The sequence below is a fragment of the Streptomyces cyslabdanicus genome, assembly GCF_052663305.1.
In genome coordinates, this window is the sequence record NZ_JBQRUW010000043.1 from 111,684 (window position 1) to 153,447 (window position 41,764).

A 41,764-nucleotide genomic window follows, 5' to 3' on the forward strand; every position below is an offset into this window, starting at 1 on the left:
TCGGGGGCAACGCGGCGGGCCGTCTACCGTCCTCTCACCGGCGGCGGCGTCTTCGGCCCGCCCGTGTCCCTCCCGTGCAGCACGAACGCGTCACTTCCTCAGCGCCGCCAGCTGCTCCGCGAACGGCACCACCGTGAACCCGTCGGCCTGCTCCGGCACGGAGGCCTGATCCGGGGCGGAGGCCTGCTCCGGCACGGTGGGCTGCTCCGGCACGGTGGGCTGCTCCGGCCGCCGGCTCGCCGACAGCCCCGTCATCAGCGCCGCCAGCTCCCGCGCGGCCCGCGCGATCCGCTCGGGCAGGCCCTCGGCGCCCCAGTCCTCGGAGGCGGCGTAGACGCCGGTGGGGACGACGACGGCCTTCAGGTACGCGAAGAGCGGGCGCAGCGCGTGGTCGAGGACCAGGGAGTGCCGGGCGGTTCCGCCGGTCGCGGCGATCAGCACCGGCTTGCCCTCCAGCGCGCTCTCGTCCCGTACCCCGAGCACGTCGAAGAAGGACTTGAACAGTCCGCTGTAGGAGGCGGAGAACACCGGCGTGACGACGATCAGCGCGTCCGCCTCCGCGACCGCGTCCAGCGCGTCGGCCAGGGCCGGGCCGGGGAAACCGCCGGTGAAGTTGTGCGCGATCTCCACGGCCAGGTCCCGCAGTTCGATCACGCGCACGTCCCCCGCGGCGTGCTCGGCGGTCGCGGCCGCCAGCCGGTCGGCCAGCAGCCGGGTGGAGGACGGGACGCTCAGCCCCGCCGAGACGACGACGAGCTTCATGCGGTGCTCACCTCTTCCTCGTTCCCGGGCCGGCTCGCGGCGGGCAGGGAGCCACTGGCGGCGGGCAGGGAGCCATGGGTGGGCGCGTCCGGCACGCCCGCCGGGCGGCCCTTGGCGAACTCCTCGCGCAGTACCGGCACGACCTCCTCGCCGAGCAGGTCGATCTGCTCCAGCACGGTCTTCAGGGGCAGGCCCGCGTGGTCCATCAGGAACAGCTGGCGCTGGTAGTCGCCGGCGTACTCGCGGAAGGACAGCGTCTTCTCGATGACCTGCTGCGGGGAGCCGACGGTCAGCGGGGTCTGGGCGGTGAAGTCCTCCAGGGAGGGCCCGTGGCCGTAGACCGGCGCGTTGTCGAAGTAGGGACGGAACTCGCGGACCGCGTCCTGGGAGTTCCTCCGCATGAACACCTGGCCGCCGAGCCCGACGATCGCCTGCTCGGGCGTGCCGTGCCCGTAGTGGGCGTACCGGGCCCGGTACAACTCGATCATCCGCTTGGTGTGGTCGGCCGGCCAGAAGATGTTGTTGTGGAAGAAGCCGTCGCCGTAGTACGCGGCCTGCTCGGCGATCTCCGGGGAGCGGATGGAGCCGTGCCAGACGAAGGGCGGTACGCCGTCCAGCGGGCGGGGCGTGGACGTGAAGCCCTGCAACGGTGTGCGGAACCTCCCCTCCCAGTCGACGACGTCCTCGCGCCACAGCCGGTGCAGCAGGGCGTAGTTCTCGACGGCGAGGTTGATGCCCTGCCGGATGTCCTGCCCGAACCAGGGGTAGACCGGGCCGGTGTTGCCGCGGCCCATCATCAGGTCCACCCGCCCGTCGGCCAGGTGCTGGAGCATCGCGAAGTCCTCGGCGATCTTCACCGGGTCGTTGGTGGTGATCAGGGTGGTGGAGGTGGACAGGACCAGCCGCTCCGTGCGCGCGGCTATGTAGCCGAGCATGGTGGTCGGGGACGACGGCACGAACGGCGGGTTGTGGTGCTCGCCGGTCGCGAAGACGTCCAGGCCGACCTCCTCGGCCTTCAGCGCGATGGCGACCATGGCCTTGATCCGCTCGCGCTCGGTCGGCGTACGCCCCGTGGTGGGGTCCGGCGTGACGTCGCCCACGCTGAAGATCCCGAACTGCATGGCCACTCACCCTCCAAGTTGTTGACAGTTCAACTATACCTGCCCAACCGTCCCCGTTCCGGAAGTATTCCGCCCTCCCCGCACGACGACCGAGCAGAGGGCTCGTGCGAGGCTGCCCCCATGCTGATCCTGCGCTCCGCCGCCCTCTTCGTCGTCGCCGCGCTGTTCGAGATCGGCGGCGCCTGGCTGGTCTGGCAGGGCGTGCGCGAGCACCGCGGCTGGATGTGGGCCGCCGGCGGCGTCCTCGCGCTCGGCGCGTACGGCTTCGTCGCCACCTTCCAGCCCGACGCCCACTTCGGCCGCGTCCTCGCCGCCTACGGCGGGATCTTCGTCGCCGGTTCGATCCTGTGGGGCATGGTCGCCGACGGCTACCGGCCCGACCGCTGGGACGTGACCGGCGTGCTGGTCTGCCTGGCCGGCATGGCCGTGATCATGTGGGCACCACGGAACGGCGGCTGACCTTCACCTACTCTGGGCAGAGCGACCGAACGCACCACACCTCCGCCCCGAGGAGCCGCCCATGGCCACCGCCGCCCCGTCCGCCGCCTCCCGCATCGCCGTCGTGACCGGTGCGAGCAGCGGCATCGGCGCCGCCACGGCCCGGCAGCTCGCGGCCGCCGGCTACCGGGTCGTCCTGACCGCCCGCCGCAAGGACCGCATCGAGGCGCTGGCCGAGGAGATCAACGCGGCCGGCCACTCCGCCGCCGCCTACCAGCTGGACGTCACCGACCGCGCGGCGGTGGACGAGTTCGCCACGGCCTTCCAGGCGATCGGTGTCCTGGTCAACAACGCGGGCGGGGCGCTGGGCGCCGACCCCGTCGCCACCGGCGACCCGGCCGACTGGCGCACCATGTACGAGACGAACGTCCTCGGCACCCTCAACCTCACCCAGGCCCTCCTGCCCCGGCTGGAGGCCAGTGGCGACGGCACGGTGGTCGTGATCTCCTCCACCGCCGGCCACGGCACCTACGAGGGCGGCGGCGGCTACGTCGCCGCCAAGCACGGCGCCCACGTCCTCGCCGAGACCCTCCGCCTGGAGATCGTCGGCAGGCCGGTCAGGGTCATCGAGATCGCCCCCGGCATGGTCAGGACGGACGAGTTCGCCCTCACCCGCTTCGGCGGCGACCGGGAGAAGGCCGCCAAGGTCTACGCCGGCGTGGCCGAGCCCCTGACCGCCGACGACGTGGCCGACACCATCACCTGGGCGGTCACCCGCCCCAGCCACGTCAACATCGACCTCCTCGTCGTCCGCCCCCGGGCCCAGGCGTCGAACACCAAGGTCCACCGGGAGCTGTGATGGCCGACGACCGCGACGACCACCGCGACCGGGATGCGGAGCGCGCCCGGCTCGCCCTGGAGAAGAAGCGCGAACGGTACGTCTGGTACTACCTCGGCTACTTCCTCTTCGGCATCCACGTCGTCGCCTTCGTCATGATCTACGCGGTCCGCCACGCCAAGTAGCCGTAGCTCACGGCTCTCTTCACCCACGGGGACGAACCTCACCGATCACCCGAACAGCAGACGAACTGTCGATCTAGGCTCGCGCCACAACCTCAGACGACGGCCCTCGGCCGGGACCGGCATCCCGGTCGAGGACCCGACCAACAAGGAAGTAGAGGCTTCCCTGTGGCTGACTGCGAGCCTAACGCTCACCCGTTCATGGACCTCATGGTCCCCAAGTACGCGTACATGTTCGGCTTCTTGCAGGCGGACGGGCATCTGTACCAAGGGGCGGGTCGGAAAGGAAGACTGTCCGTCGAGATCAATGCTCGGGACGTCGACCTGCTGCACGCGTTTCGGAAACTGACGCCGTACTACAGCAGGATCGCCGAACGCACCCGGTCGACGAACTTCGCCGAAACCCACCGATCTGCCGTCTGGACCCTGTGTTCGCTGGAGGCGAGGACCAAGCTCAACGAACTCGGCCTGCCCTACGGCCGCAAGTCGAAAACCATCTCTCCACCAGACGGTCACTTCTCGGAACGCGACTACCTCCGGGGAGTCATCGACGCCGACGGGTCGCTGGGACACACCAAGCAGGGTTGGCCCTTCATCGCTCTGACCACGGCCAGCACAGCGATCGGCGCCTACCTGTGCTGCTACGCGCAGCAGGTCACAGGAGCAGGGCGCACCCTGAAACGCAACACACGGGACGGCATCTACAACGTCCTGTACACGAAGGAGAACGCCCAGAGGCTGGCAGCCGACCTCTATTACGAAGGCTGTCTGGCGCTGCAACGCAAGAAGACGGCAGCCGACTCACTGAGCATGTGGGTCCGGCCCGCCGACATGAGGGTCGCGCCAGAACGCCGACGATGGGCCGCATGGGAGGACCACGTGCTGCTGCGGCTGAACAATGACACTGCGGCCGCCGAGCAACTGAAGCGTACTGAGAAGAGCTGTTCCATCCGCCTCTGGCGTCTGCGCACCGGCCGAGTGCCCATGCCGAGCGGTCAGTAGCGAACTGAACACGGCCCCCGGTTCCAGCCGGGGGCCGTGGGCCTCAGCCCTTCACGCAGACGACCTGCTTCAGCTTCGCCACGACCTCCACGAGGTCCCGCTGCTGGTCGATGACCTGCTCGATCGGCTTGTAGGCGCCCGGGATCTCATCCACGACGCCGGAGTCCTTGCGGCACTCCACCCCTTGCGTCTGATCCTCCAGGTCCCTCGTGGAGAAACGGCGCTTGGCAGCGTTGCGGCTCATGCGGCGGCCGGCGCCGTGGGATGCCGAGTTGAACGCCTTCTCGTTACCGAGGCCTTTCACGATGTACGTAGCCGTTCCCATCGAGCCCGGGATGATGCCGAGATCACCGGCACCCGCCCTGATCGCTCCCTTGCGGGTGACCAGGAGGTCCATCCCCTCGTAACGCTCTTCAGCCACGTAGTTGTGGTGACAGCTGACCTCCATCTCGAAGGTCGGCTTCGCCTTCTTGAACTCCCTGCGGATCACATCCTTGAGGAGAGCCATCATGATCGAGCGGTTGTACTTCGCGTACTCCTGAGCCCAGTAGAGGTCGTTCCGGTAGGCGGCCATCTGCGGGGTGTCCGACACGAAGACGGCGAGGTCACGGTCGACCAGGCCCTGGTTGTGCGGGAGCTTCTGAGCAACGCCGATGTGGTGTTCGGCGAGCTCCTTACCGATGTTGCGCGAACCGGAGTGCAGGGTCAGCCAGACCGAACCCTCGGAATCGACCGATACCTCCAGGTGGTGGTTGCCGCTGCCCAGCGTGCCCATCTGCCGGAGAGCCCGCTCCTGGCGGAACCTGACCGCCTCGGCCACCCCGTCGAACCGCCCCCAGAACCCGTCCCACCCCGCGGTGGCCAGGCCGTGGAAACGTCCCGGGTCGACGGGATCGCCGTGCATCCCCCGCCCCACCGGGATCGCCTGCTCGATCTTCGAGCGGAGGCGGGACAGGTCGCCGGGGAGGTCGCCGGCGCGCAGCGAGGTCTTCACGGCCGACATTCCGCAGCCGATGTCCACGCCCACCGCCGCCGGGCATACCGCGCCCCGCATCGCGATGACCGAGCCGACCGTCGCGCCCTTGCCGTAGTGCACGTCCGGCATGACGGCGAGGCCCTTGATCCAGGGGAGGGTCGCGACATTGCGAAGCTGCTGCATCGCCACGTCCTCGACGGTCGCCGGGTCGGCCCACATGCGGATCGGGACCTTCGCGCCCGGTATCTCCACATACGACATATCGACCTCATTCCCCCGAAAGAACACAGAAATCCAGAAACGCAATACCGGCGCCAAGGTCGACGAAACAGGACATCGGACCGGCGTCCACGGCAGTGCGTGCGATACACATTGTCTCCGGAGAGCGGCCCCGCCCGGCAAGCGAATAACCAGCGGGGCCATCGAAAGCGAGAGGAGCCTGACCGTGCTGCGGAAGGCGTACGTACCCGGTGCTGCCGCGCTCCTCGCGGCGCTGCTGCTGGGCGGCTGCACCGGCGGTTCGTCGAGTGGCGGCCAGGCGGACAACGCCAACCCCGGCGGCGCCGACGCGACGGCGCCGGCGGCCCAGCCGGGCCGGTACCGGACGCTTCCGGAGGCCTGTCACGCGGTCGGCGACAGCACCCTCGACGCGCTGCTGCCCGGCATCAGGCAGATCACGGACGCGGACCAGCGGGAGAAGGCCTACGCGGGCCAGGCGACGCTCACGTACGACACCGACCGCAAGGTCGGATGCCGCTGGAAGGTGGAGTCCCCGGACGCCACCGACCACCTCTACGTCGACTTCGAGCGGGTCGTCTCCTACGACAACACGGTCAGCGACGACAGCCAGGCCGAGTCGGTCTTCGCCACCAAACGGGCGGCCGCCGACCTTCCCGAGCCGACCGCCAGCGGGAACTCCGCCTCCACGCCGGAGTCCAAGGCCGCCTCCGACTCCGGCAGCACCCCGTCGCCCTCGTCATCCTCGGCGTCTTCGTCGCCTTCGTCGTCCTCGTCGTCCTCGTCGTCCTCGTCGTCCCCCGGCTCCCCTTCCTCCTCCGAGGCCACCTCCGGCGATGCCGCTCCGGCCGACCTCCAGCCCCGGATCCTGAGCGGTCTCGGCGACGAGGCGTTCCTCGACGACGTGCTCGGCAGCGCCGGTTCGACCGCCGGGCAGCGCACCGTGACTGTGGCATTTCGCACGTCCAACGTGGTCGTGACCATCGTCTACGAGGAGCAGCCGGCGACCGTCGGCGTGGTCCCGGACAGCAAGGAAATGCAGGACAAGGCAAGGAAACTGGCGGCTCGGCTGGACGATTCACTGGGTGGTTGACGGCCCCCGCGCGACACCCACCGCCTCCGCGCTCAGTACGACGAAAGAGATCGCACATCTGTCTCACCGCGTACGGTGGCCCCTCGGACCCGATCCCGACCGCAGGAACCACGAGCGTCATGAGTGAAGGAACCATGCAGCGAGAAGAGCGAGCCCCGCGCACCCCGCGCGCGAAGCGTCCGAACCGCGTCCTTGTCTGCGCGATATCCGTCCCCGTGATGCTGCTGGCCTCGGCCTGCTCCTCCTCGGACTCCGGTTCCGGTTCCGGTGCCCAGCAGACTCCGGCGGGCGATGTGAAGGGCTCCGCGAGCGCGAGCCCGTCACCGACGGTGCAGGCGGCGGCGTACGGGAAGCTGCCCCAGGCCTGCAAGGTGCTCTCCGACAAGACGCTCGGTGAACTGGTCCCGAAGGGCGTGAAGTCGGGCAAGGAGAGCTCCTCCAGCGACCTCTCCACGCGCGCCGGATGCTCCTGGAACAGCCTGGACAACAACGGCGTGAAGGGCTCTCAGTTCCGCTGGCTCAACGTGTCACTGCTGCGTTTCACGTCCGACGCCACCCGCGGCACGGGCGAGAAGCAGGCGCATGACTTCTACCAGCGGCAGGTGCAGGACGCGCAGCACGTGGCGGACGCGCAGCACGTGACCTCGGAGCCGGTGTCCGGGACGGGCGACGAGGCCACGGTGGTGCGCTACGACCTGAAGAAGAAGGAAGGCGCCTTCAAGCAGCAGACGGTCGTGGCGCGGGCCGAGAACGTGGTCGTCACCCTCGACTACAACGGCGCCGGTCTGGCCGGCGACAAGACCCCGAACGCCGACGACCTGACGAAGGCCGCACAGAAGGCGGCCAACGAGGCGGTGTCCGCGGTCGCGACGGCGAACGGCGCGTCCGGCGGTGCGGCGCCGAGCAGTTCCTCGTCCTCCTCGTCCACCGCGTCCCCCTCCGCCTCCTCGTCCCCCTCGGCGTCCAAGTCCCCCGCGAAGTCGGCCTCGCCGTCGAAGTCGGCGTCCAACGGCTGACCCACGGACGGCCCGTGGAAGCGGAGCAACAGGACCGGTACTCCACCCCTCGCACAGATGTGCCACTCTGTTGCGCGCAACAACACGCAAGGGGAGGGAGTTACCGGTGGCCACGCCACAGCTGACCCGGATGCACCGCGTTCTCATCGGCGTGGTCGTCACGGGTGCCGTGATCATCGCCGGTATCGGCTTCGCGGGTTCGTACGCGGCCGTCCGTGAACTGGCCATCAAGAAGGGCTTCGGGAACTTCAGTTATGTCTTCCCGATCGGCATCGACGCGGGCATCTGCGTGCTGCTCGCCCTGGATCTGCTGCTGACCTGGATCCGGATCCCCTTCCCGCTGCTGCGCCAGACCGCGTGGCTGCTGACGCTGGCCACGATCGCCTTCAACGGCGCCGCCGCCTGGCCGGACCCGCTGGGCGTGGGCATGCACGCGGTGATCCCGGTGCTGTTCGTGGTCGCCGTGGAGGCGGCACGGCACGCGATCGGCCGGATCGCGGACATCACGGCGGACAAGCACATGGAGGGCGTCCGCCTGACCCGCTGGCTGCTCTCCCCCGTGCCCACCTTCCTGCTGTGGCGGCGGATGAAGCTGTGGGAGCTGCGCTCCTACGACCAGGTCATCAAGCTGGAACAGGAACGTCTCGTCTACCAGGCCCGGTTGCGCTCCCGCTTCGGCCGGGCCTGGCGCCGCAAGGCCCCGGTGGAGTCCCTGATGCCGCTGCGTCTCGCCCGGTACGGCGTCCCCCTGGGGGAGACGGCCCCTGCGGGCCTGGCGGCGGCGGGCATAGAACTCCCGGCGCTCCTGCCGGCACCCGCTCCGGCTCCCGCCCCGGCGGCGTCTCAGAGCGAGCAGCTCCCCGAGTTGGTCCCCGCTCCCCACGCCGAACAGCCCGAACATGCTCCCGCGCCGGTACCGGCGTCCGATCCGGAGGCGAACCCCTGGCTGCACGCCAGGGACCCCCAGCAGATCGAGTACCAGGGCGACTACGACCCCACCTACGAGCCGCCCTTCGACCCTCAGTACGCCGAGGAGCAGTACGCGGCCTGGTACGAGCAGGACCAGTACCAGCAGGACCAGTACCAGCAGGAGCAGCACCAACAGGAAGAACTCCCCCGGAACCAGTTCCCCGAGGAGCAGCCCTTCCCCGAGGAATCCCCGTCGGAGACGACCGGCAGCTTCCCCATCCCCTCGGGCCCGGGTCGCACCCGTGAGCTCGGAGAGGGCGGCGGTGCCCCGGAACCGACCGAGGAAGACTTCTACCTGGTCTTCAAGAAGTCGATCGACGGCAGCTATCCCACCTCGGGCCAACTGAAGGACGACGTGGAGGCGACGTACGGCGTCGCACTCCCGCAGCGTGACGCGGACCGCATGGTCAATCGCTTCACGAACCGCCACACGGCGGAACTGCAGGACGACCACATCGCCTGAACCTCGAACCGCGGAACACGAACGAGGGGCCCTCATGCGAGGGCCCCTCTTTCGTGCCGTTCCGCGGCGCTCCGCTACTCCCCGAGCAGGGCCCGCACCCGCTCCTGCCCCACCGCGAGCAGCAGCGTGGGCAGGCGCGGCCCGGTGTCGCGGCCGACGAGCAGGTGGTAGAGCAGCGCGAAGAAGGTCCGCTGGGCGGTCTTGATCTCCGGCGGCAGCTCCTTGGGCGTGGCGTCGGCGGAGAAGCCGGCCTGCACCTTGGGCACGCCGTACACGAGGTGGGTGAGCCCGTCGAGCGACCAGTGGTCCTCGAGGCCGTCGAGCAGCAGCCGGATCTGCTGCTGGGAGGGCTCGTCGAGGGGCTTGAGCAGCTCGGTGTCGGGCTCCTCGCGGACGATGGTGCGCTGGTCGGCGGGGACGTGGGTGTTGATCCACGCCTCGGCCCTGTCGTACCGCGGGCGGGCCTCGTCGAGCGAGCCCAGCGGGTTGGCCGGGTCGAGCTCGGACAGGATGCGCAGCGCCTGGTCCTGGTGGCCGGCGGTGATGTCGGCGACGGACGCGAGCGTGCGGTACGGCAGCGGGCGCGGCGTCTTCGGCAGCTCCGCGGCGGCGGTGCCCACGGCCCGCGTGTACGCGGCGACGTCACCGGGCAGCGCCGACGTGTCGGCGACCTTGGCGGCGAGCTTGTCCCACTCGTCGTACAGGCGCTGGATCTCCTGGTCGAAGGCGATCTTGAAGGACTGGTTCGGCCTGCGCCGGGCGTACAGCCACCGCAGGAGCTGCGGCTCCATGATCTTCAGCGCGTCGGCCGGGGTGGGCACGCCACCGCGCGAGGACGACATCTTCGCCATGCCGGAGATGCCCACGAACGCGTACATCGGGCCGATCGGCTGCTTGCCGCCGAAGATCCCGACGATCTGCCCGCCGACCTGGAACGAGGACCCCGGCGAGGAGTGGTCGACACCGCTCGGCTCGAAGATCACGCCCTCGTACGCCCACCGCATCGGCCAGTCGACCTTCCAGACCAGCTTGCCGCGGTTGAACTCGCTGAGCCGGACCGTCTCCGAGAAGCCGCACGCGGTGCAGGCGTAGGTCAGCTCGGTGGAGTCGTCGTCGTAGGCGCTGACGGTGGTGAGGTCCTTCTCGCAGTTGCCGCAGTACGGCTTGTACGGGAAGTAGCCGGCGGAGCCGGAGCTGCCGTCGTCCTCGGAGGCGGCGCCCGAGCCCTCCTCGGCCTCCAGCTCGGCCTCGTCCACGGGCTTCTGCTGCTTCTTGGCCGGCTTGGGCTTGGTGCGGTACTGGGCGAGGATCGCGTCGATGTCGCCGCGGTGCTTCATCGCGTGCAGGATCTGCTCGCGGTACACGCCGGAGGTGTACTGCTCGGTCTGGCTGATGCCGTCGAACTCCACGCCCAGCTCGGCGAGCGAGGCGACCATGGCGGCCTTGAAGTGCTCGGCCCAGTTGGGGTGCTCCGAGCCCTTCGGGGCCGGGACGGAGGTCAGCGGCTTGCCGATGTGCTCGGCCCACGACTCGTCGACGCCGGCGACACCGGCCGGGACCTTGCGGTACCGGTCGTAGTCGTCCCAGGAGATCAGGTGCCGTACCCGGTACCCGCGGCGGCGGATCTCGTCGGCGACGAGGTGCGGGGTCATGACCTCGCGCAGGTTGCCCAGGTGGATGGGGCCGGACGGCGAAAGACCGGACGCGACGACGACCACCGGAGCGGTAGCGACTGATGTCACTGCGCCCGGGGCCCGACGCTCCGACTCCTCGATGACGTCGTCCGCGAAACGGGAGACCCAGTCGGCGGTCTCGGTGCTCTGAGCCACGATCGGCACGTCCTCTTTCCCTGAAGTTTCTCTGAAGGTTCTCCGTGGGCGGCCGCTACGGTCGCACGGCTGACCGCTCCATTGTCCCAGGCGGGCCGGTATCCACGAAAACCCCTTTTCAACGCATGGGACGGGCACGGGCGGTCCGGCGTTCGCCCGGCGACCGGAAAACTCGCTTTACCCCGCGTGGGATACTGGCTCTGTCTATCCATCCCCACGAGGAGAACGGCACCCTTTCCTATGGCCTCGGTCACGTCCCTCACCGCTTCCGTCCACCAGCGCCTCGCGTCCGCCCTCTCGGCCACCCTGCCGGAGACCGCCGCCGCGGACCCGCTGCTGCGACGCAGCGACCGGGCGGACTTCCAGGCCAACGGCATCCTGGCGCTGGCGAAGAAGGCGAAGGCGAACCCGCGGGAGCTGGCGACCCAGGTCGTCGGGCACGTGGTCACCGGTGACGTGATCAAGGACATCGAGGTCTCGGGACCCGGCTTCCTCAACATCACGGTCACGGACAGCGCCATCACCGAGAACCTCGCGGCGCGGGCCGCCGACCCGGACGGCCGGCTCGGCGTGCCGTACGCGGAGCAGCCGGGCACGACGGTGATCGACTACGCCCAGCCGAACGTGGCGAAGGAGATGCACGTCGGCCACCTGCGGTCCGCGGTGATCGGCGACTCCGTGGTCCAGCTCCTGGAGTTCGCCGGCGAGAACGTGGTCCGCCGGCACCACATCGGCGACTGGGGCACCCAGTTCGGCATGCTCATCCAGTACCTGGACGAGCACCCGCACGAGCTGGACCACAAGGCGTCCCAGGTGAGCGGCGAGGAGGCGATGTCGAACCTCGACCGCCTCTACAAGGCCGCGCGCAAGCTGTTCGACTCCGACGAGGAGTTCAAGACGCGGGCCCGGCGCCGGGTGGTGGACCTCCAGGCCGGCGACCCGCACACGGTGGCCATGTGGCAGAAGTTCGTGGACGAGTCGAAGATCTACTTCTTCTCCGTCTTCGAGAAGCTGGACATGGAGGTCCGGGACCCGGACATCGTCGGCGAGTCCGGCTACAACGACATGCTCGCCGAGACCTGCCGGCTGCTGGAGGAGTCCGGCGTGGCGGTCCGCTCGGAGGGCGCGCTGTGCGTCTTCTTCGACGACGTCAAGGGCCCGGACGGCAACCCGGTCCCGCTGATCGTCCAGAAGTCCGACGGCGGCTACGGCTACGCGGCCACCGACCTGTCGGCGATCAGGGACAGGGTCTTCAACCTCAAGGCGAACACCCTGCTGTACGTGGTGGACGCCCGGCAGTCCCTGCACTTCAAGATGGTCTTCGAGACCGCGCGGCGGGCCGGCTGGCTGAACGACGACGTGACGGCGTACCAGCTGGCGTTCGGCACGGTGCTCGGCAAGGACGGCAAGCCCTTCAAGACCCGTGCGGGCGAGACGGTCCGCCTGGTCGACCTGCTCGACGAGGCGATCGAGCGTGCCTCGGCGGTCGTCCGGGAGAAGGCGCAGGACCTCTCGGAGGAGGAGATCGCCGAGCGGGGTGCCCAGGTGGGCATCGGCGCGGTGAAGTACGCGGACCTGTCGACCTCGGCGATCCGGGACTACAAGTTCGACCTGGACCAGATGGTCTCGCTGAACGGCGACACGAGCGTGTACCTGCAGTACGCGTACGCCCGTATCCGGTCCATCCTCCGCAAGGCCGGCGAGACCCGTCCGGTGGCCCACCCCGAGCTGGAACTGACCGAGGCGGAGCGGGCGCTCGGCCTGCACGCCGACGCCTTCGCGGAGACGGTGCGGGAGGCCGCCGCGGAGTACGCCCCGCACAAGCTGGCCGCGTACCTGTACCAGCTGGCCTCCCTGTACACGACGTTCTACGACAAGTGCCCGGTCCTGAAGGCCGAGACGCCGCAGCAGGTGGAGAACCGCCTGTTCCTGTGCGACGTCACGGCCCGCACCCTGCACCGGGGCATGGACCTGCTGGGCATCAGGACCCCCGAGCGCCTCTGAGGGCCCCGGCGCTTCCGAGGCCCCGCACGTCACGCCTTACGGCCGCACGCGTCACGCCGTGCGGCCGATGGCCCCGTAGACGCTGATGTCCTCGTCCGTGACGTCGTTGGGGTCGTGGTACTTGATCCGGTCGATGAAGTCCAGGGAGGCGAGGTACTCGGGGCTCGGCGCCCGGAGCACGGGGGCCGAGCCGTCGGGCCGCCAGCGGTGCACGGGAACCAGGCCCGGGTCGGCCGTCTTCAGTCCGTTGTCGCCGAAGAACCGCTCGATCTGGTCCCGCGACCGGAGTACGAAGGTCAGTCCGTTCTTCTTGAACGACTGCGCCACGTTGGCGCTCTCCTCCGGGTTGAGGTCGCTGGCCAGGTGGCTCAGCACCAGCCAGCTGCCCGGGGGCAGCGCGCCCAGCAGTTCCCGGACCACGTCGTAGGCCGCCTCGTCCTCGATGAAGTGCAGCACCGCTGCCAGGCACAGCGCGACGGGCCGGTCGAAGTCGAGCGTGCGGGCCGCCTCGCGCAGGATGCGCCCGGGGTCGCGCAGGTCGGCGTCGATGTAGTCGGTGCGTCCCTCGGGGACACTGGTGAGCAGGGCGCGCGCGTGCGCGAGCACGATCGGATCGTTGTCCACGTACACCACCCGCGTCTCGGGGGCGATGCTCTGGGCGATGTGGTGCACGTTCTGCGCGGTCGGCAGGCCCGCGCCGATGTCGAGGAACTGGCGGACGCCCTCCTCCCGCACGAGTGCGGTGACGGCGCGGCGCAGGAAGTCCCGGTTGTGCCGGGCGGTGAGGAAACCGCGCGGGTGGTTGGCCATGGCCGCGGCGGCCGCCTCCCGGTCGACCGGGTAGTGGTCCTTGCCGCCGAGCAGGACGTCGTAGACCCGGGCCGGGTGCGGCTTGGTGGAATCGATCCTCTTCCTCAGCTCGGCGGAGTCGTGGCTGAAGGCATCACCGGACATCGGACGTCTCCCTGAGAGGTCGGCTGATCGTCAACAACCTAACTCCCAGGGCGACTTGGCCGTTCCCGGTTTCCGGGTGCCGGCGTTCGGCCGGGGCCCCTCAGCGCAGCTTCTGCGCGACCTCGGTGGCCCAGTAGGTGAGGATGTTGCGCGCCCCGGCCCGCTTGATGCCGGTCAGGGCCTCCAGGATGGCCCGGTCCCGGTCGATCCAGCCCTTCTCGGCGGCGGCCTCGATCATCGAGTACTCGCCGGAGATCTGGTAGGCGGCGACCGGCACGTCCGAGGCGTCGGCGACCCGGGCAAGGACGTCGAGGTAGGGACCGGCCGGCTTGACCATCACCATGTCGGCGCCCTCCTCCAGGTCGAGGGCCAGCTCCCGCAGCGACTCCCGCTGGTTCGCCGGGTCCTGCTGGTAGGTCTTGCGGTCGCCCTGCAGCGAGGAGCCGACCGCCTCCCGGAAGGGCCCGTAGAACGCGGACGAGTACTTGACGGTGTAGGCGAGGACGGCCACGTCCTCCCGCCCGATCTGGTCCAACGCGTCCCGGACGACGCCGATCTGCCCGTCCATCATCCCGCTGGGGCCCACGACATGAGCGCCGGCGTCGGCCTGGACCTGGGCCATCTCGGCGTACCGCTCCAGCGTGGCGTCGTTGTCGATCCGCCCCTCGGCGTCGAGGACACCGCAGTGGCCGTGGTCGGTGAACTCGTCCAGGCACAGGTCGGACATGACGAGCAGCTCGTCCCCGACCTCGGCGCGCACATCGCGCAGCGCGACCTGGAGGATCCCGTCCGGGTCCGTCCCCGCCGTCCCGAGGCCGTCCTTCTTCTCCTCCTCCGGCACCCCGAACAGCATGATTCCGGAGATCCCGGCCTCCACCGCCTCGGCGGCCGCCTTCTTCAGGCTCTCCCGCGTGTGCTGCACCACGCCGGGCATCGCCGAGACCGGCACGGGCTCGCTCACGCCCTCGCGGACGAACGCGGGCAGGATGAAGTCCGCCGGGTGCAGCCGGGTCTCGGCGACCATGCGCCGCATGGCGGGGATGGTACGCAGCCGGCGAGGACGCGTACCGGGAAAGGATCCGTACTTCGTCATGCCCTCTACGCTACGCCCGCCGCCCCGGTGCCTTTGCCGACGGGGAGTCGGCCGGTGCGGGGCGCCGCGTCGGCGCCGCCCCGCCGTCCCCGGGCCGTGCGTCAGGGGGTTTTCAGGGCGCCGGGTGCCAGTCCGAGTTCGGCCTCGGCGAAGGTGCGGACCATGTCGGCGATCGGTTCGGCCCGGCGGTCGGCGCTGGTGTTGATGTAGGCGCTGGTGCCGTCGATCACGACGAGGACGCGCACGGCCGACGCCCAGGGGTCGTCGCAGCGGAACTCCCCGGCTGCCACTCCGGCGGTGATGAGCCGCTCTATGCGCCGGCACCAGAGCAGTTCCTGGTCCACGACGTGCTCGTGGAGTGCGGGCCGGTAGCGGGAGAGGTGCCGTGCGTTGAGCCACAGCCTGCTGACGTTGTCGAAGTCGGCGCTGGAGATCAGGGTGAAGAAGCGCCGTAGCGTGCGCAGCGGGCTGTCGTCCCCGGAGTCGCCCGGTTCCCCCGTCCGTCCCTCGGGGAGCAGGCTGTCGAGTTCGGCCATGGTGGCGCTGGTGAAGGCCTCGGCCACGAGCTTGTCGGCCGCGGGGAAGTAGTGGCCGACGAGTCCTGACTGGACGCCGAGCTCGTCGGCGACCCGCCGCAGGGTGACGCACTCGAGACCTTCCGTGAGCCCGATCCGCGCGGCACTGGTGACGATCTCGCTCCGGCGCTCGGCCGGCGCCTTGCGGACTCGCTTTCCTGGACCCCTTGACGTCATGCCCGGAATGTTATTGAGTATGCGACCAATTAGGAAATTGGCCACGCGGCCAATAGCCGTGGACATCAGGAAGCCGCTGATCAAGGGGATCCCACCCCGCCACCAGGCCCCGGCCCCCGTCCCGGCCGAGCCGGCACCTCCGGCACGCACCACCGTCAGGAGACGCACGTGAACGACACTCCCACCGACGCCGGTGACCTCGCCGAGTACGGCTACCGGCAGGAGCTGAGACGCACCCTGACCCCGTGGGCCGTGTTCGCGATCGGGTTCGCGACCATCTCCCCCGTGGTCGGCATCTACGCCGTCGTCCAGCTCGGGTTCGTCTTCGCGGGCCCCGCATGGATCTGGGCGGTCGTCGCGGCCTTCCTCGGCCAGTTGCTGACCGCCGTCGTCTACGCCGAGCTGTCCTCCCAGTTCCCCATGACCGGCGGGGTCTACCAGTGGGTGCGCCGACTGGGCGGACCGCGGCTCGGCTGGCTGGTGGGCTGGATCTACCTCGCCTCGGCCGTCGCGTCGCTGGCCACGGTGGCCTACCTGGGGGCGGGCTGGCTGCACATGCTCTTCGGTCACGGAACGCCGTCGGCGACGACCCTGGTGCTCCTCGGCGTGGTCTTCATCGCCGTGGCACTCGGGATCAACCTCCTCGGCGTCAACCCGGTGAAGCACTTCCTCAACGCGGGCATCCTCGCCGAGGGCGTCGCCTCCGTCGCGATCAGCGTGATCCTGCTGCTCTTCGTGCGCCACAACGGCTTCGGGACGCTGTTCGACACGCTGGGAGCCGAGGCGGCCTCCAAGGGGTCCGTCCTGGCCGGTTTCCTGACCTGTCTCGCGGTGGCCGGCTGGGCGTTCCTCGGCTTCGACGCGACCACGCAGGTCGCCGAGGAGACCGAGCAGCCCCGGCGCAGCGTGCCGCGTGCGCTGCTGCGCGCCTACCTGTTCGTCGCCTTCACGGTCCTGCTGACCGGGCTCGCGGTGACGCTCTCACTGCGCCGGCCCGGGGACGCCGTGTCCGGCAGGACGGCGGACCCGGTTCTCACCGCGGTGACCGACGGGCTGGGCGGATGGAGCGAGAAGCCGTTCGTCGTCGTCGTTCTGATCGCGTTCTTCGCGTGCGCCATCTCGATCCAGACGTACATCGGACGAGCCGTCTACTCGTTCGCCCGCGACCGGCAGCTGCCCTTCTCCTCGACGCTCGCCACCATCGGCCCGCGGCAGATCCCGTACGTCTCGCTCATCGCGACGGCCGTGCTGGCCGGCCTCGGGCTGCTGCTCGGGCTGAACGGCAATGCCGCCGCGACCCTGATCGCGTTCGGCTCCGGCGGCTTCTACTTCATCTTCCTCACCGTCGCCGTCGTGGCGCTCGCCGCCCGGTTGAGCGGCCGGTGGAACCCCTCCGCCGGGGCGCTGCGGCTGGGACGGACCGGCCTGGTGGTCAACGTGCTCGCCGTGGTGTGGCTGCTCTTCGAGGCGGTCAACATCGCCTGGCCCCGCGCCGAACTCGCCCCGGTCGGCGGCAGCTGGATCCAGGTCTGGGCCGTGATCCTGGTCTTCTCCGTGCTCTTCGCCATCGGTCTCGTCTACGTCGCGGTCGCCAAGCCCCACACCAAGCTCCCCCAGAACCCGGCCCCCGAAAAGGTGAAGGTGTCCTGATGCCGTCGAAACCGTCCCCGACCCTCTCCCCGGCCTTCTCCCCGGCCATCGTCTTCGACCCGGTCTCGGGGCTGCGGTCGCAGGACGTCTCCCTCCGGTCCGCCGGGCCGGGCGAGGTCGAGATCGACGTGCGCGCGGCCGGCGTGTGCCACTCGGACCTGCACATCGTGACCGGCGACTGGCCCACCGACCGACCGCTCGTGCTCGGACACGAGGCGGCCGGGGTGGTCACCGCGGTGGGGCCCGGCGTCTCCTCCGTGCGGCCCGGCGACCACGTCGTGCTGTCCTGGTTCGCGCCGTGCCGGCGCTGCCGCAAGTGCGTGGCCGGGATGGCGTGGCTGTGCACCGGCACCCGGGCCGTCGCCAACACGCTGCCCGACGGGACCACCCCGTTCACGGACACCGAGGGCGAGGCGGTGTGGCCCTACCTGGGCCTCGGGGCGTTCACGAACCGGCTGGTCGTACCCGAGTCGGCGGCGGTGAAGGTCCCCGAGGAGCTGCCGTTCAGCATCGGCGCCCTCCTCGGCTGCTCCATCACCACCGGTATCGGCGCGGTCATGAACACCGCCCGGGTCCGCCCCGGCGAGTCCGCGGTCGTCATCGGCACGGGCGGCGTGGGGCTCAGCGTGGTCATGGGCCTTCGCCTGGTGGGCGCCGACCCCGTCGTCGCCGTCGACCTCTCCCCCGAACGCCTCGCCGTGGCCGAGCGGTTCGGCGCCACCCACACACTCGACGGGGCCGGGACCGACGTCGCGGCCTGGTGCCAGGACGAACTCGGCGGCGTGGACTACGCCTTCGAGGCGATCGGAAGCCCGAAGGTCATCGAGACCCTCCCGGACATGCTCACCTCCGGCGGCGCGGCGGTCCTGGTCGGGATGGCACCGACCGGCGCGACCGGGTCGTTCAACCTGTTCGACCTCGCCGACCAGGGCAAGCGGATCCTCGGCTGCAACTACGGCTCCAGTGTCGGGGAGATCGACATCCCCAAACTGGCCCGCCTCTACCTGGCCGGCCGGCTGCCGCTGGACGACCTGATCGGCAAGACCCGGCCCCTCGCGGAGACGGCGGAGGCGTTCGACGACCTCAGGTCGAACACCGGGGTCAGAACGATCCTGACGCCGTGAACCGCCCCGTGACCGGCAGCCGCCCCGCACCCGACGCACCCGACCACTCTCCGGAGAGCTGATGTACGCCGTCACCGACCCCACCACCGGCGAAGTCGCCGCGACCTACCCGACCGCCACCGACGCCGAGATCGAGGCGGCCGTCGCCGCCGCCCACGCGGCCACGTCCTGGGGCCGTACCAGCTCCGTGGCCGAGCGCTCCGCGCTGCTGCGCCGGCTCGGCGACCTGCACACCGAGCACCAGGCCGAACTGGCCGCGAGCATCGTGCGCGAGATGGGCAAGCCGCTCGCGGAGGCCGAGGGCGAGATCGGCTTCTGCGCCGACATCTACCACTACTACGCCGACCACGCCGAGGGGTTCCTCGCCGACGAGCCGCTCGACGTCATCTCCGGACCCGGCAGCGCCGTCGTCCGGCGCGGCCCGGTGGGCGTCCTGCTCGGCATCATGCCGTGGAACTTCCCCGCCTACCAGGTGGCCCGGTTCGCCGCCCCGAACCTGGCGCTCGGCAACACCATCGCCCTCAAGCACGCCCCGCAGTGCCCGGCCACCGCCGCTCTGCTGGAGAAGCTGTTCGCCGAGGCCGGCTTCCCGGCCGGCGCGTACGTCAACGTGTACGCCACCAACGAGCAGATCGCCGAGGTGATCGCCGACCCGCGGGTCCAGGGCGTCTCGCTCACGGGCTCGGAGCGGGCCGGGGCGGCCGTCGCCGAGGTCGCCGGGCGGCACCTGAAGCGCGTCGTCCTCGAACTCGGCGGCTCCGACCCGTTCGTCGTGCTGTCCACCGACGACCTCGACGCGGTCGTGGAGGCCGCCGTGGCCGCCCGGCTCGACAACACCGGCCAGGCCTGCAACGCCGCCAAGCGGTTCGTCGTCGTCGAGGACCTCTACGACGCGTTCGTCGAGAAGTTCACCGCCCGGCTGCTCGCCGGCGAGACCGGCGCCCCGCTGTCGTCGGTCGCCGCCGCCGAGAACCTCGCCCGGCAGGTCGACGAGGCGGTCGCCCAGGGCGCCACGCTGCACAGCAAGGCCGAACGGCACGGGGCCTACTTCCCGGCCGGCGTCCTCACGGGGCTCACCACCGAACACACCGCCGCCCGCCAGGAACTGTTCGGACCGGTCGCGATGGTCTTCCCGGCGACCGACGAGGACGACGCCCTGCGTATCGCCAACGACACCCCCTACGGCCTCGGTTCCTACCTCTTCACCACCGACCCCGCGCAGGCCGAGCGCGTCGCCGACCGCATCGAGGCCGGCATGGTCTTCGTCAACGGCGTCGGCGCGGAGGGTGCGGAACTCCCCTTCGGTGGCATCAAGCGCTCCGGCTTCGGCCGCGAACTCGGCCGCGCCGGAATCGAGGAGTTCGTCAACAAGAAGCTCATCCGGACCGTGGCGTGACCACTCAGGGCATGTGACCGGGTCCGGGCCTGCGACAGGGGCCCGGACCTCCGCATCGGTACGTGCGACCGGCTGATGACAGGACGCCGCTATGCCAGCCATGTCCCGTCGCGCATGATGACTCTGCCGCGCAGTTCCGGCTCGCCGCGCCAAGCGCGCACGGTCTTCGGCACCACGCGCACGTATATGAAGGAACCCTCCTCCGCGCGGGGGTCCCACCCGAACTTGGCGGCGAACGCCTCCGCCGCGTCCGCGGGCACAACCTGGTCCGGGAAGCACTCCGCCTCACCCTGGAGCAGCACCACGTCGAAGGTGTCCGGCAGCGCCAGGCGCACGCGCGGCTCCTCCCGGACGTTCCGCGCGGTCGCGGAAGTGGCACCGGTGCACATCCACACCGCTCGCCCGTCCCACGAGAACCACAGCGGCACCTGATGCGGCCCGTGATCAGGATGTGCCGTCGACACCCATACGTCCCGCTCGGCGACGAGCCGTTCCAGAGTGTCGCGCCTGCGCTCCGCCGCCCGGCGGCGAACAATCCCCGTGGTCTGCATGAGCGCCGACCTTAGCCAGCGGGCTCACGGCGCGCATGAGGCGAAAGACCTACTCCCGGCGACCGATGAGAGGACCAGGGCGCCCACCGCGGGCAAGAACGCGCGATGGCGGAACACGCCCGCACAGGGCACGCTCCGCCACCAGCTCACTCAGCGCTCACGCCGCACTCACGTCGACGAGCGGCGCCTGCGCGACCCCGGTCGCCGTTCGCTCGGCCGCGTCACCGGGTCGCCCGCGTCCAGGGCCGCGAGCCGGCGCCGCGCGCCGAAGTCGGCCAGGGCCTCGGCCAGCTTGTGGACCGACGGCTCGGGGGCCATCACGTCGACCCGCAGGCCGTGCTCCTCGGCGGTCTTCGCCGTGGCCGGGCCGATGCAGGCGATCACCGTCACGTTGTGCGGCTTGCCCGCGATGCCGACCAGGTTCCGCACCGTCGAGGACGACGTGAACATCACCGCGTCGAAGCCACCGCCCTTGATGGCCTCGCGGGTCTCCGCCGGGGGCGGAGAGGCGCGGACCGTGCGGTAGGCCGTGACGTCGTCGACCTCCCAGCCCAGTTCGATCAGACCCGCCACGAGGGTCTCCGTGGCGATGTCCGCGCGGGGCAGGAAGACACGGTCGATCGGGTCGAAGACCGGGTCGTACGGCGGCCAGTCCTCCAGCAGGCCCGCGGCCGACTGCTCACCGCTCGGCACCAGGTCCGGCTTCACGCCGAAGGCGATCAGCGCCTTGGCCGTCTGGTCGCCGACCGCGGCCACCTTTATGCCGGCGAAGGCCCGGGCGTCGAGACCGTACTCCTCGAACTTCTCCCGCACCGCCTTCACCGCGTTGACCGAGGTGAACGCGATCCACTCGTAGCGGCCGGTCACCAGGCCCTTGACCGCGCGCTCCATCTGCTGGGGCGTGCGCGGCGGCTCGACGGCGATCGTCGGCACCTCGTGCGGTACGGCCCCGTAGGACCGCAGCTGGTCGGAGAGCGAGGCCGCCTGCTCCTTGGTGCGCGGCACGAGGACCTTCCACCCGAACAGCGGCTTGGACTCGAACCACGACAGCTGGTCGCGCTGGGCGGTCGCGCTGCGCTCGCCCACCACGGCTATCACCGGGCGCCCGCCGTCCGGGGACGGCAGGACCTTGGCCTGCTTCAGGGTCTGCGCGATCGTGCCGAGCGTCGCCGTCCACGTGCGCTGGCGGGTGGTCGTACCGGCGACCGTCACCGTCAACGGGGTGTCGGGCTTGCGGCCCGCCGAGACCAGCTCGCCGGCCGCCGCGGCGACCGAGTCGAGCGTGGTCGACACGACGACCGTGCCGTCCGAGGCGCCGACCTCGGTCCAGCAGCGGTCGGACGCCGTCCGCGCGTCGACGAACCGTACGTCGGTGCCCTGGGCGTCGCGCAGCGGCACCCCGGCGTACGCGGGCACGCCGACGGCGGCCGAGATGCCGGGGACGACCTCGAAGGGAACGCCCGCGGCGGCGCAGGCGAGCATCTCCTCCGCGGCGTACGTGTCGAGTCCCGGGTCCCCGGACACCGCACGGACGACCCGCCTGCCGCCCCGCGCGGCCTCCATGACAAGATGTGCGGCATCCCGCACCGCGGGGATCCCAGCGGTTGTTGACGTGCCGTCAACAACCGTGAGCTGGGGTGTGCCCGTGCCCGGATGCGAGTCCGCCGAAGGACCCGGGTCCGTGTGTACGACGGCGACGCCCTGCCTGGCGTGCGTGCGCACGACGTCGAGCACCTCGTGCTCGGCGACGAGGACATCCGCGTTGGCCAGCGCCTCCACGGCGCGCAGTGTGAGCAGTCCCGGATCTCCGGGTCCGGCGCCGAGGAAGGTGACGTGCCCGTGTTCGGGACAGGCGGGAAGGGTGGTGGGGCTCACTGTGCTCGCTCCCCCATCAGACCGGCCGCGCCCTGGGCGAGCATCTCGGTGGCGAGTTCGCGACCGAGTGCCATCGCCGCATCGTGCGTCTGGGGCACGGGACCGGTGGTGGACAGCTGCACCAGTGCGGAGCCGTCGGGCCTGCCGACGACGCCCCGCAGGCGCATTTCCTTGACAATCCGCCCGTCGGCCAGGATGTCGGCCAGCGCGCCCACCGGGGCGCTGCAGCCGGCCTCCAGGGCGGCGAGCAGTGACCGCTCGGCGGTCACGGCGGCCCGCGTGTGCGGGTCGTCGAGCTCGCCGAGCTCGGCGGCGAGGACGGCGTCCTGGGCGGTGTGCCCCGCCCTGCACTCGACCGCCAGGGCCCCCTGGCCGGGGGCCGGCAAAATCGTGTCGACCGACAGGAAGTCGGTCGCCTCGTCGCTCCGGCCGACCCGGTTCAGCCCGGCGGCGGCGAGCACCACCGCGTCGAGTTCGCCGTTCTTGACGAAGCCGATGCGGGTGTCGACGTTGCCCCGGATCGGGACCGTCTCGATCTCCAGGCCGTGGGCGCGGGCGTACGCGTTCAGCTGGGCCATGCGGCGCGGCGAGCCCGTACCGATGCGCGCCCCGTGGGGCAGGTCGGTGAACTTCAGCGCGTCCCGGGCGACGAGCACGTCACGCGGGTCCTCGCGCTCGGGTACGGCGGCGAGGACCAGGCCCTCGGGCTGCGTGGTGGGCAGGTCCTTGAGCGAATGAACCGCGAAGTCCACCTCGCCCCGCTGCAACGCCTCGCGCAGTGCGGCCACGAACACACCCGTGCCGCCGATCTGCGCGAGGTGCTCACGGGAGATGTCGCCGTAGGTGGTGACCGGGACGAGCTCGACAGGCCGTCCGGTCACCTGGCTCACGGCGTCCGCCACCAACCCGGACTGGGCCATGGCGAGCTTGCTGCGCCTGGTCCCGAGCCTCAGTGCCTTCTCAGTCATGCTGGCCCTCGGTTCTTGCTGTGCTTCTCGGAGTCGTCGTGCTTCTCGGAGTCGTCGGAATCGCGGTCGGCCCGGGAGACGGAGGCGACCGTCTCGGAGTCCAGGTCGAACAGGGTGCGCAGCGCGTCCGCGTACCCGGCGCCGCCGGGCTCGGCCGCGAGCTGTTTGACCCTGACCGTCGGCGCGTGCAGCAGCTTGTCCACCACCCGCCGGACGGTCTGGGTGATCTCCGCACGGTGCTTGTCGTCGAGACCGGGCAGCCGCCCCTCCAGGCGGGCGATCTCGCTGCTCACGACGTCGGCGGCCATGGTGCGCAGCGCGACGACGGTGGGTGTGATGTGCGCCGCCCGCAGCGCCGCCCCGAAGGCCGCCACCTCGTCGGAGACGATACGGCGGACCTGGTCGACGTCGGCGGCCATCGGAGCGTCGGCGGAGGCCTCGGCGAGCGACTCGATGTCCACCAGGCGCACCCCGGCGAGCCGGTGCGCGGCCGCGTCGACGTCGCGCGGCATGGCGAGGTCCAGCACGAAGAGGGCCGGCTCGGGGCGCGGTGCGACGGCGACCGGCTCGGGCCTGCGGTGCTCGGGGACACGGCCGGCGCTGGCGACGGTCGCGGCGAGCGCGGTGATCAGCTCGGCGTCGGTCTCGGGGTCGGCCTCGGCACGGGCGGACTCCCGGCGGTCGACGGTTCCTCCCCCAAGCTCTCGGCTCCGCTCGAGCAGGGCGGCACCCTCATCGACCCACGTGCCGTGCTGCTCCAGGGTGGCCGCGTCCATGCCGGCCACGGCGGACTCGCCCATCAGGGAGAAGCCGGGCTCGGCGGCGAGGTCCAGCGGGCAGTTCTCGTCGGCGCCGGCGCCCACGAGCGGCACGGGGGTCTCGCGTACGTCCGTGCGCACCGCCCCGCGCTCCGCACCGGCGGCCCGCGCCACGGTGACGGGCGTTCCGGTACGGCCCTCGACCGCGGCGCCGACCGTCTCGGCGGTCAGGACGAGGCCGGTCGCGCCGGTGCAGGAGACGGCGACATCTGCACGTGTCAGCTCGAGCGGCACCGCGTCCATCGGTACCGCGCGGGCCAGCACGTCCGTGTCGTCGCCCTCGGTGAGGATCTGGACGAGGCGCTCGGCCCGGTCCTGCGTACGGTTGGCGATCACTATCTCGCCCACGCCCACCCGGGCGAGGGTGGCGGCGGCCAGCGACGACATCGAACCGGCGCCGATGACCAGGGCCTTCTTGCCGCGCGCCCAGGCCTGCACGTCCGCGCCCGCGGACAGCTGCTCCAGGCCGAAGGTGACCAGGGACTGCCCGGCGCGGTCGATGCCGGTCTCGGAGTGGGCGCGCTTGCCGACCCGCAGGGCCTGCTGGAACAGGTCGTTCAGCAGACGCCCGGCGCTGTGCTGGTCCTGGGCGCGGGCCAGGGCGTTCTTGATCTGACCGAGGATCTGGCCCTCGCCGACGACCATCGAGTCCAGTCCGCAGGCCACCGAGAACAGGTGGTGGACGGCGCGGTCCTCGTAGTGCACGTAGAGGTACGGGGTGAGCTCCTCGAGACCGACCCCGCTGTGCTGGGCGAGCAGCTGGGACAGCTCGGCGACACCGGCGTGGAACTTGTCCACGTCGGCGTACAGCTCGATGCGGTTGCAGGTGGCGAGCACGGCGGCCTCGGTGGCCGGCTCGGCGGCGACCGTGTCCTGGAGCAGCTTGTGCTGGCCGTCCGCGCTCAGCGAGGCGCGCTCCAGGAGGCTGACCGGGGCGCTGCGGTGGCTCAGTCCGACGACGAGGAGGCTCATGCCGGCATCACGGCGGGGACATCCCCGTCCGGGCCCTGGTCGGCGGACTTGTCGCGGACCGCCGCGGCGGGCGGGAGCGCGCGCTCGGCGACGGCCTCCTCACCGGCCTTGCGCTGCTCGTGGAAGGCGAGGATCTGCAGCTCGATGGAGAGGTCGACCTTGCGCACGTCGACGCCGTCCGGGACGGACAGCACGGTCGGCGCGAAGTTCAGGATGGAGGTGACACCGGCGGCCACCAGCCGGTCGCAGACCTGCTGGGCGGCGCCCGCGGGGGTCGAGATCACGCCGATCGAGACGCCGTTGTCCCGGATGATCTTCTCCAGCTCGTCGGCGTGCTGGACCGGGATGCCGGCGACGGGCCGGCCGGCCATCGCCGGGTCGGCGTCGATGAGCGCGGCGACGCGGAAGCCGCGGGAGGCGAAGCCGCCGTAGTTGGCGAGGGCGGCGCCGAGGTTGCCGATACCGACGATCACAACCGGCCAGTCCTGGGTGAGGCCGAGTTCGCGGGAGATCTGGTACACGAGATACTCGACGTCGTAGCCGACCCCGCGGGTCCCATAGGAGCCGAGGTAGGAGAAGTCCTTGCGCAGCTTGGCGGAATTGACCCCCGCCGCGGCCGCGAGCTCCTCGGAGGAGACCGTGGGCACCGAGCGCTCCGACAGTGCGGTCAGGGCTCGGAGGTACAACGGAAGCCTGGCGACGGTGGCCTCGGGAATCCCTCGGCTACGGGTCGCCGGTCGGTGAGTTCGGCCAGTTGCCACGGTGCTCCTGCGGGTAGAGCGGGGCTGCGGGCGGTCATATGTCCCCAGACCGCCCCGTCGACAGCAGGCTATGTCTTTGTGAACGTGTGCACAAAGATGGTGTCCGATTTGCCCGGCCAACGTGACCGGGGTCACGCACCCCCGGCGCAGATTTTTGGAACCAGCGCATTCACACCGCTGTGCCTTTGTTGTGGGGGGCAAAACCGCACACTCTCCTCTACGATCCCCACCCCCGAGACCAAGACGCCATCGATCCTAGGCGACTTCCAGCCAGTTTGTACTCCTCGGTCAGTCTCGATCAGCCCTTGAGCTCCTTGCGCAGCCGCTCCTCGTTCACCCGCCAGAAGGTGTGCTGTTCACCGTCGACGAGTACCACCGGGATCTGCTCCCAGTACCGGTCGTACAGCTCCGGATCCTCGGTGATGTCCTTCTGCTCCCAGGCGACGCCCAGCTCGGCGCACACCTTCTCCACGACGGTCTGCGCGTCGTCGCACAGATGGCAGCCCGGCTTGCGGACGAGGGTGACGAGCCGTCCCTGGGGCCCGGGGGACTTGCGGCGGAAGATGGGAGTCATGTCGCCCATTGTCGCTCCGGCGCGCGCCGCGGCACCCTCGGCGGCGCCTTCGCAACGGCGCCGTCGCGAAGAGTTCACGGCCCGCGAAACCTCTCGACGCCGGAACCACCCGGCCAACTGGCTATGCTCACGCCATGGCCGCTCTCGGATGGCTCACTTCCCGTAGGCGCTTCGCCACGGCGCGAAGCGTGTTGGCAGGCGAGGCCTCGGCGGAGGCAGCGCGCAAATCCTCCCAGGAAGCGGGTGTACCGCCGTCCCCGCAGGAGGCGTCGGAGTTCCCGGTGCACGGGGACGAGCAGGCCGCCGCCTTCTTCGACCTGGACAACACCGTCATGCAGGGCGCCGCGCTGTTCCACTTCGGCCGGGGCCTGTACAAGCGGAAGTTCTTCGACACGCGCGACCTCGCGAAGTTCGCCTGGCAGCAGGCGTGGTTCCGGCTGGCCGGGGTGGAGGACCCCGAGCACATGCAGGACGCCCGCGACTCGGCGCTGTCGATCGTCAAGGGCCACCGGGTCGCCGAGCTGAAGTCGATCGGCGAGGAGATCTACGACGAGTACATGGCCGAGCGGATCTGGCCGGGCACGCGCGCGCTCGCCCAGGCCCACCTGGACGCCGGCCAGAAGGTGTGGTTGGTCACAGCCGCGCCGGTGGAGATCGCCCAGGTCATCGCCCGCCGCCTGGGCCTGACCGGCGCACTGGGCACGGTGGCGGAGTCCGTCGACGGCGTCTACACCGGCCGCCTGGTCGGAGAGCCGCTGCACGGCCCGGCGAAGGCGGAGGCGGTACGCGCCCTGGCCGCGGCGGAGGCCCTGGACCTGACCCGCTGCGCCGCCTACAGCGACTCCCACAACGACATCCCCATGCTGTCCCTGGTCGGCCACCCCTACGCCATCAACCCCGACGCCAAGCTGCGCCGCCACGCCAGGGAGATGGACTGGCGCCTGCGCGACTACCGCACCGGCCGCAAGGCGGCCAAGGTCGGCATCCCCGCGGCGGCCGGCGTCGGCGCCGTGGCCGGCGGCACCGCGGCGGCCATCGCCCTGCACCGCCGCCGCCGCTGACCCCGCTGCCGCTCACCACGTGCCGCCCAACCGGTCGCGCCGCACCCAGCCGCCCGTGCCGCCCGTGCCGCCCGTGCCGCCTACTGGCGGTACGGGCCCTCGCCGGTCGCGGTCGGGCGGCGCACCCGGAAGCACGGGCAATTGACCGAACGTACGCCCTTGCCGTTCCGGCCATTCGACTTGGCGGTGCATCGCCAGGATCCACCCCAGAGACAGACCGAAGACGGAACAGATCGGTCAGCAAACGGTCACTCTCCGACGTCCGAACGCACGCCAATCGGTTACGGAAGCGACGGAATCGATGATTTGAGCAACTCGGTGTAGCAGCCCCTGCACGAAGCGTTATTCTCCTCAGACGCATACCGGGACCCCGCCGTCGCTACGACGGGTGAACGGTTCCGCACTGCACGTGATGGAAGCTCTGCCTCTGGGAGTCCCGTGTACCCACACGTCGGGGTTGACGCCTCGGGCCTGGCTACGCTCCGCGCAACGGTCCTCGACCTGCTGCGCGGTCTCGTCCCCACCGCGTACGCCGGCCCCGCATTCGCCACCGCCACGCCGCTCGGACCGGCCTACGCGCTGGCCGACGGCATGGAGCAGGTGCCGACTCGCAGCGCCGTGGTCGAGGGACGACGATCGGGCGAAGGGCGAGCGGCCGGCAGACGAGGACGCCCGGCCGCGGCGGCCACGGTCCGCCGCCCGGCCGCGGACAGCGACAGCGCCCGGATGATGGAGCTCGTCGAGCGCGCCCAGGCCGGCGAGGCCGACGCCTTCGGACGGCTCTACGACCAGTACAGCGACACCGTGTATCGCTACATCTACTACCGCGTCGGCGGCAAGGCGACGGCCGAGGACCTCACCAGCGAGACCTTTCTGCGCGCCCTGCGCCGCATCGGGACCTTCACCTGGCAGGGCCGCGACTTCGGCGCCTGGCTGGTCACCATCGCGCGCAACCTCGTCGCCGACCACTTCAAGTCCAGCCGGTTCCGGCTCGAGGTCACCACCGGCGAGATGCTCGACGCCAACGAGGTCGAACGCTCCCCCGAGGACTCCGTCCTCGAATCCCTGTCCAACGCCGCCCTCCTGGACGCCGTACGACGGCTCAACCCCCAGCAGCAGGAGTGCGTCACGCTCCGCTTCCTCCAGGGCCTGTCCGTCGCCGAGACCGCCCGCGTGATGGGCAAGAACGAGGGCGCCATCAAGACCCTCCAGTACCGGGCCGTGCGCACCCTGGCCCGGCTCCTCCCGGACGACGCGCGCTGAGCCGCACACGCTGCGCGACGCCCAACTTACGCTCTGTCGAGGTGTGTTGACTTCTCGATCCGATGCGCCCGGGTCCGTAACCCAAGTGCCGAGCCGCTCGTTGTGCGGGCTAGAGGCTCCCTGTGGTCACGCCCTGGCCAATCCTGATCACCGATCGGAAGAGGCGACTGTGGACGTGCACCCTCAGGACCCCCGGGGAGTCGACCGTCATGACGAGAGGAGGTGCCGCCAGTGATCGCGAAAGTATCGGCGCACCGGCGGGCGAACGCCTTCGCCCAGGCCCTGGAAGAGCTGTCCGACCGGGGCACGGCGGCCGAAGCGGCCGAAGGACCGGCACCGGCACCGGCGGCCGCGGAACAGATCGAGCAGGGCCGCATGCTGGCCCTCGCCACCGGTCTGGACAGGCTGCCGCGGCCGGAGCTGGACCCCGAGGTCAAGGTCGTCCAGCGGGCCTGCCTGGTGGCCGCGATGGAGGCCATGCTCCAGGAGAGCACCGCGGCGGGCGAGGCGAGTGACCTACCGGTGCCCGCCCAGAAAAGGGGGAGCGAAGCGACTTCCTTGGAAGGGCGGCGGCGGGAGACGGGCGGGCGGGGGCGCGGCGCGCACCGGGCGAGTCGCCTGGGGAGACTGCGGCCGCGTACACGGCTGGGCAAGTCGCTGGCCGCCGGCGGACTCAGCGTGGGTGTGGCCGCGGGAGCCTTCGGCGGAGTGGCCGCCGCCAGCTCCAACGCCCTCCCCGGTGACTCGCTGTACGGCCTCAAACGCGGCATCGAGGACTTCAAGCTCACCTACCTGACCGACGGCGCCGACGAGCAGGGCCAGGCCTACCTCGACCTGGCCTCGACCCGGTTGAGCGAGGCCCGCAGGCTGATGGAGCGCGGCCGCGGCGGCCAACTCGACCACGAGTCGCTGAGCGAGGTCCGCCGCACCCTGTCCGGGATGCAGCACGACGCCACCGAGGGCCACCGCCTGCTGCACGAGGCGTACGAGCGCGACCCCGACTCCCTGCGTCCCATCCAGGCGCTCTCCACCTTCTCGCGGTCCCACCGCGAGGCCTGGGGTGCGCTCCGCGACCGGCTCCCGGTGCAGCTCGGCGACGTCAGTCAGCAGGTGTCGTCGGTGTTCGACGCCATAGACGACGAGGTCGCCCCGCTCCAGTCGATGCTTCCCCAGCCCCCCACCCCGGGCGGCGAGGGCAGGCAGCACGGCCCCCGGCCGACGCCGTCCGCCGGTTCGCCCGGCGCCGTGGACTCGGCCCAGCCCAGCACCGGCGGCGACCCCTCCTCCGGCAGCCCCCGTCCCGGCAGCGCCACCCCCAGCGCGTCGGCCGGCTCCGGCAGCGAGGAGGACGGGCTGCTCGGCGGCTCCACCGGCGGTCTGCTCGACCCGCCGAAGCCCAGCGGCAGTGCCGCCTCCCCGTCCGCCACGAAGCCGCCCGTCAGCGGGCCCGACGTGACGCTCCCGCCACTCCTCCCGGGCCTGCTGCCCGGCCTCGGCATCAACGCGGAGGACGCGAAGTAGGCGGCGGGGCCCCGCAGAAGTAGGCGGCGCCGAGCAGCCCCACGACGGCGGGGGCACCCCTCACCCAGGGGTGCCCCCGCCGTCGTGGCACCGTCAGAAGAACACCGACCTGCGCTGCACCAGCAACTTGTAGAGGGTGTGCTGGATCTGTTCGCGGACCTGGTCGGTCAGGTTGAACATCAGCATCGGATCCTCGGCCGCCTCCGGCGGATACCCGTCCGTCTCGATCGGCTCGCCGAACTGGATCGTCCACTTCGTCGGCAGCGGGATCGCCCCCAGCGGACCCAGCCACGGGAAGGTGGGCGTCAGCGGGAAGTACGGGATGCCCAGCAGCCGGGCGACGGTCTTGGCGTTGCCGATCATCGGGTAGATCTCCTCGGCCCCGACGATCGAGCACGGGATGATCGGCACGCCCTGGCGCAGCGCGGTCGACACGAAGCCGCCGCGGCCGAACCGTTGCAGCTTGTAGCGCTCGCTGAACGGCTTGCCGATGCCTTTGAAGCCCTCCGGCATCACCCCGACCAGCTCGCCCTGCCCGAGCAGCCGCTCGGCGTCCTCGGTGCAGGCGAGGGTGTGGCCGAGCTTGCGGGCGAGTTCGTTGACCACCGGCAGCACGAACACCAGGTCGGCCGCGAGCAGACGCAGATGCCGGCCCGCGGGATGCCGGTCGTGGACGGCGACCTGCATCATCAGCGCGTCCAAGGGCAGCGTGCCGGAGTGGTTGGCGACGATCAGGGCGCCGCCCTCGGCGGGAATGTTCCCGATGCCCTTCACCTCGACCCGGAAGTACTTCTCGTACAGCGGCCGCAGCAGGGACATCAGGAGCTGGTCGGTGAGTTCGGCGTCGTAGCCGAAGTCGTCGACGTCGTAGTCCCCGGTGAGGCGGCGGCGCAGGAACGCCAGTCCGCTCGCGACACGCCGCTCCAGACCGCCGTCGTCCGGCGGCCGGAGCGCCGGCTGTTCCTCACTGGTCACCGGGACATCTTCCTGCGCTGCTCCCCTGGCGGGCAGGGGCTGGACCTCGCCGCCCGCCGCCGGCTCCGCGCCCGCGCGGCGGCTCCCCGTGCTCCGGCGCCGCGACGGCCGCTGTACGGCGCCCCCACGGGACCGGTCGTCGTCGAACGGAATGACCTTGGCGTCCGCCATGGTGCTGCACTCCTCAGTCGGCGCTCTGCGTGGGGTGGCCACTGCCCACGTGGGACAGCGCGGCGATCCGGTCGACGGCCCCCGCGAGGGCCTCCGGCGGCAGCAGCCCGGGGCCGCGGACGCGGGCGAACTCGGCGAAGGTCTCCGCGGTCGTGTACTTGGGTGCGAAGCCGAGTGTGTCGCGCATCTGGTCCGTCGCCACGACCCGGCCGTGGGTCAGCAGGCGGATCTGCTCGGGTGAGAAGTCCGTCATTCCCAGCGTACGCACCAGTGAGCCCGCCCACGTCACCGCGGGCAGCAGCAGCGGCACCGTGGGGCGTCCCAGCCGCCGGGAGCACTGCGAGAGCAGCAGCACGCCGTCACCGGCGATGTTGAACGTGCCGCTGTTGAGCGTGGCCCGACGCGGCTCGTGCGAGGCGATCCGCAGCACCTCGATCACGTCGTCCTCGTGGACGAACTGCAACCGCGGGTCGTAGCCGAACACCGTCGGCAGCACCGGCAGCGAGAAGTACGAGGCGAGCGGGGTGTCCGCCGTCGGACCGAGGATGTTGGCGAACCTGAGCACGCACACGGCGACGTCCGGCCGCCGTCTGGCGAAGCCCCGCACGTACCCCTCGACCTCGACCGCGTCCTTCGGGAAGCCGCCGCTGGGCAGGGACTTGGGCGGGGTGGTCTCGGTGAACACCGCCGGATCCCGGGGCGCGGAGCCGTAGACGTTGGTGCTGGACTTGACCACCAGCCGCTGGACGGACGGGGACTTCTGGCAGGCGCCCAGCAGCTGCATGGTGCCGATGACGTTGGTCTCCTTGACCAGGGCCCGGCTGCCGCTGCCCAGCGCGGTGCCGGTCACGTCCATGTGCACCACCGTGTCGGCGGACGTCTCGGCGAGCACCCGCGCGATCGTGGGCTGCCGGATGTCCGCCTGGACGAAGTCGGCGCCGCCCAGATGGTGCTCGGGCGGGACGGCGTCCACGGCGACCACCCGGTCGACCTGCGGATCACGCTGGATGCGGCGCACGAACCGGCCCGCGAGCTGACGGGCCACTCCGGTCACGAGCACGACCTGTCCCAAGATCAGCGCCTTCCTTCCCGCCTGGATTCCCGCCGGGTTCCCCGTGTGCGGCCAACCTATCGGGTGAAGGTTGCGCTGCGGCGACCGCTCGATGCGCGACGTGACGGCAGGTACGTGCGTGCGAAACAAATCGAGCCATCATCCGCGGCGGCCGGCCGGCCCGGAACGCACGCGACCCCCCACCGGATGCGGTGGGGGGCCACAAGCACGCTTTCGCGTTGGCGCGTACCTCGCGCGACCGGCGTCTACTTCTTGTTGCGACGCTGGACGCGGGTGCGCTTGAGCAGCTTGCGGTGCTTCTTCTTGGCCATCCGCTTGCGCCGCTTCTTGATAACAGAGCCCACGACTACCCTCGCTCACTTCTCATCACTCGGTGTTTGGGCGCCATGGGCCCACACGACCTACGAGGGGCTAGCCTACCCGCCCGAGCGCCGAGGTCGTAATCGAGGTGCATCGAGGTGACCGGAGGGATCCGGAAGTGTTCCGTACTGCCCTTCACGGACCCCTCCTGATCGTCGTCGATCGCCGTCAGGCGGTTTCCACCCCCACGTAGCTCTCGCGAAGGTACTCGTGAACCGCTTGCTCCGGGACGCGGAAGGACCGCCCCACCCGGATCGCGGGCAGATGACCGCTGTGCACCAGGCGGTACACGGTCATCTTCGACACTCGCATGACCGAGGCGACTTCCGCCACGGTAAGGAACTGAACCTCGTTCAGAGGCCTTTCGCCAGTTGCAGCCATGACACACCTGAACCTTCCGCACTCGACGGCCACCGGCTTCCCCTTCCGGTGACTCTTCGTCGCTGCGTGCTCACTCCCCAGACTAGGGGCGGGTGATGCGAGTGGGGAAGAGGTGTACGCAACGGCGGCCTACCGTGACAGACACGCCCGATTGAGTACGTAGCGGGCCAGTGGGCGGTAGTAGGCGGGCCGTACGCCGTCATCAAGTGGAACGACGACGGACACGCGCCCCTCCGCCTGCCCGACGAAGAGCGCGGGGTCGTTCGTGTCCGCCGGCCCCATGGCCTCGAACCCCAGCTGACCTGCACCGCAGACCCAGCCGTGATCCCCGATCACCAGTTCCGGCAGGGGGCCGCCGGCGTCGGCCGCCGCCGCGAGCGCCAGCCGAACCGGGAGCGGTGAATGCGTGTGCGCGCCGGGCTCACAACCGGAGCGTTCGATGCCGCGCGGCCGGACCAGGGCGACTCCCCGTACGTACTCGAGGCGGTACGTGCGTAGACCGAACCGGGTCGTTATGTCGACACAGCGACCCTGCGCGGGGGTGAGGACGGTACACCCCGCCGCCGACAGGGCGTCCGCCAGCGCGGCGTAGAAACCGAGCAGCCGGTGCGGGTGCCCGGTGCCGAGGAGCACGGGGGCACCCCGCCGCGCCGCCGCGCCGAGCCGGTCCGCGAAGGCGTCCAGCGCGGCCAGCGTCAGCTCCGGGTCGATCACATCGAGTCCGGCCCGGTGCCGCGGATCGGCCGAGACACCGCACCTCTGCGCCATCAGCTCGATCACGTCCCGCTGTTGCCAAGGACCTTCGGGATCGATCCCGATCAGCACCCGGGGGTCCCGGGCCGCGAACAGCCGATAGCTGCGCAGGCCGGCCTCCCGTGTCGTGGCGACCACCCCGGCGAGACGGGCCCTCACCAGATGGGCGCGCAGCGCCGCGATGCTCAACACCCGAGCGATGCTGACGCACGGCCCCCGCGGCCGTCCGAAGAACCCGGGAACACCGCACAGTCGGCCTAACCGGACGGCCCGTTCACCGGCGGGACCGGGTGCTACGGCAGCAGGCCCCGCAGCGGGAACACCGCCCGCCGGGTCGCCAGGACCGCCTGGTCCAGCCGGTCCGCCGGGTCGTACCCCGCCTCCCAGTCGGCCCAGGACACCGGCCACCGCCCGTCGGTCATCCGCATCGGACCCAACTGCCGTGTCCGCGCGTACACCGTCTGCCGCCAGCTCTCCGGGATCACCGTCTCCGGGTCCACCGGCCGCCCCGCCGCGATCCCCACCAGATGCGTCCACGACCGCGGGACGACGTCCACCACCGCGTACCCGCCCCCGCCCAGCGCGACCCACCGCCCCTCGGCGTGCTCGTGGGCCAGCTCGTGGCACGCCATCTGCACCGCCCGCTGCGCGTCCAGCGACACCGTCAGATGCGCCAGCGGATCCTCGAAGTGCGTGTCGGCCCCGTGCTGGGTGACCAGCACCTGCGGCCGGAAGTCGGCGACCAGTTCCGGCACCACCGCGTGGAACGCCCGCAGCCACCCGGCGTCCCCGGTCCCCGCCGGCAGCGCCACGTTCACGGCCGTTCCCTCGGCGGACGGGGCCCCGGTCTCCTGCGGCCATCCCGTCTGCGGGAACAGCGTCCGGGGGTGCTCGTGCACCGAGATCGTCAGGACCCGTGGGTCCTCCCAGAACGCGGCCTGCACGCCGTCCCCGTGGTGCACGTCGGTGTCGACGTACACGACCCGCTCGGCCCCCAGTTCCAGCAGCCGCGCGATCGCCAGCGCGGCGTCGTTGTAGACGCAGAAGCCCGACGCGGCGCCCGGCATCGCGTGGTGCAGCCCGCCCGCGAAGTTCACCGCGTGCAGCACGTCCCCGCGCCACACGGCCTCCGCCGCCGCCACCGACTGCCCCGCGATCAGCGCGGACGCCTCGTGCATCCCGGCGAACGCCGGATCGTCCAGCGTGCCGAGCCCGTACGCCTCGTCCGCCGCGCCCGGGTCCGCCGAAGCCGCCTTCACCGCGGCGATGTAGTCCTCCCGGTGGACCAGCCGCAGCGTCGAGTCACCGGCCGGCCTGGCCGCCACCAGCTGTGTCTCCCGGTCGAGCCCGAGGGCGCCGACCAGCTTCCGGGTCAGGAAGAGGCGGACCGGGTCCATCGGGTGGTCCCGGCCGAAGTCATAGCCCGTTACCGCCTCGTCCCACATCAGCTGTGCGCGGCCGCTCATGACCGCCACCGTATCGGTCCGATCGCGGCGCGAACGACCCGGCGCACACCGACGTCACCAGCACCAACACCATGGGCACCAGCATCGCCCCGCGGTAGCTCCACGCGTCGCCCAGCACGCCCACCAGCGGGGAGCCGACCAGGAAACCCACGTAGTTGAAGACGTTGAGCCGTGCGACGGCCTGGTCCGACGCTCCGGGGAACAGGCGCCCGGCCGCGGCGAAGGTCTGCGGCACCAGCACGCACAGGCCCAGCCCCAGCAGCGTGAAGCCGACCATGCCCACCCAGGGCCCTGGCGCCCCGGCGACCACGGCGAACCCCAGCGCCGCCACCAGCGCGCCCAGCCGTACGACGGCCACGGCACCGAACCGGCGCACCCCGGTGTCCCCGATGGCCCGCCCCACCAGCGTGGTGACCATGTAGACGTTGTACGGCACCGTCGCCAACTGCTCGGAGCTGCCCAGCGTGTCCTGGAGGTACTTCGCGCTCCAGTTGGAGACGGTCGAGTCCCCGATGTAGGCGAACGTCATCACCAGGCAGAGCGGCAGCAGCAGCCGGAACACGAGCGTTCCGCCGTCCTTCCCGCCAACCTCCCGGCCGGCCTTGCCCGGTGCGGGAGCGGAGTCGGAGTCGGCGTCGACGTACCACCGGCTGCCCATGAGGACCGCCGGCAGCAGCACGGCCACCACCGGCAGGTACGACACCCACAGCGCCAGGTGCCAGTGCGCCCCGACCCAGGCCAGCGAGGCGCCCACGATCCCGCCGAGACTGTAGACGGCGTGGAAGCCGAGCATGATGCTGCGCCCGTACGCCCGCTGGAGGCTCACCCCGAGCATGTTCATCGAGGCGTCCAACACCCCCACCGCCAGCCCGAACGCGGCCAGCGCGGCGCCCAGTTCGGCGACCCGGCCGCCCGACCCGACGCCGAGCAGGGACAGCAGGACGACCGGCTGGGACCAGCGCAGCAGCCGGCTGGGACGGACACGTTTCACCAGTTGCTCGGTGGTCGTGCTGCCGATACCGGCGAGGATCGGCACGGCGGCCAGGAAGACCGGCAGCAGCGCGTCGGACACCCCGTACCGGCTCTGGATGGCCGGGATGCGCGTCACGAGGAGAGCGAAGGCGACGCCCTGCGCGAAGAAGCTGAACGCCAGCGAGGCCCTACCGCGCCGCAGCACATCAGTCATGGCGGCGAGCGTAGGGCCCTGGGCTACCTGTGGGTAGGTCCGGTGAAAGATGAATTCTGCTCAGTTTCGGGCGAGAGCGACGCCCTTCGAGGCCTCGTTCGTCTCGGCGTTCGTCTCGGCGATCAGCATGTGCGCCATCGGCCCGGCGGCCAGAGCGCCGCTCACGAAGAACCCGATCCCCATCGAGACCGCCAGGATCACGGTGCCGAGCCACACCATGGTGTCCACCGGAAGCGTGTAGGCACCCACGACCCGCACCACGCACTCGGCGAGCAGCACCACGCCCCACACCAGCGAGAACACCTTCTCCGCCCGCCGGAACTCCGCGGATCCGGCGGCCAACCGCGCCCAGGCGGCTTCCCGTGCCGCGTCGCCCTTCACCAGCCAGGGCTTCATGCCCGCGGTCATCATCGGCCTGCCCAGCGCCACGGACACCAGGATGCCGACGCCGATCGCGCTGCTGACGCCGCTGTCCTTGGCGAGCATCAGCCGCGGGTCACCGGCGACGAGACTGAGCAGCAGTCCGACCACGTTGACGAACAGGATGAGCGCGGCGAACGCGTTGACCCTGCGCTCCCTGGCCGCGGCCCACCCGATCCGCAGGGCCGGGACCACACTGCTCCATCCCAGGGCCGCCAGCGTGCTCATCCCGAACCCGTTCTTGAGCAGGTAGTACCCGCCGACCGGCACCGCCACATCCACGAGCAGAGGGGCGAGGCTCGCGCGCTTCGTGTTCGTCGTCATGCTCAAAGCTTCGCGGGCGAGGGGGGTCCGCCAGTAGAAACGATCGTCCAGAGCTCCGCATGACAATTGTCAGTGCCTCGGCGGTGGCCGGCGTCATGTCAGCAGGTCGGCCAACTCCTCCATGTGCGTGAAGAGTTGAGTGGCTTCCGCGAGCTTGGCGGCCGGGGTCATCGCGGTGAACCCGAAGACGTCCATCCCCGCCGCCACGGCGGCACGGACACCCAGCGGGGAGTCCTCGACGACGACGCACCGCTCCGGGGCCACTCCCATCCGGTCGGCCGCGTGGAGGAACAGGTCCGGCGCCGGCTTGCCCCGGCCCACGTCCTGCGAACTGAAGATCCGCTCCTCGTCGAACCACCGGTCCAGGCCGGTCGTCCGGTGCCCCACCCGGATCCGCTCATGGCTTCCCGAGGACGCGACACAGTACGGAGTCCCGTCCACCGTCAGCTTCTCCAGCACGTCGGCCGCACCGGACACGGGCTTCAACTCCCGCTGGAACGCGGCGAAGACACGCGTGTGGAAGACGTCGTCGAAGTCGTCCGGCAGCCGCTTCCCCGTCCGCTCCAGGACGAGGTCGTGGATCCGGTGCATCGCCGACCCCATGTAGTCACGAATGGAGTCCTCGTACGAGGTGGGGTGCCCCAGCTCGGTGAGGTAGGCGGCGAGGAGCCGGTTGGAGATGGGCTCACTGTCGACGAGAACGCCGTCGTTGTCGAAGATGACGAGGTCATAGCGCATGAGTACGAGCCTAAGCGAGTGCCGGAGGGCCCGGAACGCAGAAAGCCCCCGTGCCATTAGCACGGGGGCTTTCTCACAATTTGTTCGGCGGCGTCCTACTCTCCCACAGGGTCCCCCCTGCAGTACCATCGGCGCTGTGAGGCTTAGCTTCCGGGTTCGGAATGTAACCGGGCGTTTCCCTCACGCTATGACCACCGAAACACTATGAAACTGTCAACCGCACCATGCGTGACCTGCATGGGGTTGTTCGTGGTTTCAGAACCAACACAGTGGACGCGAGCAACTGAGGACAAGCCCTCGGCCTATTAGTACCGGTCACCTCCACACCTCACGGTGCTTCCAGATCCGGCCTATCAACCCAGTCGTCTACTGGGAGCCTTACCCCATCAAGTGGGTGGGAGTCCTCATCTCGAAGCAGGCTTCCCGCTTAGATGCTTTCAGCGGTTATCCCTCCCGAACGTAGCCAACCAGCCATGCCCTTGGCAGAACAACTGGCACACCAGAGGTTCGTCCGTCCCGGTCCTCTCGTACTAGGGACAGCCCTTCTCAAGACTCCTACGCGCACAGCGGATAGGGACCGAACTGTCTCACGACGTTCTAAACCCAGCTCGCGTACCGCTTTAATGGGCGAACAGCCCAACCCTTGGGACCGACTCCAGCCCCAGGATGCGACGAGCCGACATCGAGGTGCCAAACCATCCCGTCGATATGGACTCTTGGGGAAGATCAGCCTGTTATCCCCGGGGTACCTTTTATCCGTTGAGCGACGGCGCTTCCACAAGCCACCGCCGGATCACTAGTCCCGACTTTCGTCCCTGCTCGACCCGTCGGTCTCACAGTCAAGCTCCCTTGTGCACTTACACTCAACACCTGATTGCCAACCAGGCTGAGGGAACCTTTGGGCGCCTCCGTTACTCTTTAGGAGGCAACCGCCCCAGTTAAACTACCCATCAGACACTGTCCCTGATCCGGATCACGGACCCAGGTTAGACATCCAGCACGACCAGACTGGTATTTCAACGACGACTCCACAACCACTGGCGTGGCCGCTTCAAAGTCTCCCAGCTATCCTACACAAGCCGAACCGAACACCAATATCAAACTGTAGTAAAGGTCCCGGGGTCTTTCCGTCCTGCTGCGCGAAACGAGCATCTTTACTCGTAGTGCAATTTCACCGGGCCTATGGTTGAGACAGTCGAGAAGTCGTTACGCCATTCGTGCAGGTCGGAACTTACCCGACAAGGAATTTCGCTACCTTAGGATGGTTATAGTTACCACCGCCGTTTACTGGCGCTTAAGTTCTCAGCTTCGCCCACCCGAAAGTGAGCTAACCGGTCCCCTTAACGTTCCAGCACCGGGCAGGCGTCAGTCCGTATACATCGCCTTACGGCTTCGCACGGACCTGTGTTTTTAGTAAACAGTCGCTTCTCGCTGGTCTCTGCGGCCACCCCCAGCTCAGGAAGCAAGTTCCCTCACCAGGCGTGGCCCCCCTTCTCCCGAAGTTACGGGGGCATTTTGCCGAGTTCCTTAACCATAGTTCACCCGAACGCCTCGGTATTCTCTACCTGACCACCTGAGTCGGTTTAGGGTACGGGCCGCCATGAAACTCGCTAGAGGCTTTTCTCGACAGCATAGGATCATCCACTTCACCACAATCGGCTCGGCATCAGGTCTCAGACACATGCCAGGCGGATTTACCTACCTGACGTCCTACACCCTTACCCCGGGACAACCACCGCCCGGGATGGACTACCTTCCTGCGTCACCCCATCACTCACCTACTACCAACTTGGTTCAGCGGCTCCACCACTCCGAATCACCCCGAAGGGATCACCGGCGGCTTCACGGCCTTAGCATCACTGGATTCGATGTTTGACGCTTCACAGCGGGTACCGGAATATCAACCGGTTATCCATCGACTACGCCTGTCGGCCTCGCCTTAGGTCCCGACTTACCCTGGGCAGATCAGCTTGACCCAGGAACCCTTAGTCAATCGGCGCACACGTTTCTCACGTGTGTATCGCTACTCATGCCTGCATTCTCACTCGTCAACCGTCCACAACTACCTTCCGGTGCTGCTTCACCCGGCAGACGACGCTCCCCTACCCATCACGATCCCCGTTGGGGGTACATATCGCAATGACACGACTTCGGCGGTACGCTTGAGCCCCGCTACATTGTCGGCGCGGAATCACTAGACCAGTGAGCTATTACGCACTCTTTCAAGGGTGGCTGCTTCTAAGCCAACCTCCTGGTTGTCTGTGCGACTCCACATCCTTTCCCACTTAGCGTACGCTTAGGGGCCTTAGTCGATGCTCTGGGCTGTTTCCCTCTCGACCATGGAGCTTATCCCCCACAGTCTCACTGCCGCGCTCTCACTTACCGGCATTCGGAGTTTGGCTAAGGTCAGTAACCCGGTAGGGCCCATCGCCTATCCAGTGCTCTACCTCCGGCAAGAAACACACGACGCTGCACCTAAATGCATTTCGGGGAGAACCAGCTATCACGGAGTTTGATTGGCCTTTCACCCCTAACCACAGGTCATCCCCCAGGTTTTCAACCCTGGTGGGTTCGGTCCTCCACGAAGTCTTACCTCCGCTTCAACCTGCCCATGGCTAGATCACTCCGCTTCGGGTCTTGAGCGTGCTACTCCACCGCCCTATTCGGACTCGCTTTCGCTACGGCTACCCCACTCGGGTTAACCTCGCAACACACCGCAAACTCGCAGGCTCATTCTTCAAAAGGCACGCAGTCACGAGAATGTGCAAGCACATTCCGACGCTCCCACGGCTTGTAGGCACACGGTTTCAGGTACTATTTCACTCCCCTCCCGGGGTACTTTTCACCATTCCCTCACGGTACTATCCGCTATCGGTCACCAGGGAATATTTAGGCTTAGCGGGTGGTCCCGCCAGATTCACACGGGATTTCTCGGGCCCCGTGCTACTTGGGTGTCTCTCCAACGAGCCGCTGACGTTTCGACTACGGGGGTCTTACCCTCTACGCCGGACCTTTCGCATGTCCTTCGTCTACATCAACGGTTTCTGACTCGTCGACCAGCCGGCAGACTGATCAAAAGAGATCCCACAACCCCCACGACGCAACCCCTGCCGGGTCTCACACGTCGTAGGTTTAGCCTCATCCAGTTTCGCTCGCCACTACTCCCGGAATCACGGTTGTTTTCTCTTCCTGAGGGTACTGAGATGTTTCACTTCCCCTCGTTCCCTCCACACTGCCTATGTGTTCAGCAGTGGGTGACAGTCCATGACGACTGCCGGGTTTCCCCATTCGGAAACCCCCGGATCAAAGCCTGGTTGACGACTCCCCGGGGACTATCGCGGCCTCCCACGTCCTTCATCGGTTCCTGGTGCCAAGGCATCCACCGTGCGCCCTTAAAAACTTGGCCACAGATGCTCGCGTCCACTGTGCAGTTCTCAAACAACGACCAACCACCCATCACCCTGCTGAAAACAGCAAGTTCACTGGGGCCGGCAACCGAAGGGCGAGCAACGCTCGCACCCTCAGACACCCAACAGCGTGCCCGACCGACTCCCGTCCGAAGATCATGCGTTCCACGCTCTTGCGAGCAGTACTGGCAGCCTCCGACCCGTGAATCCGGCCGAATAATCAACGTTCCACCCATGAGCAACCAGCA

At 69.7% G+C, this 41,764-nt stretch carries 36 protein-coding genes and 2 rRNA genes; 14 read left to right on the forward strand and 24 right to left on the reverse strand.

Annotation, left to right across the window (positions count from 1 at the left end):
* Positions 1 to 90: 90 nt before the first annotated feature.
* Together ACTYVM_RS26050 and ACTYVM_RS26055 are read right to left on the reverse strand one after the other, a co-directional pair.
* The gene (locus tag ACTYVM_RS26050; RefSeq protein ID WP_445528289.1) at positions 91 to 762 is read right to left on the reverse strand and encodes a CE1759 family FMN reductase; all 672 of its coding nucleotides are present in this window, start codon (positions 760 to 762) and stop codon (positions 91 to 93) included.
* A complete protein-coding gene (locus ACTYVM_RS26055; RefSeq protein ID WP_445528290.1) occupies positions 759 to 1,883 on the reverse strand; it encodes an LLM class flavin-dependent oxidoreductase in 1,125 nt (374 codons plus the stop codon). The genes ACTYVM_RS26050 and ACTYVM_RS26055 overlap by 4 nt, the downstream gene beginning before the upstream one ends.
* Positions 1,884 to 2,003: 120 nt before the next feature.
* Here ACTYVM_RS26055 and ACTYVM_RS26060 point away from each other — a divergent pair, with 120 nt between their 5' ends.
* The 4 genes from ACTYVM_RS26060 (at position 2,004) to ACTYVM_RS26075 (ending at position 4,343) form a co-directional block, all read left to right on the forward strand.
* On the forward strand, positions 2,004 to 2,342 hold the full coding sequence (locus ACTYVM_RS26060; protein ID WP_361420948.1) for a YnfA family protein: 339 nt from the start codon (positions 2,004 to 2,006) through the stop codon (positions 2,340 to 2,342).
* Between the two features lie 61 nt (positions 2,343 to 2,403).
* The gene (locus ACTYVM_RS26065; protein ID WP_445528291.1) at positions 2,404 to 3,180 is read left to right on the forward strand and encodes an SDR family NAD(P)-dependent oxidoreductase; all 777 of its coding nucleotides are present in this window, start codon (positions 2,404 to 2,406) and stop codon (positions 3,178 to 3,180) included.
* On the forward strand, positions 3,180 to 3,344 hold the full coding sequence (locus tag ACTYVM_RS26070) for a hypothetical protein (RefSeq protein ID WP_445528292.1): 165 nt from the start codon (positions 3,180 to 3,182) through the stop codon (positions 3,342 to 3,344). Before ACTYVM_RS26065 ends, ACTYVM_RS26070 begins: the two co-directional genes overlap by 1 nt.
* A gap of 198 nt (positions 3,345 to 3,542) precedes the next feature.
* Positions 3,543 to 4,343, forward strand: coding sequence for a hypothetical protein (locus tag ACTYVM_RS26075; protein ID WP_445528293.1), 801 nt, complete (start codon positions 3,543 to 3,545; stop codon positions 4,341 to 4,343).
* A gap of 43 nt (positions 4,344 to 4,386) precedes the next feature.
* Here ACTYVM_RS26075 and ACTYVM_RS26080 read toward each other — a convergent pair whose 3' ends face one another.
* Positions 4,387 to 5,580, reverse strand: coding sequence for an RtcB family protein (locus ACTYVM_RS26080; RefSeq protein ID WP_445528294.1), 1,194 nt, complete (start codon positions 5,578 to 5,580; stop codon positions 4,387 to 4,389).
* Positions 5,581 to 5,764: 184 nt separating this feature from the next.
* On the opposite strand from ACTYVM_RS26080, the gene ACTYVM_RS26085 reads away from it, so the two are divergent.
* The 3 genes from ACTYVM_RS26085 (at position 5,765) to ACTYVM_RS26095 (ending at position 9,097) form a co-directional block, all read left to right on the forward strand.
* A complete protein-coding gene (locus tag ACTYVM_RS26085; RefSeq protein ID WP_445528295.1) occupies positions 5,765 to 6,649 on the forward strand; it encodes a DUF3558 domain-containing protein in 885 nt (294 codons plus the stop codon).
* A gap of 119 nt (positions 6,650 to 6,768) precedes the next feature.
* Positions 6,769 to 7,665 (forward strand): DUF3558 domain-containing protein, encoded by an 897-nt coding sequence (locus ACTYVM_RS26090; protein ID WP_445528296.1) that lies wholly within the window; start codon positions 6,769 to 6,771, stop codon positions 7,663 to 7,665.
* A 130-nt stretch (positions 7,666 to 7,795) separates the two neighbouring features.
* Positions 7,796 to 9,097: a DUF2637 domain-containing protein gene (locus tag ACTYVM_RS26095; RefSeq protein ID WP_445528324.1), complete on the forward strand. Its 1,302-nt coding sequence runs from the start codon at positions 7,796 to 7,798 to the stop codon at positions 9,095 to 9,097.
* A gap of 74 nt (positions 9,098 to 9,171) precedes the next feature.
* Here the strand turns inward: ACTYVM_RS26095 and lysS are convergent, their stop codons facing one another.
* Positions 9,172 to 10,935, reverse strand: a complete 1,764-nt coding sequence (gene lysS / locus ACTYVM_RS26100) for a lysine--tRNA ligase (RefSeq protein WP_445528297.1) — start codon at positions 10,933 to 10,935, stop codon at positions 9,172 to 9,174.
* A 231-nt stretch (positions 10,936 to 11,166) separates the two neighbouring features.
* On the opposite strand from lysS, the gene argS reads away from it, so the two are divergent.
* Positions 11,167 to 12,930, forward strand: a complete 1,764-nt coding sequence (argS, locus tag ACTYVM_RS26105; RefSeq protein ID WP_400033248.1) for an arginine--tRNA ligase — start codon at positions 11,167 to 11,169, stop codon at positions 12,928 to 12,930.
* A 51-nt stretch (positions 12,931 to 12,981) separates the two neighbouring features.
* On the opposite strand, the gene ACTYVM_RS26110 is transcribed toward argS, so the two are convergent.
* From ACTYVM_RS26110 to ACTYVM_RS26120, 3 genes are all read right to left on the reverse strand, one after another.
* Complete coding sequence (locus ACTYVM_RS26110) at positions 12,982 to 13,884, reverse strand: SAM-dependent methyltransferase (RefSeq protein ID WP_445528298.1); 903 nt, start codon at positions 13,882 to 13,884, stop codon at positions 12,982 to 12,984.
* A gap of 100 nt (positions 13,885 to 13,984) precedes the next feature.
* Positions 13,985 to 14,977, reverse strand: a complete 993-nt coding sequence (gene hemB / locus ACTYVM_RS26115; RefSeq protein WP_445528299.1) for a porphobilinogen synthase — start codon at positions 14,975 to 14,977, stop codon at positions 13,985 to 13,987.
* Between the two features lie 101 nt (positions 14,978 to 15,078).
* Positions 15,079 to 15,729: a TetR/AcrR family transcriptional regulator gene (locus ACTYVM_RS26120; RefSeq protein WP_445528300.1), complete on the reverse strand. Its 651-nt coding sequence runs from the start codon at positions 15,727 to 15,729 to the stop codon at positions 15,079 to 15,081.
* A gap of 168 nt (positions 15,730 to 15,897) precedes the next feature.
* Between ACTYVM_RS26120 and ACTYVM_RS26125 the strand changes: the two genes are divergently transcribed.
* The 3 genes from ACTYVM_RS26125 to ACTYVM_RS26135 all read left to right on the forward strand — a co-directional run bounded on the left by ACTYVM_RS26125 (position 15,898) and on the right by ACTYVM_RS26135 (position 19,899).
* Positions 15,898 to 17,379, forward strand: a complete 1,482-nt coding sequence (locus tag ACTYVM_RS26125; RefSeq protein ID WP_445528301.1) for an APC family permease — start codon at positions 15,898 to 15,900, stop codon at positions 17,377 to 17,379.
* A complete protein-coding gene (locus tag ACTYVM_RS26130; protein WP_445528302.1) occupies positions 17,379 to 18,503 on the forward strand; it encodes an alcohol dehydrogenase catalytic domain-containing protein in 1,125 nt (374 codons plus the stop codon). Before ACTYVM_RS26125 ends, ACTYVM_RS26130 begins: the two co-directional genes overlap by 1 nt.
* Before the next feature lie 61 nt (positions 18,504 to 18,564).
* Positions 18,565 to 19,899, forward strand: a complete 1,335-nt coding sequence (locus ACTYVM_RS26135) for an aldehyde dehydrogenase family protein (protein ID WP_445528303.1) — start codon at positions 18,565 to 18,567, stop codon at positions 19,897 to 19,899.
* 89 nt (positions 19,900 to 19,988) lie between these two features.
* Here ACTYVM_RS26135 and ACTYVM_RS26140 read toward each other — a convergent pair whose 3' ends face one another.
* From ACTYVM_RS26140 to ACTYVM_RS26165, 6 genes are all read right to left on the reverse strand, one after another.
* On the reverse strand, positions 19,989 to 20,450 hold the full coding sequence (locus ACTYVM_RS26140) for a pyridoxamine 5'-phosphate oxidase family protein (RefSeq protein ID WP_445528304.1): 462 nt from the start codon (positions 20,448 to 20,450) through the stop codon (positions 19,989 to 19,991).
* A 168-nt stretch (positions 20,451 to 20,618) separates the two neighbouring features.
* On the reverse strand, positions 20,619 to 22,325 hold the full coding sequence (locus ACTYVM_RS26145) for a bifunctional uroporphyrinogen-III C-methyltransferase/uroporphyrinogen-III synthase (RefSeq protein ID WP_400033264.1): 1,707 nt from the start codon (positions 22,323 to 22,325) through the stop codon (positions 20,619 to 20,621).
* Positions 22,322 to 23,293, reverse strand: coding sequence for a hydroxymethylbilane synthase (gene hemC, locus ACTYVM_RS26150; protein WP_445528305.1), 972 nt, complete (start codon positions 23,291 to 23,293; stop codon positions 22,322 to 22,324). Before hemC ends, ACTYVM_RS26145 begins: the two co-directional genes overlap by 4 nt.
* Positions 23,290 to 25,083 carry a glutamyl-tRNA reductase gene (locus tag ACTYVM_RS26155; protein WP_445528306.1) on the reverse strand — a complete coding sequence of 598 codons (1,794 nt, stop codon included), beginning with the start codon at positions 25,081 to 25,083 and terminating at the stop codon, positions 23,290 to 23,292. The genes hemC and ACTYVM_RS26155 overlap by 4 nt, the downstream gene beginning before the upstream one ends.
* Positions 25,080 to 25,844 carry a redox-sensing transcriptional repressor Rex gene (locus ACTYVM_RS26160; RefSeq protein ID WP_445528307.1) on the reverse strand — a complete coding sequence of 255 codons (765 nt, stop codon included), beginning with the start codon at positions 25,842 to 25,844 and terminating at the stop codon, positions 25,080 to 25,082. The genes ACTYVM_RS26155 and ACTYVM_RS26160 overlap by 4 nt, the downstream gene beginning before the upstream one ends.
* A 298-nt stretch (positions 25,845 to 26,142) precedes the next feature.
* The gene (locus ACTYVM_RS26165; protein WP_445528308.1) at positions 26,143 to 26,418 is read right to left on the reverse strand and encodes a glutaredoxin family protein; all 276 of its coding nucleotides are present in this window, start codon (positions 26,416 to 26,418) and stop codon (positions 26,143 to 26,145) included.
* Between the two features lie 134 nt (positions 26,419 to 26,552).
* On the opposite strand from ACTYVM_RS26165, the gene ACTYVM_RS26170 reads away from it, so the two are divergent.
* The 3 genes from ACTYVM_RS26170 to ACTYVM_RS26180 all read left to right on the forward strand — a co-directional run bounded on the left by ACTYVM_RS26170 (position 26,553) and on the right by ACTYVM_RS26180 (position 30,263).
* Positions 26,553 to 27,479, forward strand: coding sequence for an HAD family hydrolase (locus tag ACTYVM_RS26170; RefSeq protein WP_445528309.1), 927 nt, complete (start codon positions 26,553 to 26,555; stop codon positions 27,477 to 27,479).
* Positions 27,480 to 27,917: 438 nt separating this feature from the next.
* The gene (locus ACTYVM_RS26175; RefSeq protein WP_445528310.1) at positions 27,918 to 28,742 is read left to right on the forward strand and encodes an ECF subfamily RNA polymerase sigma factor, BldN family; all 825 of its coding nucleotides are present in this window, start codon (positions 27,918 to 27,920) and stop codon (positions 28,740 to 28,742) included.
* A gap of 231 nt (positions 28,743 to 28,973) precedes the next feature.
* Positions 28,974 to 30,263 carry a DUF5667 domain-containing protein gene (locus ACTYVM_RS26180; RefSeq protein WP_445528311.1) on the forward strand — a complete coding sequence of 430 codons (1,290 nt, stop codon included), beginning with the start codon at positions 28,974 to 28,976 and terminating at the stop codon, positions 30,261 to 30,263.
* Between the two features lie 93 nt (positions 30,264 to 30,356).
* Here the strand turns inward: ACTYVM_RS26180 and ACTYVM_RS26185 are convergent, their stop codons facing one another.
* From ACTYVM_RS26185 to ACTYVM_RS26235, 11 genes are all read right to left on the reverse strand, one after another.
* A complete protein-coding gene (locus ACTYVM_RS26185) occupies positions 30,357 to 31,409 on the reverse strand; it encodes a lysophospholipid acyltransferase family protein (protein ID WP_445528312.1) in 1,053 nt (350 codons plus the stop codon).
* A gap of 13 nt (positions 31,410 to 31,422) precedes the next feature.
* Positions 31,423 to 32,481 carry an NAD-dependent epimerase/dehydratase family protein gene (locus ACTYVM_RS26190; RefSeq protein ID WP_400033283.1) on the reverse strand — a complete coding sequence of 353 codons (1,059 nt, stop codon included), beginning with the start codon at positions 32,479 to 32,481 and terminating at the stop codon, positions 31,423 to 31,425.
* 245 nt (positions 32,482 to 32,726) lie between these two features.
* Positions 32,727 to 32,825, reverse strand: coding sequence for a 30S ribosomal protein bS22 (locus ACTYVM_RS26195; RefSeq protein ID WP_003948845.1), 99 nt, complete (start codon positions 32,823 to 32,825; stop codon positions 32,727 to 32,729).
* A 184-nt stretch (positions 32,826 to 33,009) separates the two neighbouring features.
* On the reverse strand, positions 33,010 to 33,222 hold the full coding sequence (locus ACTYVM_RS26200; RefSeq protein WP_161329789.1) for a helix-turn-helix domain-containing protein: 213 nt from the start codon (positions 33,220 to 33,222) through the stop codon (positions 33,010 to 33,012).
* Between the two features lie 129 nt (positions 33,223 to 33,351).
* Positions 33,352 to 34,167 carry a phosphatase gene (locus ACTYVM_RS26205; RefSeq protein WP_445528313.1) on the reverse strand — a complete coding sequence of 272 codons (816 nt, stop codon included), beginning with the start codon at positions 34,165 to 34,167 and terminating at the stop codon, positions 33,352 to 33,354.
* A gap of 101 nt (positions 34,168 to 34,268) precedes the next feature.
* Positions 34,269 to 35,441, reverse strand: a complete 1,173-nt coding sequence (locus ACTYVM_RS26210; RefSeq protein WP_445528314.1) for an acetoin utilization protein AcuC — start codon at positions 35,439 to 35,441, stop codon at positions 34,269 to 34,271.
* Complete coding sequence (locus ACTYVM_RS26215; RefSeq protein WP_445528315.1) at positions 35,392 to 36,627, reverse strand: MFS transporter; 1,236 nt, start codon at positions 36,625 to 36,627, stop codon at positions 35,392 to 35,394. Before ACTYVM_RS26215 ends, ACTYVM_RS26210 begins: the two co-directional genes overlap by 50 nt.
* A gap of 60 nt (positions 36,628 to 36,687) precedes the next feature.
* The gene (locus ACTYVM_RS26220) at positions 36,688 to 37,371 is read right to left on the reverse strand and encodes a VC0807 family protein (RefSeq protein ID WP_445528316.1); all 684 of its coding nucleotides are present in this window, start codon (positions 37,369 to 37,371) and stop codon (positions 36,688 to 36,690) included.
* Positions 37,372 to 37,464: 93 nt separating this feature from the next.
* Positions 37,465 to 38,109 (reverse strand): HAD family hydrolase, encoded by a 645-nt coding sequence (locus tag ACTYVM_RS26225; RefSeq protein WP_445528317.1) that lies wholly within the window; start codon positions 38,107 to 38,109, stop codon positions 37,465 to 37,467.
* An 82-nt stretch (positions 38,110 to 38,191) separates the two neighbouring features.
* Positions 38,192 to 38,308 (reverse strand): 5S ribosomal RNA (gene rrf, locus ACTYVM_RS26230).
* Between the two features lie 86 nt (positions 38,309 to 38,394).
* Positions 38,395 to 41,515, reverse strand: a 23S ribosomal RNA gene (locus ACTYVM_RS26235).
* Positions 41,516 to 41,764: the final 249 nt, after the last annotated feature.

What these genes read in the sequence shown, in the direction of transcription:
- ACTYVM_RS26050 (WP_445528289.1), bottom strand. Translation starts at nt 762, where the DNA reads ATGAAGCTCGTCGTCGTCTCGGCGGGGCTGAGCGTCCCGTCCTCCACC.
- ACTYVM_RS26055 (WP_445528290.1), bottom strand. Translation starts at nt 1,883, where the DNA reads ATGCAGTTCGGGATCTTCAGCGTGGGCGACGTCACGCCGGACCCCACC.
- ACTYVM_RS26060 (WP_361420948.1), top strand. Translation starts at nt 2,004, where the DNA reads ATGCTGATCCTGCGCTCCGCCGCCCTCTTCGTCGTCGCCGCGCTGTTC.
- ACTYVM_RS26065 (WP_445528291.1), top strand. Translation starts at nt 2,404, where the DNA reads ATGGCCACCGCCGCCCCGTCCGCCGCCTCCCGCATCGCCGTCGTGACC.
- ACTYVM_RS26070 (WP_445528292.1), top strand. Translation starts at nt 3,180, where the DNA reads ATGGCCGACGACCGCGACGACCACCGCGACCGGGATGCGGAGCGCGCC.
- ACTYVM_RS26075 (WP_445528293.1), top strand. Translation starts at nt 3,543, where the DNA reads ATGGACCTCATGGTCCCCAAGTACGCGTACATGTTCGGCTTCTTGCAG.
- ACTYVM_RS26080 (WP_445528294.1), bottom strand. Translation starts at nt 5,580, where the DNA reads ATGTCGTATGTGGAGATACCGGGCGCGAAGGTCCCGATCCGCATGTGG.
- ACTYVM_RS26090 (WP_445528296.1), top strand. Translation starts at nt 6,769, where the DNA reads ATGAGTGAAGGAACCATGCAGCGAGAAGAGCGAGCCCCGCGCACCCCG.
- ACTYVM_RS26095 (WP_445528324.1), top strand. Translation starts at nt 7,796, where the DNA reads ATGCACCGCGTTCTCATCGGCGTGGTCGTCACGGGTGCCGTGATCATC.
- argS (WP_400033248.1), top strand. Translation starts at nt 11,167, where the DNA reads ATGGCCTCGGTCACGTCCCTCACCGCTTCCGTCCACCAGCGCCTCGCG.
- ACTYVM_RS26110 (WP_445528298.1), bottom strand. Translation starts at nt 13,884, where the DNA reads ATGTCCGGTGATGCCTTCAGCCACGACTCCGCCGAGCTGAGGAAGAGG.
- hemB (WP_445528299.1), bottom strand. Translation starts at nt 14,977, where the DNA reads ATGACGAAGTACGGATCCTTTCCCGGTACGCGTCCTCGCCGGCTGCGT.
- ACTYVM_RS26120 (WP_445528300.1), bottom strand. Translation starts at nt 15,729, where the DNA reads ATGACGTCAAGGGGTCCAGGAAAGCGAGTCCGCAAGGCGCCGGCCGAG.
- ACTYVM_RS26130 (WP_445528302.1), top strand. Translation starts at nt 17,379, where the DNA reads ATGCCGTCGAAACCGTCCCCGACCCTCTCCCCGGCCTTCTCCCCGGCC.
- ACTYVM_RS26135 (WP_445528303.1), top strand. Translation starts at nt 18,565, where the DNA reads ATGTACGCCGTCACCGACCCCACCACCGGCGAAGTCGCCGCGACCTAC.
- ACTYVM_RS26140 (WP_445528304.1), bottom strand. Translation starts at nt 20,450, where the DNA reads ATGCAGACCACGGGGATTGTTCGCCGCCGGGCGGCGGAGCGCAGGCGC.
- hemC (WP_445528305.1), bottom strand. Translation starts at nt 23,293, where the DNA reads ATGACTGAGAAGGCACTGAGGCTCGGGACCAGGCGCAGCAAGCTCGCC.
- ACTYVM_RS26155 (WP_445528306.1), bottom strand. Translation starts at nt 25,083, where the DNA reads ATGAGCCTCCTCGTCGTCGGACTGAGCCACCGCAGCGCCCCGGTCAGC.
- ACTYVM_RS26165 (WP_445528308.1), bottom strand. Translation starts at nt 26,418, where the DNA reads ATGACTCCCATCTTCCGCCGCAAGTCCCCCGGGCCCCAGGGACGGCTC.
- ACTYVM_RS26170 (WP_445528309.1), top strand. Translation starts at nt 26,553, where the DNA reads ATGGCCGCTCTCGGATGGCTCACTTCCCGTAGGCGCTTCGCCACGGCG.
- ACTYVM_RS26185 (WP_445528312.1), bottom strand. Translation starts at nt 31,409, where the DNA reads ATGGCGGACGCCAAGGTCATTCCGTTCGACGACGACCGGTCCCGTGGG.
- ACTYVM_RS26200 (WP_161329789.1), bottom strand. Translation starts at nt 33,222, where the DNA reads ATGGCTGCAACTGGCGAAAGGCCTCTGAACGAGGTTCAGTTCCTTACC.
- ACTYVM_RS26210 (WP_445528314.1), bottom strand. Translation starts at nt 35,441, where the DNA reads ATGAGCGGCCGCGCACAGCTGATGTGGGACGAGGCGGTAACGGGCTAT.
- ACTYVM_RS26215 (WP_445528315.1), bottom strand. Translation starts at nt 36,627, where the DNA reads ATGACTGATGTGCTGCGGCGCGGTAGGGCCTCGCTGGCGTTCAGCTTC.
- ACTYVM_RS26220 (WP_445528316.1), bottom strand. Translation starts at nt 37,371, where the DNA reads ATGACGACGAACACGAAGCGCGCGAGCCTCGCCCCTCTGCTCGTGGAT.
- ACTYVM_RS26225 (WP_445528317.1), bottom strand. Translation starts at nt 38,109, where the DNA reads ATGCGCTATGACCTCGTCATCTTCGACAACGACGGCGTTCTCGTCGAC.